This window comes from Streptomyces sp. NPDC050164, assembly GCF_044459945.1.
Classification (GTDB): Bacteria; Actinomycetota; Actinomycetes; order Streptomycetales; family Streptomycetaceae; genus Streptomyces; species Streptomyces coeruleorubidus_A.
Map to the genome: position 1 here is coordinate 1 of NZ_JBITJK010000054.1, position 55,819 is coordinate 55,819.

At 68.4% G+C, this 55,819-nt stretch carries 42 protein-coding genes and 6 pseudogenes; 27 read left to right on the forward strand and 21 right to left on the reverse strand.

Annotated features, from left to right (window positions below; genetic code table 11):
* Positions 1 to 467: 467 nt before the first annotated feature.
* Positions 468 to 1,070 carry a hypothetical protein gene (locus ACIBNA_RS40870; protein ID WP_399170385.1) on the reverse strand — a complete coding sequence of 201 codons (603 nt, stop codon included), beginning with the start codon at positions 1,068 to 1,070 and terminating at the stop codon, positions 468 to 470.
* An 88-nt stretch (positions 1,071 to 1,158) separates the two neighbouring features.
* On the reverse strand, positions 1,159 to 3,108 hold the full coding sequence (locus ACIBNA_RS40875; RefSeq protein WP_399170386.1) for a hypothetical protein: 1,950 nt from the start codon (positions 3,106 to 3,108) through the stop codon (positions 1,159 to 1,161).
* Positions 3,109 to 4,014: 906 nt separating this feature from the next.
* On the opposite strand from ACIBNA_RS40875, the gene ACIBNA_RS40880 reads away from it, so the two are divergent.
* Complete coding sequence (locus tag ACIBNA_RS40880; RefSeq protein WP_399170387.1) at positions 4,015 to 5,145, forward strand: IS630 family transposase; 1,131 nt, start codon at positions 4,015 to 4,017, stop codon at positions 5,143 to 5,145.
* A 478-nt stretch (positions 5,146 to 5,623) separates the two neighbouring features.
* Here ACIBNA_RS40880 and ACIBNA_RS40885 read toward each other — a convergent pair whose 3' ends face one another.
* From ACIBNA_RS40885 to ACIBNA_RS40915, 7 genes are all read right to left on the reverse strand, one after another.
* Positions 5,624 to 8,560, reverse strand: a complete 2,937-nt coding sequence (locus tag ACIBNA_RS40885; protein WP_399170389.1) for a discoidin domain-containing protein — start codon at positions 8,558 to 8,560, stop codon at positions 5,624 to 5,626.
* A 92-nt stretch (positions 8,561 to 8,652) separates the two neighbouring features.
* Positions 8,653 to 10,125, reverse strand: a complete 1,473-nt coding sequence (locus ACIBNA_RS40890; RefSeq protein ID WP_399170390.1) for a glycoside hydrolase family 32 protein — start codon at positions 10,123 to 10,125, stop codon at positions 8,653 to 8,655.
* Between the two features lie 100 nt (positions 10,126 to 10,225).
* Positions 10,226 to 12,523: a glycoside hydrolase family 3 N-terminal domain-containing protein gene (locus ACIBNA_RS40895; protein ID WP_399170427.1), complete on the reverse strand. Its 2,298-nt coding sequence runs from the start codon at positions 12,521 to 12,523 to the stop codon at positions 10,226 to 10,228.
* A gap of 167 nt (positions 12,524 to 12,690) precedes the next feature.
* A complete protein-coding gene (locus ACIBNA_RS40900) occupies positions 12,691 to 13,578 on the reverse strand; it encodes a carbohydrate ABC transporter permease (RefSeq protein ID WP_399170391.1) in 888 nt (295 codons plus the stop codon).
* A 6-nt stretch (positions 13,579 to 13,584) separates the two neighbouring features.
* Complete coding sequence (locus ACIBNA_RS40905) at positions 13,585 to 14,571, reverse strand: carbohydrate ABC transporter permease (RefSeq protein WP_399170392.1); 987 nt, start codon at positions 14,569 to 14,571, stop codon at positions 13,585 to 13,587.
* 33 nt (positions 14,572 to 14,604) lie between these two features.
* Positions 14,605 to 15,903, reverse strand: coding sequence for an extracellular solute-binding protein (locus ACIBNA_RS40910; RefSeq protein WP_399170393.1), 1,299 nt, complete (start codon positions 15,901 to 15,903; stop codon positions 14,605 to 14,607).
* Between the two features lie 401 nt (positions 15,904 to 16,304).
* Positions 16,305 to 17,312 carry a LacI family DNA-binding transcriptional regulator gene (locus tag ACIBNA_RS40915; protein WP_399170394.1) on the reverse strand — a complete coding sequence of 336 codons (1,008 nt, stop codon included), beginning with the start codon at positions 17,310 to 17,312 and terminating at the stop codon, positions 16,305 to 16,307.
* 542 nt (positions 17,313 to 17,854) lie between these two features.
* On the opposite strand from ACIBNA_RS40915, the gene ACIBNA_RS40920 reads away from it, so the two are divergent.
* The 4 genes and pseudogenes from ACIBNA_RS40920 to ACIBNA_RS40935 form a co-directional block, all read left to right on the forward strand.
* Positions 17,855 to 20,416 (forward strand): GH32 C-terminal domain-containing protein, encoded by a 2,562-nt coding sequence (locus ACIBNA_RS40920; protein WP_399170395.1) that lies wholly within the window; start codon positions 17,855 to 17,857, stop codon positions 20,414 to 20,416.
* 311 nt (positions 20,417 to 20,727) lie between these two features.
* Complete coding sequence (locus tag ACIBNA_RS40925) at positions 20,728 to 21,219, forward strand: nucleotidyltransferase domain-containing protein (RefSeq protein ID WP_399170396.1); 492 nt, start codon at positions 20,728 to 20,730, stop codon at positions 21,217 to 21,219.
* A 358-nt stretch (positions 21,220 to 21,577) separates the two neighbouring features.
* Positions 21,578 to 22,495, forward strand: coding sequence for an aminoglycoside phosphotransferase family protein (locus ACIBNA_RS40930; RefSeq protein WP_399170397.1), 918 nt, complete (start codon positions 21,578 to 21,580; stop codon positions 22,493 to 22,495).
* 491 nt (positions 22,496 to 22,986) lie between these two features.
* Positions 22,987 to 23,379, forward strand: a pseudogene (locus ACIBNA_RS40935) (hypothetical protein); the annotation flags it as partial.
* 467 nt (positions 23,380 to 23,846) lie between these two features.
* On the opposite strand, the gene istA reads toward ACIBNA_RS40935, so the two are convergent.
* The gene (istA, locus tag ACIBNA_RS40940) at positions 23,847 to 25,103 is read right to left on the reverse strand and encodes an IS21 family transposase (RefSeq protein WP_399170428.1); all 1,257 of its coding nucleotides are present in this window, start codon (positions 25,101 to 25,103) and stop codon (positions 23,847 to 23,849) included.
* 307 nt (positions 25,104 to 25,410) lie between these two features.
* Positions 25,411 to 26,295 carry a helix-turn-helix transcriptional regulator gene (locus ACIBNA_RS40945; protein WP_399170398.1) on the reverse strand — a complete coding sequence of 295 codons (885 nt, stop codon included), beginning with the start codon at positions 26,293 to 26,295 and terminating at the stop codon, positions 25,411 to 25,413.
* A gap of 102 nt (positions 26,296 to 26,397) precedes the next feature.
* Here ACIBNA_RS40945 and ACIBNA_RS40950 point away from each other — a divergent pair, with 102 nt between their 5' ends.
* Positions 26,398 to 27,921: an MFS transporter gene (locus tag ACIBNA_RS40950; RefSeq protein ID WP_399170399.1), complete on the forward strand. Its 1,524-nt coding sequence runs from the start codon at positions 26,398 to 26,400 to the stop codon at positions 27,919 to 27,921.
* A gap of 23 nt (positions 27,922 to 27,944) precedes the next feature.
* Here the strand turns inward: ACIBNA_RS40950 and ACIBNA_RS40955 are convergent, their stop codons facing one another.
* On the reverse strand, positions 27,945 to 28,124 hold the full coding sequence (locus tag ACIBNA_RS40955; protein ID WP_399170400.1) for a response regulator transcription factor: 180 nt from the start codon (positions 28,122 to 28,124) through the stop codon (positions 27,945 to 27,947).
* Positions 28,125 to 28,416: 292 nt separating this feature from the next.
* Between ACIBNA_RS40955 and ACIBNA_RS40960 the strand changes: the two genes are divergently transcribed.
* Positions 28,417 to 28,770, forward strand: a complete 354-nt coding sequence (locus tag ACIBNA_RS40960) for a hypothetical protein (protein ID WP_399170401.1) — start codon at positions 28,417 to 28,419, stop codon at positions 28,768 to 28,770.
* A gap of 195 nt (positions 28,771 to 28,965) precedes the next feature.
* Positions 28,966 to 31,062 (forward strand): cell wall-binding repeat-containing protein, encoded by a 2,097-nt coding sequence (locus ACIBNA_RS40965; protein ID WP_399170402.1) that lies wholly within the window; start codon positions 28,966 to 28,968, stop codon positions 31,060 to 31,062.
* Positions 31,063 to 31,351: 289 nt separating this feature from the next.
* On the opposite strand, the gene ACIBNA_RS40970 is transcribed toward ACIBNA_RS40965, so the two are convergent.
* Complete coding sequence (locus ACIBNA_RS40970) at positions 31,352 to 32,260, reverse strand: hypothetical protein (RefSeq protein ID WP_399170403.1); 909 nt, start codon at positions 32,258 to 32,260, stop codon at positions 31,352 to 31,354.
* Positions 32,261 to 32,563: 303 nt separating this feature from the next.
* On the opposite strand from ACIBNA_RS40970, the gene ACIBNA_RS40975 reads away from it, so the two are divergent.
* Complete coding sequence (locus tag ACIBNA_RS40975; protein ID WP_399170404.1) at positions 32,564 to 32,866, forward strand: hypothetical protein; 303 nt, start codon at positions 32,564 to 32,566, stop codon at positions 32,864 to 32,866.
* Between the two features lie 135 nt (positions 32,867 to 33,001).
* Here ACIBNA_RS40975 and ACIBNA_RS40980 read toward each other — a convergent pair whose 3' ends face one another.
* Positions 33,002 to 33,529, reverse strand: coding sequence for an SMI1/KNR4 family protein (locus ACIBNA_RS40980; protein WP_399170405.1), 528 nt, complete (start codon positions 33,527 to 33,529; stop codon positions 33,002 to 33,004).
* 221 nt (positions 33,530 to 33,750) lie between these two features.
* Between ACIBNA_RS40980 and ACIBNA_RS40985 the strand changes: the two genes are divergently transcribed.
* Together ACIBNA_RS40985 and ACIBNA_RS40990 are read left to right on the forward strand one after the other, a co-directional pair.
* On the forward strand, positions 33,751 to 34,551 hold the full coding sequence (locus ACIBNA_RS40985) for a Mu transposase domain-containing protein (RefSeq protein ID WP_399170407.1): 801 nt from the start codon (positions 33,751 to 33,753) through the stop codon (positions 34,549 to 34,551).
* Entirely contained in the window at positions 34,548 to 35,309 is a 762-nt protein-coding gene (locus ACIBNA_RS40990) for an ATP-binding protein (protein ID WP_399170408.1), read from the forward strand. Before ACIBNA_RS40985 ends, ACIBNA_RS40990 begins: the two co-directional genes overlap by 4 nt.
* 215 nt (positions 35,310 to 35,524) lie before the next feature.
* On the opposite strand, the gene ACIBNA_RS40995 is transcribed toward ACIBNA_RS40990, so the two are convergent.
* Positions 35,525 to 35,935, reverse strand: coding sequence for a MerR family transcriptional regulator (locus ACIBNA_RS40995; protein ID WP_399170409.1), 411 nt, complete (start codon positions 35,933 to 35,935; stop codon positions 35,525 to 35,527).
* Positions 35,936 to 36,349: 414 nt separating this feature from the next.
* On the opposite strand from ACIBNA_RS40995, the gene ACIBNA_RS41000 reads away from it, so the two are divergent.
* On the forward strand, positions 36,350 to 37,855 hold the full coding sequence (locus tag ACIBNA_RS41000) for a SulP family inorganic anion transporter (RefSeq protein ID WP_399170410.1): 1,506 nt from the start codon (positions 36,350 to 36,352) through the stop codon (positions 37,853 to 37,855).
* Between the two features lie 106 nt (positions 37,856 to 37,961).
* Here the strand turns inward: ACIBNA_RS41000 and ACIBNA_RS41005 are convergent, their stop codons facing one another.
* Positions 37,962 to 39,206: an MFS transporter gene (locus ACIBNA_RS41005; protein WP_399170411.1), complete on the reverse strand. Its 1,245-nt coding sequence runs from the start codon at positions 39,204 to 39,206 to the stop codon at positions 37,962 to 37,964.
* Positions 39,203 to 40,573, reverse strand: coding sequence for a rhodanese-like domain-containing protein (locus ACIBNA_RS41010; protein ID WP_399170412.1), 1,371 nt, complete (start codon positions 40,571 to 40,573; stop codon positions 39,203 to 39,205). Before ACIBNA_RS41010 ends, ACIBNA_RS41005 begins: the two co-directional genes overlap by 4 nt.
* 76 nt (positions 40,574 to 40,649) lie before the next feature.
* On the opposite strand from ACIBNA_RS41010, the gene ACIBNA_RS41015 reads away from it, so the two are divergent.
* The 11 genes and pseudogenes from ACIBNA_RS41015 to ACIBNA_RS41065 all read left to right on the forward strand — a co-directional run bounded on the left by ACIBNA_RS41015 (position 40,650) and on the right by ACIBNA_RS41065 (position 49,021).
* On the forward strand, positions 40,650 to 41,327 hold the full coding sequence (locus tag ACIBNA_RS41015; protein ID WP_399170413.1) for an ArsR/SmtB family transcription factor: 678 nt from the start codon (positions 40,650 to 40,652) through the stop codon (positions 41,325 to 41,327).
* Entirely contained in the window at positions 41,324 to 42,499 is a 1,176-nt protein-coding gene (locus ACIBNA_RS41020) for a cysteine desulfurase family protein (RefSeq protein WP_399170414.1), read from the forward strand. Before ACIBNA_RS41015 ends, ACIBNA_RS41020 begins: the two co-directional genes overlap by 4 nt.
* Before the next feature lie 32 nt (positions 42,500 to 42,531).
* Positions 42,532 to 43,056: a CehA/McbA family metallohydrolase gene (locus tag ACIBNA_RS41025; RefSeq protein ID WP_399170429.1), complete on the forward strand. Its 525-nt coding sequence runs from the start codon at positions 42,532 to 42,534 to the stop codon at positions 43,054 to 43,056.
* 58 nt (positions 43,057 to 43,114) lie between these two features.
* Positions 43,115 to 43,949 (forward strand): IS5 family transposase gene (locus ACIBNA_RS41030; RefSeq protein ID WP_399170415.1). Its coding sequence is split into 2 segments (ribosomal slippage): positions 43,115 to 43,597 and positions 43,599 to 43,949, totalling 834 coding nucleotides; the frame shifts between segments, so codons are not numbered across the junction.
* 61 nt (positions 43,950 to 44,010) lie between these two features.
* Positions 44,011 to 44,928: an RCC1 domain-containing protein gene (locus ACIBNA_RS41035; protein WP_399170416.1), complete on the forward strand. Its 918-nt coding sequence runs from the start codon at positions 44,011 to 44,013 to the stop codon at positions 44,926 to 44,928.
* A 170-nt stretch (positions 44,929 to 45,098) separates the two neighbouring features.
* Positions 45,099 to 45,272, forward strand: a complete 174-nt coding sequence (locus ACIBNA_RS41040) for a hypothetical protein (protein WP_399170417.1) — start codon at positions 45,099 to 45,101, stop codon at positions 45,270 to 45,272.
* Positions 45,269 to 45,412: a hypothetical protein gene (locus tag ACIBNA_RS41045; protein WP_399170418.1), complete on the forward strand. Its 144-nt coding sequence runs from the start codon at positions 45,269 to 45,271 to the stop codon at positions 45,410 to 45,412. Before ACIBNA_RS41040 ends, ACIBNA_RS41045 begins: the two co-directional genes overlap by 4 nt.
* A gap of 178 nt (positions 45,413 to 45,590) precedes the next feature.
* A pseudogene (locus ACIBNA_RS41050) lies at positions 45,591 to 46,449 on the forward strand (IS5 family transposase).
* Between the two features lie 570 nt (positions 46,450 to 47,019).
* Positions 47,020 to 47,505: a hypothetical protein gene (locus tag ACIBNA_RS41055; protein WP_399170420.1), complete on the forward strand. Its 486-nt coding sequence runs from the start codon at positions 47,020 to 47,022 to the stop codon at positions 47,503 to 47,505.
* 477 nt (positions 47,506 to 47,982) lie between these two features.
* The gene (locus ACIBNA_RS41060; RefSeq protein WP_399170421.1) at positions 47,983 to 48,387 is read left to right on the forward strand and encodes a hypothetical protein; all 405 of its coding nucleotides are present in this window, start codon (positions 47,983 to 47,985) and stop codon (positions 48,385 to 48,387) included.
* Positions 48,388 to 48,460: 73 nt separating this feature from the next.
* Positions 48,461 to 49,021 (forward strand): hypothetical protein, encoded by a 561-nt coding sequence (locus ACIBNA_RS41065; protein WP_399170422.1) that lies wholly within the window; start codon positions 48,461 to 48,463, stop codon positions 49,019 to 49,021.
* Between the two features lie 1,137 nt (positions 49,022 to 50,158).
* Here the strand turns inward: ACIBNA_RS41065 and ACIBNA_RS41070 are convergent.
* From ACIBNA_RS41070 to ACIBNA_RS41080, 3 genes and pseudogenes are all read right to left on the reverse strand, one after another.
* Positions 50,159 to 50,905, reverse strand: coding sequence for a phosphotransferase family protein (locus ACIBNA_RS41070; RefSeq protein ID WP_399170423.1), 747 nt, complete (start codon positions 50,903 to 50,905; stop codon positions 50,159 to 50,161).
* Positions 50,906 to 50,982: 77 nt separating this feature from the next.
* A pseudogene (locus ACIBNA_RS41075) lies at positions 50,983 to 51,613 on the reverse strand (transposase family protein); the annotation flags it as partial.
* Between the two features lie 83 nt (positions 51,614 to 51,696).
* A pseudogene (locus ACIBNA_RS41080) lies at positions 51,697 to 52,849 on the reverse strand (flavoprotein); the annotation flags it as partial.
* A gap of 152 nt (positions 52,850 to 53,001) precedes the next feature.
* On the opposite strand from ACIBNA_RS41080, the gene ACIBNA_RS41085 reads away from it, so the two are divergent.
* Complete coding sequence (locus ACIBNA_RS41085) at positions 53,002 to 54,075, forward strand: flavin-containing monooxygenase (RefSeq protein WP_399170424.1); 1,074 nt, start codon at positions 53,002 to 53,004, stop codon at positions 54,073 to 54,075.
* Between the two features lie 87 nt (positions 54,076 to 54,162).
* Positions 54,163 to 54,537 (forward strand): ArsR/SmtB family transcription factor, encoded by a 375-nt coding sequence (locus ACIBNA_RS41090; RefSeq protein WP_399170425.1) that lies wholly within the window; start codon positions 54,163 to 54,165, stop codon positions 54,535 to 54,537.
* A gap of 148 nt (positions 54,538 to 54,685) precedes the next feature.
* Here the strand turns inward: ACIBNA_RS41090 and ACIBNA_RS41095 are convergent.
* Positions 54,686 to 54,826: pseudogene (locus tag ACIBNA_RS41095) on the reverse strand (pyridine nucleotide-disulfide oxidoreductase); the annotation flags it as partial.
* Position 54,827: 1 nt separating this feature from the next.
* Between ACIBNA_RS41095 and ACIBNA_RS41100 the strand changes: the two are divergent.
* Together ACIBNA_RS41100 and ACIBNA_RS41105 are read left to right on the forward strand one after the other, a co-directional pair.
* A pseudogene (locus tag ACIBNA_RS41100) lies at positions 54,828 to 55,100 on the forward strand (transposase); the annotation flags it as partial.
* A 136-nt stretch (positions 55,101 to 55,236) separates the two neighbouring features.
* Complete coding sequence (locus ACIBNA_RS41105) at positions 55,237 to 55,413, forward strand: hypothetical protein (RefSeq protein WP_399170426.1); 177 nt, start codon at positions 55,237 to 55,239, stop codon at positions 55,411 to 55,413.
* Positions 55,414 to 55,819 lie beyond the last annotated feature (406 nt).

The following is a 55,819-nucleotide window of genomic DNA, read 5'->3' on the forward strand; positions in this document are numbered from 1 at the left end:
CCCAGTTCGTCTCGAACGGGTCACCTAGTGTGCCCCTCGTCCCATCAAACCCGGCGAACCCCTTCATCTCGCCACCTGAGAACGCATCGGCCCTGCCATGTGGTCCCGCAGCAACCAGCCACACCGGCTCCTGCGGGACACCTGGCTTTCGAATGCCCCGACCGCAGGATGGAACGAACATACCTTCCCGGCGAACCTTCCCCGTCACAGCACTAGCCCGGGCTACGAGTCCACCAAGTACGCCTTCTCCCCCGCCATCAGCGGCGAACCGGCGGGCCCCTTGATGTAGGGACCGCGCCAAAGGGTCTGACTGGGGCTGATCTGCGGTCAGGTGAGACCGGCGGAGGCGTTGTCGTCCTAGCCATGGACGGCGGGCTCGGTGTGGCTTCCCACTTCGACTGGTGGCAGGAAGCGATCTCGTGCTTGCACTCACCTGCACTCTGTGGCGCTTGCTCATGGTCTGCTCGTTAGTCACCCAGGTTTTCTGGCGGCACGGTCGCTGTCACCGCTGCGGGCAGCTGGCCATTCAGGATTTCCTGACGCGGCAGTGACAGCCCGAAGTGCTGCTGCAAGGCGGTCAGGGTCGCATGCAACGAGTCGAACTCCTCACTCACGTCATCATCGAGGAGTCCGGCTTCTTCGAACGCCGGGAGCAGGAAAGCCATGCCCTCGTCTGGGGTGTCACCGATGTCGAAGCGACCGACCGTTTCGCCGTCGCGGTAGTACCAGCACTCCTTGGGCGGGTCGTCCGGCTTCGGGGTCAGGTGCAAGACTTCGACCCCGCCTGCGGAGACGTCGGGGTGAGCCCACCAAGCCTTGGAGGGCCAGCCCTGCTCCACCGCATATGACCAGCCCGCGCATTCACCGAAGCGGGCCACGCGGGCTGATTCGCGGTCGTTGAACGTCAGCCGCTCGGCCTCGGCGAAGGTGATCGGGTCGAGGACTTCACCGGGCCGGGCGCCGAGCCGGACAACGAGGTCGCCTGGGCTGATGCCGCGTGCGAAGGTGACGAACAAGATGGGGGCGTCTCCGCGCCAGGCGTCGGTCAGCCACGAGATGCCGTCGCTCAATGTCTTCTCCTGCTTTTTTGGGGGGGTGCGACTGGGGCGGGAAGGTCCGGCCATCCCGCCCCAGTCTGCGTCGTGCCCTACCAGCCGGTCACGGCTTGGGAACGGTGCACGACACCGTCACCTTGGATGCGTCGCAGTGCGCGAACTCAGGGAAGGCCACCCAGTACTCATCCTTGTCCAGCAGACGGTACTTCGATGCCGAGGAGAACGTTCCGGAGAACGGTTGCATCGACTGGGTGTTCTGGTAATTCGACATCGACGAGCGTCCGCAGACTTCCTTCCACGTCGGAGCAGCGGTACGGATGTCGTCGTACAGCCTCCAGTTACCCGTCGCGATGCGGGAGACGTAGGTCTGCACGCACTCGTTGCCAGTGTCGACCTCGTTCATGCCGCCCAGGGAGGCGGGCATGCCGCCCGAGTTGTAGGAGGCGGCGTAGGCGAACTCATCGCAGCTGGCTGTGTCACTCGTGTCGATCGGGGTGGTGTCGGGGTTGCCGTAGGTCTTGGCCCAGCCATCCGGGCAGATGACCTTCCGGTTCAGGTTCGAATCCCGCACGGACGCAGGCAGGTACTTGATCGGCTTGCCCGCTGCCTTGGAGCCGGGGTGGTTGGGCAGCTTCGACTGGATCAGCCAGGCGTGCGCGACGGCGGCTGGCGTCTTGGCGAAGTTCATCACCCAAGTCGGCTTATAGGCCGAGAACACGCAGCCGGGGCTGGTGCTGGAGGCGACGACGTCGCAGCGGATATCGAAGTCCGGGGTGGAGTTGCCCAGCCACTGGGGGTCGTTGTCGATCTCCCCGGCGCCGTCATTGACGGTCCCAGCGATGGTCCAGTCCAGCTGGAGGCTGGTGATCTTGGTGGCGGTGCCTCCGGTCCACTCGTGGTTGAAGGTGGCGTAAGCGGCGTGGATGTCACCCTTCGGTTGCCACGTAGGAGAGCCATCCCACACGGGGGCGGCGGTGGTGCACTCTGGGGAGCACTTGAACGTCGGGGTCATGGTGACCGGTCCCGGCATGCCGATGGTGCCGTGCTCCACGATGAACGGATCCATCGGCACCAGCGCGAACCGCTGGGTGAACTTCCGGGACACCGGGTCGAGCTTGATCTCGATGGCCGAGGCGAAGTGCGCGTCCGCCGGGTTGTAGATGTTTCCGTCCGGTGCCTTGAACTTGTACTTGAACACGAGCGGCGTGGCCCACTTCAGGCAGGCGCTGTCCCGCTTGAGGTAGTCCTTGCCCCCCGAGACGCCCGTGTCGTCGCACCACGGCACCAGATCACCACTGCCCGCACGGAGCTTGTTCGCGACGTCCTGCTTCTCCTTGGCGCTCAAGTCGGACGGTTTCCCGACTTCGATGCAGGTGATCTTCTGGCCGTGGTCGGTGCAGGTCTCGCTGCCCTTGCCGGCGTCCTTCGCGGCGCGGGTGACCTCGGGCCGGTTACGGGTCCCGACCTGCGGCTCCTGATACTTGGCCAGGTCCACCGCCGGCGCGCTCTTGTTCGGCTCCGGAAGTTTGATGTCTACGGCACGGCCGCGGGTTCTGAACTTCGCCCACGCCGACCAGTCCGTCTCGTACAGGCTGCCGTCGTAGGCGGAGGTGCGGAAGGCGTAGGTGGTGTTCGTCTTCAGGTCGCCGTAGTGCAGGGTGACCTTCGCGGTGCCGCCGGAGGTGACGTAGTTGGACACCACGACGCCGTAGGCGGCGGGCTTACCCGTGTCGGGGTCGGTGAGCTTGACTTGGTCCTTGGGGTTGCCGTTGGCGTCGGTGGTGTAGACCTGGAAGGTCAGGTTCGCGGTGTCGCCGTCGCCGTCGGTGACGGTGTTGGACAGGGTCGTGGTGGTGCGATTGACCTGCCACACACCGTTCGCGTCCTTGGTGCCCGGTGCAGCCTTGAAGTTGTTCCCGGACTCGGGTCGGTGGTCGTTGGCCGCAGTCAGAGTCTCTGGGCCTGCCGCAGGGCGGGAGGCCGGAGAGTATTCCCACGCGAGGGTTTCGTCGCTGCTGTCGGCGGCGGCGATGCTGCCGCTCCCGAGGAGCATGACGGCCGCCGTGGCGACAGCGATTCTGGACAGGATGCATCTTCTTCTCGATAAGCCAGACAAAGTGTGTGCTCCCCTTCTGGCCGCCCGGGCCCATGTGTGTTCCCCTTGGGCCCGGGCGGCGGTGGTCGGTTGTCGCGCCGACCAATGTCTATGAGGGATGCCATGCTCTGTTCAAGTCCGTGAACTGGGGTAATCCGGCTGTAAGTCAGGTACCGGACGTGACCCTTGGCACGTTTAGCCATGGTTGCAGCGCGAATCCTCCAAATGAGGCGACGGCGAGCCGCTGCGTTCTGACAACTGCCCCTCGGGCCAAGGCAGATGGCCGACTTCGAGACGGATCTACCGTCCGCTACTGCCGCATCAGGCAACGTTCGCCTCTTCGGGCGTCGACTGGCAGTCGGCCAGACGCCCGCATCCAGTCGTAGGAACGGAACTGCGTCGGCCAGTACTCACGTAGGGTGCGTGGGTGTTCAATCGGCTTGAGGTCAGCGTGTTGCCACCGGGACCCCGATGGGCTGCCCAGTTGTCTTTCCGGATCGATGGCGAGGAAGTGGTGGCTGCGGCGATCGGAGAGGGAGGCCGCGGCCCGTTTGTCGAGGAGGCGTTGAGGGCCGAGGGCCGGGGGCCACTCTGGGCGACCAGCGAGGGACGTCGAGTAGTACTGGGTGAGCCCGAGTGCACGGGCGGATGCTGTGGCTACCTGTCTGTGTTCGTGCAGCGTCGCGGTGGGATCGTGGAGTGGTCCGACTGGCAGGTACCCGTTGACGAGGCGCACCCTCCGGTTTTTCACTTCGACGCCGATCAGTACGACGCCGAACTAACCCGCACTCTGACAATGTTTGCCTCGTGACAGTCCGCCGCGTGGGTGGTTCCCTGCGCGGCGGGCCGGGCCAGAATGATCACGTGGCTGGACGTGTACAGGTCCGTGAGATCGATGACGACGAGGGCAGGCGGCTGCTGCGGATCATCCGCAGGGGCACCGGGTCGGTGGTGACCTGGCGGCGGGCCCAGATGGTGCTGTTGTCCGCGCAGGGCATGCCGGTGGCGAGGATCGCCGAGGTATCGTTCACCAGCGACGACCGGGTCCGGGACGTGATCCACAACTTCAACACGGACGGTTTCGACTCGCTGTATCCGAAGTACTCCGGCGGCCGGCCGAAGACGTTCACGCTGCCCGAGCGCCGCGAGATCAAGAAGATCGCCAAGTCCAAGCCCACCGAGCACGACCTGCCGTTCTCGACCTGGAGCCTGACCAAGCTGGCGGACTTCCTGGTCGCCGAGGGGGTGGTCGACGACATCAGCCACGAGGGCCTGCGCATCCTGCTCCGCGAGGAAGGCGTCTCTTTTCAACGCCTGAAGAAGTGGAAGACCTCCCGCGACCCGGACTACGCGGCCAAGAAGGCCCGCGTCGAGCACCTGTATGCCATCGCCGACGGCGAGGTCATACCCGAGGACAGCGAGCCCGAAGTCGTCTTCTGTCTGGACGGGTTCGGGCCGCTCAACCTGATGCCCCACCCTGGCCGGCAGTGGGCCGAACGCGGCGGCAAGCACAAGGACCCCGACCGTGAACCACGTCGGCGGCGGGCGACCTACAACCGCTACGGCGGGGTGCGACACCTGTTCGCCGCCCTGGACCTGGCCAAGGACAAGCTCTACGGCCACATCAAGCCCATCAAGCGACGCACCCAGTTCCTGGGGTTCTGCCGCTACCTGCGCACCCTCTACCCAGCCGGTGTCCGCATAGCGATCGTCTGCGACAACTTTTCCCCGCATCTGACCACGAAGAAGTGCCAGCGGGTCGGCACCTGGGCGGCGGCGAACAACGTCGAGATCGCCTCCACCCCGACGAACTCCTCGTGGCTCAACCTCATCGAGGCCCAGTTCACGGCTTTGCGCTACTTCACCCTCGACGGCACTGACCATGCCGACCACAAGGAACAGGGCAGCATGATCCGCCGCTACATCATCTGGCGAAACCGCCATGCCGACGACCGGCGCCTACGCGCCGTCGTCGACAGGGCAAACGTTGCCTGATCCGGCACTAGCAAGCTGGCGTCGGCGCGGGCAGCGGGTGCTGGCCGCGCTGCGCACCGCCCGCGCTGAAGTCGCGAACTTCTCTGGCGGTTGGCCGGTGAAGCGGCGCCAGATTGCGCGCGGGCAGGTGATCGTGGGCCGGGATGGCGTCCTCGTCCTGGCGCACTCCGAAAACAGGATGCCACCGCGACCTGGAAGAGAACCTTTGGGCACCGCCCGATGATGGGGTTCGTCGACCACGGCCGCGGTGGGTCCGGCGAACCCGTCGTGGGCCCGTTGAGGTCTGGCACGCGGACGTCGATCGCGTCGCCGATGCCCGTACTCGGTGCGCTGCGGGCCTGAAGTCGCCACGGGCACCCGGAAAGTGCCTCGTCCACGGGCACAAGGACATCAGCACTCCCTGTTCCCGCCGACAAGAGGCACTTCCTCTACGCCGGGGGCAAGGCCAACGCGGCCGCCCCACATGAAAGCCCCGAGGTCAGTTGTAGACGTTGAATTCTGCGACTGACCACCAGCTACGGGCAACATTGCCGGTATTGACGACCTTGATGTAGCGAGCTGTCTGCGTCGGGAAGGAAATCAGGTGGACTCGTTGGCCGTCCGTTACGGACGTGACCTTGGTCCAGTCGGTTCCATCCGTGGATACGTATACGTCTGCGCTTCGCGCATAGTCGCTGACACTGCCGCCGACATCCAGCACGATCTTGTCGAAGGTCTGTGTCTGCCCCATGTCCACTTGGATCCAGAGGCCGTCGTACTGCCCTGTTCCGGAGCTGTACCGGGTGTCGGAATTGCCGTCGAGCATGTTTCCGGGCGCATCCCACTGGCTTGCGTCCGAAGCCTTTGCGGTCCAGCCTGTCCGCGGCAGCGCAGGACCAAGATCTATGACGTCGAACGATGATCCACCTGCGTCTGCGCCGCTGGCCCCCTTCACGGAAACCGTGACCTTCCCCGCTGGAAGCCCCTTCGGAACGTAGGCGCTGATGCTCGTGTCCGACCAGGTGTCTATTTCGGCATAGCTCGATCCGAAATACACCGTACCCAGCCCCTGTGCATCGCCGAAACCAGAACCGCGAATCGTGAACTTGGAGCGCGGCATTCCTCGTTCCGGCTTCAATTCGCTGAAGGCCGGCGATGGGAAGCTCGACAGCTTCTTGGTGGTGAACATCGCCGAGGTGCCGCTTGGCAGCGTATAGGTGTACGAGCCGTCGGTGGATATCTTGAAACTCTTGCTGTCGGTGGTCCCGTTGAATACTACGGTTACCTGCGACCCTTCCTTGCTGGTCCAGGTCTTCAGCTGGAGGCCGTTCGATACTGCTGTAGGAGCTGTGACCGAGCCCGTTCCACGCGCAGACCCGTACACCTCGATGTCGCCGATGGCCCACCAGAAACCGGATGCCGCAGTACTGACGATGCGAATGTACTGTGCCGTTCGGGTCGGCAACGTGACGGCTATCTTGCCGATGCCCCCGCTGCCGCTCGCAATCGCGCTGCCCCAATCGACTCCGTCGTTCGAAACGTATATCTGGTACCTGGTGACGTAGTCGAACGAATTGTTCACGCCGGTGTCGAGGACGATTTTGTTGAAGCTCGTGGGGTTCCCCAGGTCGATCTGGAACCAGTCGCCGCTCGTCGTCCCGTGCCCGAGACTCCACCTGGTGTTGATGTCGCCGTCGATCGCGTTCGCGGCCACCCCCCAGTCCGGCTGCGCGGAAGCCGTGGCGGTCCACTTGCTACGGCTCAGCGCCCTTCCTGTCGTCTGGACGGAAGCTCCGATCGGAAGGGAGTACGTGACCAGCTTGTTTCCGGTACGGATGGCGTTCTGGTAGGGCAGCAGTGCCGGATCGTACGTGACGGTGACCGGGCCGGATGCCGACGTGAACGTGAAGTCGTGTGTCGGGTCCGAGACCTTGGTCGCTGCGGGGGTACGGCCGCTCTGCGCAGGCCCGGAGTACGTGAAGGTGACGGCGTCGCCGGCGTTCAGGGTGTAGTCGAACGAGTGTGTCCCGTCCGCGACGCTGAAGGTTTTCGCGGCGCTGCCCGAGTTGTGGACGATCAGGACCTTCGAGCCGTCCGGGTTCTGGAACGCGACGTTCTCTATGCTTCCTTCGCCGAAGGTGTTCGAGTAGATCCGGCGTGCTCCGGGCTTGACGAACCTGCTGGCGTGAGCGAGGGCGTGGTAGTCCACGTTGTAGGTCACCCGCCCGTCGGCCGGGTCGATCGTGAGCAAGCCCCGCAGCATGGGTATGCCGGCCGTGTCGCTGTTGAGCGGGCCCCTAGCGGGGTCTAGTGCGATGTTCCACAGCATCACCCCGTTCGCCCAGTTGCGCGTTCCGTTGATGATCCACGTACCCAGTGCCTCGCTGAACGCCGTCTGGTCGCTGTCCTGCCAAACGCCTCCGGTGGCTTCCGTGATGAACGTTTCCTTGCTCGGGTAGTCGTTGTGGACCACTGTCTGGTAGTTCGGGTTTCCGCTGTAGATGTGCCACCCGGTTCCCGCGGTGTACTTGGAGGCTGCGGGGTCGCTGAAAATCGTCTCCGGATACGAGGGCACGTCCCAGTTGTGGTCCCAAGCCAGGATCTTCGTGGAGATTCCGTTGGCTTCGAACGCCTTGCCTATCTCCTGGATCAACTCGGCTTCCTGGTATGCGGACAGGAACATTCCGGGCCAGGTGGGAGTACCCATGGGTTCGTTCTGCGGGGAAATGTAGGAGATGGGCACGCCGGCTTCGCCATAGGCTTGGATGAACTTGACGAAGTAGTTGGCCAGCGCGGAGGTGTACTCGCTCTTGAGGGTGCCTCCGATCATGGAGTCGGAGGTCTTCATCCAGCCTGGTGGGCTCCACGGGTTGGCCATGATCTTGATGGACGGGTTGAGTGAGAGGGCCTGTCGCAAGGCCGGAATGATGTACGGCACGTCATGCTGGACGGAGAATTTGGACAGCGTGGGGTCCGTTTGTCCCGCGGGCATGTCGTTGTAGGAGTAGTTCCCGGACGCGTTGAAATCCGTGGCGCCCATCGGAGAGCGGAGCAGGCTGAGGCCGATTCCCTTCGAGGGATCGAACAGCTTCTTCATCAGCTTGGTCCGCTCGGCGGTGGACAGCTTGTCGATGAGCCAGGCGGAGGAGTCGGTCATGGCCGCGCCGAAGCCTTCGACCTTCTGGTACTTGACGCTGTCGTCGATCTTGATCGTCAGCGGGTTGGCCGCTCTCTTCGCCTTGAACAGCACATCGTCCTGGCCGGCGACCCACTTGTCGGCCGATACGTCCGTCAGCCACACACGGACGGAATGGTCACGTGAAGCTTGCTTCAGCTGCGGGGCGGCGATGGCGTTCCCGGAAACCTGGGGCCAGGCGGCAGCGACACCAACGGCGGTGGCCAGGAACTGGCGTCGTCCGAGACCGTATGACCTCATGGAAGATCCTCCTTCGGACCTGCTTGTTCAGTACTTGGGAGAGCGGGTGGGACACATTGCCGAGGTGGGGGATCGACCGGTTGGAGTCGGTTCTACGGCGACGCCGGCGCCGGCTCTGCGGCGCCGGTGCTCGGCTCCTTGATCACGAGCGGGTGCAGTTCCCACGCGTCGACCGCGAAGCCGAGGCGCGCACCCGGGGCGGTGCGGGCCTGAAGTCGCCACGGGCTCCGCCCTGTGGGGTAGAAGCGCAGGGTGAGGACCTGGCCGGTGGTGATCAGGAAGATTTCGGCGATGGAGTGGTCGACGACGACGCGCAGGTCGACGGGCCGGTCTGGCGGGCAGGGCATCCGGTGGGAACCGCCGCGGGCCCGGCTGTCCAGTGAGGCGTGGTCACGGTCGACGACGAGTTCGCCCGCGTCTACGTCGAGACGGATGTCGAGGTACTCGGAGCCGTCCGGGGTGGTGAGCAGCCGCAGGCCGGCGTTTCCGGTCGGCTCCAGACGGGCCGTCAGGTCGAAGGCGTGGCCCACGGTGCCGAGGTCCACCGGCTGCGAGCCGTGCGTCGCGCCTGTGGCGGTGATGGTGTGTCGGCCGCGCAGGGCGAGCAGTTCGGTGGCGGGCTGCTGGCGCAGTGTGCCGTCGTCGTGGACGTGGATCTCGCGGGGCAGGGTGAGGACCCCGGCCCATCCGTCCGCGACGGCCCAGGCTTCGTCGCGGGCTTCCCACGACCAGCCCCACAGCAGCCACCGGTCGCCCGGTGCCCGCAGCAGGGCGGGTGCGTAGCAGTCGGGGCCGTGGTCGACGGGCACCGCTGAGCCTGCCTTGAAGTGGCCGTCATGCTCTTCGCCGATCAGGGCCGCGACGCTCTGCGGACCGGTGGGTTCGGTCCAGGTGCTGAAGAGGAGGGCGCCGCGTCCGTCGGCTGCCGGGAGGTATTGCGGGCATTCCCAGCCCTCCCCGGTGAGCAGGTCGGTGCCACCGATGGGCTCCGGATGGCGGGTGGCGAAGGGCCCCCGGTAGGCCCAGTTCTCCAGGTCGGGTGAGTCGTAGAGGAGGGCGGCGGCGCGGCCGTCCGCGAGGGCGGCGCCTACCAGCATCCGCCAGCCGTCGCCGTCCTGCCAGACGTACGGGTCGCGGTACATGGTGCAGCCCTCGGGCAGCTCGGGGATGACCAATTCACCACTCGGGCTGAACGTCCGGCCGCTGTCTCGGGAGACGGCGAGGGTGACCGGCTGGTGCTGGAACGAGCGGTCCTCGCGGTGCGCGGAGTAGAAGGCGACCAGCCGTTCGCCGTCGGAGACGGCGTTACCGGAGAAGCAGCCGTCGGCGTCCAGGCCACCGGGGGTCGGGGACAGGGCGATCGGCAGCGGCTCCCAGGTCAGCAGGTCGGGGCTGCGGAAGTGGCCCCAGTGCATGTTGGCGTGGTTCGCTCCGTGCGGGTTGTACTGGTGGCACACGTGGTAGTGGCCGTCGTGGAAGACCAGCCCGTTGGGGTCGTTGATCCAGTTGCGGGGCGGGCGCAGGTGAGCGACGGGGAAGTGTGGATCGCGGGGTGGGGTGGACACACGCGTGCCTTTCGGTATGACAGGGGACCGCCCCGCCGGCCCTCTGGTTGGCGGGGCGGCGGGCCGACGGGGCGGTGGTCTTCAAGCCTGTGTGCGGCCTTCAGGTCCGGATGCGGAATTCCACGCTCAGCTGCTGCTCCCGCCGTGAGCTGGGGCCGACGCGGAGTGCGAACTCACCCGGTTCGACCACTCGGCGGTTGTCGGCCGTGACGAGAGAGCACTGGGAGGCAGGGATGCTGATGCGGACGTGCAGGCTTTCGCCGGGAGGTATTTCAACCTGGGTGAAACCCTTCAGCTCCTGCTCGGCCCAGGTGACGCTGGTGGTCAGGTCGCTGACGTATGCCTGGACCGTTTCCAGGGCCCTGCGGCTGCCGATGTTGGTGAGCCGCACCGTGGCGTCGACGGTGCCGTCGGCGGGGACCTCCTGGTCGTGCACGACCAGGTCGGAGTAGGTGACCGTGGTGTAGGTGAGGCCCTCGCCGAACGCGAACAGGGGGTCCTGTGTGAGATCCGCATAGCGGCTCCCGTGCTGGCCTCGCACCTGGTTGTAGAAGACCGGTTGCTGTCCGACGTGGCGTGCGAAGGAGACCGGGAGCCGGCCACTGGGATCGACGAGTCCGAGAAGCACTTCGGCGACGGCGCGGCCACCGCGCATGCCCGGGTTGAACGCCTCGATGAGGGCTGCCGCGTTCAGTGCCGACTCCGGGAGGGTGCTCGGCTTGGACTGGGCCAGTACGACGATCATCGGTGTGCCGGTGGCGGCGACCGCGTCCAGCAGCGCGATCTGGCCTCCCTGGAGGTCGAGCGTGGCCGTGGAGCGCACCTCGCCGGTGAGGGCAATGGTGTCCCCCACGACCACGACGGCGTAGTCGGCGGCCTCCGCGGCGGCGGTGGCCTCCCGAAGCTGTGCCTGGTCGACCGGGGCGGGGGTGAAAACGGATGGCTGCGGTTGGCCGTCGGGCCCGAGGGACCACTCGGAGTTGGATGCGGGGCCTTCGATGTCGGCTCCGCGGGCGTACGTGATGGTCCAGCCGGCCGGTGCGACGGCGCGAAGGCCATCGAGCACCGTCTCCACCGACTCGCGTGGATGTCCTTCGGGCATCCACGGGACCTGGCCGGTGGCGCCCGCCCAGTCGCCGAGCATGGCTTGCGTGCTGTCGGCGTTGGGGCCGATGACCGCGATCGTCCGCGGCCTGTCCCGGCTCACGGCGCGCCCCGTTCCGTCCGAGGTCAGCCCGCCCTCGAGGGGCAGGATCCCCTCGTTGCGCAGCAACACCAGGGAGCGTCGGGCGGTTTCGAGGTTGAGGTCGGCGTGTGCGCGGCAGCCGATCACCTGCGCCTGCCGCTCGGGGTCGGGGGCGCGGGGGTTCTCGAAAAGTCCGAGCTCGAACTTCAGCCGCAGAACCCGCCGTACCGCGTCATCGATCTGCTTCTCTTCAATCAGGCCGCGGGCGACCGCCTCCTGGGCGCCCTCGAAGAACTGCGGTGTGGCCATGATGAGGTCGTTCCCGGAGTTGACGGCGACCGCCGCCGCCTCGGCGTAGTCGGCGCAGGTCCGCTGGTCGTAGACCATCCGGCCGACGTTGTCCCAGTCGGTCACCAGCGTCCCGGTGAAGCCCCACTCGCCCTTGAGCACGTCGTTGATCAGCCACTGATGCGCGGTGATGGGCACACCGTCGATGGACTGGTAGCCGAGCATGAAGCCGCGGCAGCCGGCCCGTACCGCCTGCTCGAAGGGGGGCAGGAACCACGAGCGCAGCTTGCGCGGGCTGAGATCGGCTTCGCTGGCGTCGCGCCCGCCCAGGGTTTCGGAGTAGCCCGCGAAGTGCTTTGCGTACGCCAGCACGGCTGTCGGGTCGCTGAGGCCCTCGCCCTGGTAGCCGCGCACCATGGCCGCCCCGAGTTCACCGATCAGGAACGGGTCCTCGCCGAACGTCTCGTTGATCCGGCCCCAGCGCAGGTCCCGGGTGATGCACAGCACCGGGGAGAACGTCCCGTGGATTCCGGTCGCCGCGATTTCGGTCGCGGCCGCTCGGGCGACTCGGTGGAGCAGGGAGGGGTCCCAGGTGCAGGCCATGGCCAGCTGGGTCGGGAAGATGGTCGCGCCCGGCCAGAACGAGTGGCCGTGGATGCCGTCGTCGGCTGTCAGCAGCGGTATGCCGAGCCGTGTCCGCCGGGCCAGTTCCATGGCCTGCGGCATGAGGTCGGGAGACACATGCAGGACTGCCCCGGCCAGCTTGGCCGACACGATGTCCGCCAGGTCCCCGTGTTGTGCGTCGAGCATCAGCAGCTGCCCGACCTTCTCCGGCAGGGTCATCCGGGACAGCAAGTCGTCGGTTCTCGCTTCCACGGACGCTTCCGGATCCAGGTACGCGGCAGAGTGGACCGGCTGTCCCACGGTGTTCTCCAAGAGATGAGTCGTCACAGATCAGAGAGTTGATGGGCGACGGTGAGTGCTTCGTCGCGCGAACCTTGCCGCCCGGCGCGGCGGGGCTCGCGTGCCGTCCGTCCGCCGCTCTGGGCGGGACCGGTACGGCATGGGGCGGCGGGGCGGGAGCCGGGGTGTCACTTCAGGCCGGTAGTGGCGATGCCCGCCACGAACTGTCGCTGGAAGAGCAGGAAGACGATCATCACCGGCAGTAGGACGACCATGGCGCCGGCGAGCAGGATGCCGAAGCGGGTGAAGGACTGTCCGCTGCTGGCCAGGGCGAGGCCGACGGGGAGGGTGTACTGGCTCTCGTTCTGGGCCACGACCAGGGGCCACAGGAAGTTGTTCCAGGAGCCGAGGAAGGTGATGATCCCGAGGGTGGCGAGGGCGGGCTTGGTCAGCGGCAGGATGATCTTCGCGAAGATGGCCAGTTCGCGGCAGCCGTCGACGCGGGCGGCGTCGATCAGTTCGTCGGGCAGGGTGGAGATGAACTGCCGCATCAGGAACACCCCGAAGGGCGTGGCCAGGAACGGCAGGATCAGGCCGAGCAGGGAGCCGGTCAGCTGCATGTTGGCCACCAGCACGTACAGCGGTACGAAGGTGACCAGGCCGGGGATCATGAGCGTCCCCATGACCAGCAGGAAAACGGCGCGCTGTCCGCGGAACTCCAGCTTGGCCAGGGCGTATCCGAGCATCGAGCAGAAGATCAGGTTGCCCGCGGTCACGGCGAGGGCCACGATCACGGAGTTGGCGAACATGCTCGTGAAGTCGAGCGTGCTGAACAGCTCGCCGTAGTTGGCGGTCGTGGGCGCCGTGGGTATCAGGACGGGCGGGACCCTGCGGATGTCGGCCTCGGGCTTGAACGACCCGGACAGCATCCACAGGAACGGCGCGATCATCAGCAGCAGGGCGCCGGCGAGCGGTATGTACAGCCAGGGCCGGCCCCAGTTCTGGCGGATGCGGCGGCGCCTCAGGGCGCGGTTCGTGCCCGGTTGTGGCGTTCGGAGAGTGGAGAGGGTGCTCATGAGGCATCAGTCCTTGTCTCGCAGCACGCGGAACTGCAGCACGGTCAGCGCGACGATGAGGACGAAGATGACGTAGCCGGCGGCCGACGCCATCTCGTAGTTGCCGTTGCCGAACTGTTTGTAGGCGTACAACGTCGCCGACAGGGTGGAGTCCAGCGGTCCGCCATCGGTCATCACGAACGGCTCGTCGAAGAACTGCAGATAGCCGATGCCGGTGGTCACGGCGGTCAGCAGCAGGGCCGGCCGCAGGAGCGGGAAGGTGACCCGCCAGAACCGCTGCCAGGGCCCGGCGCCGTCGAGTTCGGCCGCTTCCATCAGGGACTGGGGTACGGACTGCAGGCCCGCCAGCATGATGATCATGACCGTGCCGAGGTTGCGCCACACCGCCATCACGATCATGACGGGCAGGGCGAAGCGGGTGTCCGCCAGCCAGGCCGGACCGTCGATCCCGAACCAGCCCAGGACGAGGTTCGCCAGTCCCGCGCGAGGTTCCAGGAGCGTCTTCCACACCACGGCGACGGCCACGATGCTGGTGATCACCGGCAGGTAGAAGCCGACCCGGAAGACGGCCCGGAAGCGGCGGATGCCCCGGTCGAGGGCAACCGCCGCCGCGAGCCCGGCGGCCAGGGTCAGGGGCAGGGCCACCAGGACGAACACGCCGGTGTTGCGCAGGGCTGTGAAGAACTGCGGGTCCTCAAAGAGGCGTACGTAGTTGTCGAAGCCGACGAACGACACGCTCAGCGGTGTTCGCAGGTCCGCGCTCTTGGTGTCGGTCAGGCCCATCAGCAGCGACCACACGACCGGCAGCAGCATGAAGGCCGCGAACAGCGCGAGGAACGGGGCGGCGAGCATCCAGGCGGCCCGGGCCTGCCTGCCGCGCGCCGTGCTCCGGAGCCCGGAGTGCCGGCGATCGGCACTCCGTTCCGACCCTGCGGTGCCCTGCTCGTGGGTGCCGCCCCGCCCGGGGAGCGTTTTCGTGGACATGGATGTCATCCGTCCGTACGAGGGATACTCACGCGGCGGCGCTCAGCGGCCGGTGCCGATGCTGGTGGCCTTGGACTGCAGCGTCTTCTGCACCTCGGCGACGGTGGCCTTGCCCAGGGTCAGTTTCTCCAGTTCGGAGTCGATGGTGTCGGCGATCTGCTGCCAGGTCGTGATGGCGGGCGGCGCCTTGCTGACCTCGAGCTGCTCGGCGAACGCCTTCAAGTTCTCGTCCTCGGTCAGCTTCCCCTCGGTCCACGCCTGGGGCGAAGGAGGCAGGCTGCCGGTGGCCTTGGAATAGGTCGCGAGGTTGGCGGGCTCGGTGAGGAACTGGGCGAACTTCCATGCCGCGTCGGGGTTCTTGGCCTCCTTGAACACCGCCAGGTCGGTGCCGCCGGCGAACCCGGCGGGCTGCTTGGTGTACGGCATCGGCATGGTCTTCCACTTGCCGTCCAGCTGCGGGGAGTCCTTGTGGAAGGTGCCGCCGGCCCACGCGCCCTCCTGGTAGACGGCGGTCAGCCCGTCCTGGAAGCTCTGCACGTTGTCCGCCCTGTCGGTCGGCGCGAGGCCCTGCTTCGGAACGCTTGCGTAGTTCTCCAGCGCCTTGGCGACCTCGGGCGTGTCGAAGGTGAACTTTCCGGTCTTGGCGTCGTAGATGTCACTCCCCTGCTGCCAGACCATCGGCAGCCAGAAGATCCAGGAGTTGAAGCCCATCACCAGCCCGCTGGCATGGCGCAGCTTGGGGTTCTCCTTGCCGGCGGTGGCCTGGATGGCCTTGAGGTCCTTCAGGTATCCGTCCCAGTCGCCGGCCAGGGCGCCCTTGATGCCGGCCTTCGCCGTGAGATCGGTCCGGTAGTAGACCGCTTGGGTGTCGGCGATGAACGGGACGCCGTAGGAGGTGTTCTTGTACTTGGTGGTGTCCCACTGGCCGGGGTAGAAGTCCGAGGACTTGATCGACGCCGGGGTGGCCTGGAAGCCGTTCAAGGCTGCCATCTCGGCCATCCAGGTGCTGCCCACCATGGACATGTCCGGTGTGTTGCCGCCGGCTATCGCGGTGGTCAGCTTGTCGTGGGCGCCGTCCCACGGGACCGCGGTGATCTTGACGTCTGCGTCCGGGTTCTCCTGCTCGAACTTCTTGCCCAGTTCCTTCAGGTCTTCGTCGGGGTCGCCCATGGACCACATGACCACCGTCCCCTTGGCCTTGCCCGCGCCGATCTTGGCGGGCGCATCGTTGCCGGGGCCGGCGTCCTCGCTCCGGCCGCAGCCGGTGGCCACGAGGGCTGCCGTGAGGGTGACGCACAGGGTCTGGACGGTTCTGACAGCGTGACGGGTAGTGATACGCATGATGCGGCTCCTTGCCGTTGAGCGGGACAGGCGCGGGGGGCGGCGAAGGGTAGGAAGGGGCGGGCGCCCGGATGGGCCGGCCCACGAGTGGGCAGCGTCTGCGGTGACAGCGGCGTCGGCGGTCCCTCGCGGGTCGCGGTGGGAGTGTCCGACGCGGAGTGGGTAGCGGCCGGGCGGGATGTGCCAGGCGCGCCCCTTCGGTGTCCCGGATCGGGAACGCGCGGGCGGAAAGTGCAGGTGGGCGGTGCGGCGTGAACGCAGGCGCAGCCGCCCTAAGTTGTGAGGAAGGCGAGGCCCGAAGAGGTTCGCCGATGTTTCAAGGAGACGGGGGGCGGTGCGTCACCGGCAACGCACCGCCCGGCCGCGAGGCGCCGTCATTCGCTCATCGCGATGACGTCGCGTCAGTTCGAGCTCGGCTCTAACGTCGAGCCGCGTACCACGAGGCTGGTGGGAACGATGCGCGAGGGGGCGGCATCCGGCGATCTGCGCACGTGGTCGAGCAGCAGACGCGCAGCCGCCTCACCCATTTCCCGCATCGGCTGGCGGATGGTGGTCAGCGCCGGATAGGTGTACGACGCCACCTCGACGTCGTCGAACCCCACCACGGCGACATCCCGCGGAATCTCGAGGCCGGCCTCGTGCAGGGCCGCGATCACGCCGGCTGCCAAGGGGTCGTTGTGCCCGAAGACCGCGTCGAACTCCACGCCGTCCGCGAGAGCTTGCGCCACCGCGCTCCGGCCGTCGTCGAACAGGAAGTCGCCGCAGATGATTCTGCGCGGGTCGAGTTCGATCCCGGCCTGCGCATACGCGTCGACGAAGCCGCCCAGCCGTTCCTGCGTGCACCCGTACTCATCAGGACCGGTCACCACCAGAGGGCGACGGCGACCGAGGTCCAGCAGGTGGCGCGCCGCCTGCTCACCGCCCTCCCGGTTGGTGGTGGCCACGTAGGGGAATCCCGGCCGCTGGAAGCGGTCGTCTATCAGCACCACCGGCAGTCCGGCCTCGTGCAGTTCCGTGATGGATCCCAGGGCCCCCTCGGGCTCTATCACCAGCAGCCCGTCGAACGACTTGGCGGCGACCTGCAGGCCCAGCCTGCGCAGTGACTCCTCACCGCGGTTCCAGGTCAGCATCCGCAGCCCGAAGCCCTCGGCCTCCAGCGTTTCGACGACCGCCTGCACTATGCCGGCCCAGGCCCAGGCCAAGTCAGGGACCAGCATCCCGATCATCTGGGTCGTGCCGCGTGCCAGCCCCACGGCCCCCGCGCTCGGCACATAGCCGAGCTCCGAGATCGCCTTGCGGACCTTCGAGACGGTGTCCTCGCTGATCTCGCCCTTGCCGTTCAGCACCCGCGAGACCGTCGTCTTGCTGACCCCGGCCCGCGAGGCCACGTCGGCGATAGTGACTCCCATGTCACCTCCCCTCCCTTCCTGCAGAGGCGGAAGACGTCCTCCCGCACCGAAGGGCCTGATCGTACAGAGACCCGTGCAACCGGTCCCGACATCGGTCCCGGAACCGGTTTCGGGACCGGTCCCGGAAGTGAAGCACCGCGAGGCCCTACCGGTCAACACCCCGGAAACAACTCGTTAACGCGGCCGATCTCGGGCTCGCACGACGCCGCGGAAGCCTGCCGGTTGCCACCCACGTCACCACTCTGACCTGCGCGTTTGCCGACCCCAGCCCGTCATGGCCGAACTCGTTGGCGCGGCTGCCGACCCCCGACGACGCCCGACGGACCTTAGGCCCGTACCGGAGCAATCACGCCCGCACCGTTGACGCACTGGCCGGATTGCGCTTCATAATCGGGCACTCGCTGTCATCGATGACACAAGTCGTCGTTGACACCCCAGTCGGCTGCGTGGACGTCGACGCCGCTGGGGTGTCACTTTTCGGTCCGTCCGCGCCGGGGCCGCAGTCAGTGCTGCGCCGACGAGCCGCGGGACTAGGAGACACCATGAGCTCTGCACGCGTATCCCGGCATGCCCGCATACGGATGATGGCGGCGGTGGCGACCGTCTGCGCCCTGTCCGCAGCCCCGCTCGCCCCCCAGGCCGTAGCTGCCGACACCCCGCCGTACGCCGAGACCTACAGGCCCCAGTTCCACTTCACCCCGGAGAAGAACTGGATGAACGACCCCAACGGCCTCGTCTACTACAAGGGCGAGTACCACCTCTTCTACCAGTACAACCCGAACGGCAACTCCTGGGGCGACATGTCCTGGGGGCACGCGGTGAGCCGGGACCTCGTGCACTGGAAGCAGTTGCCGCTCGCCCTGTCGCACGACGACGAGGAGATGGTGTTCTCCGGCAGCGCGGTCGTCGACTGGAACAACACCACCGGCTTCGGCACGAAGAACAACCCGCCCATGGTGGCGGTCTACACCAGCGCCTACAAGAACGGCGGCAAGCAGGCGCAGTCGCTCGCCTACAGCACCGACCGCGGCCGCACCTGGACCAAGTACCAGGGCAATCCCGTCATCGACATCGGCTCCAACAACTTCCGCGACCCCAAGGTCCAGTGGTACGAGCCGACCAAGAGCTGGCTGATGACGGTGTCGCTCTCCGCCGAGCACAAGGTGCAGTTCTACTCGTCCAAGAACCTCAAGGACTGGAAGCTGCAGAGCGAGTTCGGGCCGGCTGGTGCGACGGGCGGCGTGTGGGAATGCCCCGACCTGTTCCCGCTCGCGGTCGACGGGGACAAGAAGAACATCAAGTGGGTTCTGGTCGTCAACATCAACCCTGGGGGTATCGCGGGCGGTTCGGGCTCGCAGTACTTCATCGGCGACTTCGACGGCAAGAAGTTCACCGCAGACGACAAGGGCAGCTACACACCGCCCACCGGCACGGTGGTGCAGGACTTCGAGGGCACCGACTTCGGTGAGTGGACGACCACCGGCACCGCGTTCGGCCAGGGACCGGCAACCGGGGCGGTGGACTGGCAGGGGGCCGTCGAGGGCTTCGGCGGCAAGGGCCTCGCCAACAGCTTCCACGGCGGTGACGGGACCACCGGCACCCTCAGCTCGCCCGAATTCACCGTCGACAGCCCCTACTTGAACTTCAAGATCGGTGGCGGGCGGCATCCGCACGAGGCCGGAACCGTCATGGACAGGACTCCGCCCGAGGGGACGGTCCTCGCCGACTTCGAGGGCGGAACCTACGGCGACTGGACGGCGACCGGGGACGCCTTCGGCACCGCACCGGCCACCGGCACCCTCCCCGACCAGGGGCAAGTCTCCGGCTTCCTGGGAGACGGGCTGGCCAACACCTTCCTGAACGGCGACTCCACCACCGGCACCCTTACCTCGCCCGAGTTCACCCTCGACAGGAAGTACATCAACTTCCTCATCGGCGGCGGCAACCACCCCGCCGGCTCCGACCACCCGACCGCCGTCGAGCTCCTCGTGGACGGCCAGGTCGTCCGCAGCGCCACCGGAAAGGACGCCGAGGCTCTCAACTGGGCCTCCTGGGACGTCGGCGACCTCGCCGGCAAGAAGGCGCAGATCAGGATCGTCGACGACAACACCGGCGGCTGGGGCCACCTCAACGTCGACCACATCGTGCTGTCCGACGCCCAGGCCCAGCGCGTCTCCCAGGAGACGTCCGTCAACCTGATCGTCGACGGCAAGGTCGTCCGGAGCGCGACCGGCGCCGACAGCGAGACCCTGGACTGGGCGTCCTTCGACATGCGCCCGTACGTCGGCAAGAAGGCGCAGATCCAGATCCTCGACATGAACACCGCCGGCTGGGGCCACGTCATGGCCGACCAGTTCACCGCCGCTGACAAGCCCGCCAAGTCCGTCGTACAGCGCGCCGATTGGACCGACTACGGCAAGGACTACTACGCGGCGGTGTCCTGGGAGAACGCACCAGGCGGCAAGCGCTACATGATCGGCTGGATGAACAACTGGGACTACAGCGGCGCCATCCCCACCTCCCCCTGGCGCAGCGCGCAGAGCATCCCCCGGGAAATGGCACTGCGCACGATCAACGGCCAGATCCGGCTGACCAGCAAGCCGGTGGGCAGCGTGGACTCCCTCCGCCACAACCGCCCGGCGGCGACCGCATCCGACGTCACCGTCCAGAGCACCTCCAAGCCCCTGATCGGCCCCACGGCCAAGGGCAAGGCACTCGACATCGAGGCCACCTTCTCCCCCAAGGACGCCGAACGCTTCGGCCTGAAGGTACGCACCGGCGCAGGCGGCGAGGAGACCGTCATCGGCTACGACACCACAACGCAGGAGCTGTACGTCGACCGCACCCGCTCCGGCGCCGGGGACTTCAACAGCACCTTCCCCGGCGTCCAGACCGCACCCCTGAAGCCCAAGGACGGCAAGGTCAAACTGCGTATCCTCGTCGACTGGTCCTCCGTCGAGGTCTTCGGCGGCAACGGCGAGGCCGTGATCACCGACCAGATCTTCCCCGACCCCTCCAGCACCGGCGTCGAGGTCTTCGCCGAAGGCGGCACCGCCACCCTCGACCACATGCAGGCGTGGCATCTGAAGTCCATCTGGCGGTGACGAGCCGCGGGTCCGTGCGCCGGTCGGCCAGTAGCGGCTTCCGGCGCACGGCATTCGGCGAAGCAGGCGCCAAGAAGGCGGCGTGGAAGCATTCCCCGCGGGTCGGTGCCCCTGCTGTGACTTTGATCGTTAGTTGGCGGATTTGATTCTTGGTTGGGCAGGCGATCGGTCTGGTGACTGTGGGTGCGGTCAACTTCGAAGATGTGTTCTTGCTGCGCACGCCGAGCTCGCCCCTTCCACCACCAGTCAGCGGAAGGCTGACAGGAAAACGTTCGCGGCACTGGGCGGACGCTTCTAGCCTGTGTCAGGTGATGACAGCTGAAGACGTGTTGTTCGTCCTGGCCCTGCTACGACAGGCGAATGCGGACGTCTGGATCGGTGGAGGATGGGGGATCGACGCTCTGGTCGGCGAGCAGACGCGAAACCATCGGGACCTGGACTTGATGCACCGGCAGGACCAGGAAGACGTTGTGGTGGCGGCCCTCCATGAGGTCGGTTTCGTGGAGACCCTGAACTGGAGGCCCATCCGATTCGTCGTGACGGCACCGGACGGACGAGAGATTGACCTTCACCCGCTGGTCTTCGCCGACGACGGCTCAGCAGTGCAGGCGTCACCCGAACCCGAGCGTCCATTCACCTACCCGTCCTCGTGCTTCGTGACGGGCACCATCCATGGGACGTCAGTCGCGTGCTTGTCCGCCGAACAGCAGGTCTACTTCCACCAGGGCTACGAGCCCTCGGAACGCGATCGTCACGACATGGCACAACTCCGCCGCGTTTACGGCATCGCAACGCACTTCTGATCCACGTCGGCGGGCGGAGACCCTCCTCACGTTGAGTCACGGATCACGGTCTCCGAACCGCCAACTATCAATCAAGGAACCCGCCAACCAGAGATCAAAGACGTTACGCGACCAGCCGGTCCGGCTGCGGCACCCGCCAACTGCCGATCAAAGTCACACCTGCCCGCCCCACCAGACTCGGCCCGCACCGGCACTGCCGACCGGTGTGTCTTCCTCCCTTCGCAGGACGGCCGAGGGGGAACCAGGCGCCGATGCGCATTGCCGTGCGGTGCACAGTTCAGGAAGTGAGGATGGTGATCGGCAATGACTGCTGGGCGTCACAAACGCCCGGCTCAGCGTCCGACTACCGTGGCTCCGCATGACCCATACCGAGATCGACATCAGCGCAGATCTGGTCCGGGATCTGCTGCTCGACCAGCACCCCGACCTGGCCGGTCGTCCCCTGAGGCTCGGCGCGCGTGGCTGGGACAACCAGCTGTGGCGGCTCGGCGACGACCTCGCCGTCCGGTTGCCCTGGGCGACGCAGTCCGCGGACGCCCTGCTGCGCAAGGAGCACGCCTGGCTGCCCGCTCTCTCCCCGCGCCTTCCCCTGCCCGTTCCCGTCCCGCAGCGCCTCGGCGAGCCCTCCGAGCGGTTTCCGCGACCCTGGATCGTCACCACCTGGGTGCCCGGCTCGCCTGCCGACCGCGCTCCCGCCACACGTGCCGCGGAGGCGGCCGGCACCTTGGCCGCGTTCCTGACGGCCCTTCACCGACCTGCCCCCGACGGGGCGCCCGCCGGCCGTGGCCGCGGGGGGCCACTGGCCGACCATGCCGAGCAATTCGCCGAGCAGTTCGCCGCGGCCATCGAGCTGGGGCTGCTCCCCGAACCGGATGCCGTCCGAGCGGTCTGGGAAGACGCCGTTGCCGCGCCCGAGTGGGCGGGCCCGGCGCTGTGGCTCCACGGCGACCTGCATCCGGCCAACGTCCTCACCGCGGACGGCACCTTCTGCGGCGTGATCGACTTCGGCGACCTCTGCGCGGGCGATCCGGCCTGCGATCTCGCCGCCCCTTGGATACTGCTGCCGGACGGGGCCGCCGACCGCTTCCATGACGTCTACCAGCCGGTGGTGGACGCCGCGACCCTGCGCCGCGCCCGCGGCTGGGCGGTGCTGACAGCCCTCAGCGGCATCCTCATCGGAGAGGCCGGCCTTCATGGCCGCCCGGGCGGCAAGGCCACCTGGGGCCCACCCGCCCACGCCGCGCTGCGACGCCTCACCGCAACGATCCGCCGATGAACGCGCTGTCCACTTTCGGTGACAAACGCCCCCAACGCTCGATTCGTTGAGACAGACCGCACTGTCCGTCTCGCGTGATCTCCGTTGCCCCGGATCGGGGAGCGGCGTCGATAGGATGTCGCCATGCCTATTCGCCGATGCCGCTCCAACTGGAAACCATTCGACTGAGCTTGCGGCCGTAGACCGAGTCCGACGTCGACGCCCATCGCGTGCTCGTCGCCGAACGTGGTGGTGGCATGCCGTCGATCAAGGACAACTGGCGGATGATCGAGGATCAGCGCGCTGCGTCGGCACTGACAGGAATTGCTCTGCTGCCCGTCATCCGCCGCGATGTGGGTGACTTCATCGGGTGTTGCGGGCTCACTGTCGGTCGGGCTTCCGTTGGTCGCGTGTGCGGAGGGCCGGCCGTCGGGCAATGCGCCAGTTCGCGTCCTCGCGGCTTCCGCCGACTCGGAAGTATCTCGGCAGGGCGGACATCACTTGAGTACGAAATGCCGGAGAGGAGTCGTGCCGCAGCCGGGTCCAGCCGGGACAGGGCGCGCGCGTCGCGGCGCGCGGCCGCACTGCCGATACGGTTCCGGCGCGGGCGAGGCCGGCGGGACTGCCCGGCGAAGAAGCGCCGACGCCCCGCCTGCTGGAGCCGCTTGCGCTGCAGGCGCAGCCGCCGGACCGTGCTGTGGCGGACCGAGGACGGCGTCCGGCTGCAGTCCCGCACCGGCCGCGACGTCACCGCCCTCTGGATGGACCTCGCCGTGGCCGCCATGGACCTACCACCTGGGGTGATCCTGGACGGCGAGGCCGTAGTGTACGTCGCCGACACCGACAGCAACGCGCACATCAGCTTCGCCGCAGCACAGTCCCGCGCGCTGTCCAGCCCCCGCCGCGCCCGGGAACTCGCCGACCAGCACCCCGCAACATATGTGACGTTCCACATCCTGGCCCATCCTGCGGCGGGTGCGCACCGGGTGGATGCACGGCATCGTCCCGGCGATGTCGCCCACTCCAGCCGGTGGGCTCCCCTCGGTGGAGTGGATGCCGGGCATCGTCGGTGCGCACCACCGCATCGGGTGCGCGGCATCGGGTCCACTCAGTGGCCGGCCTCCCGGCTGCGGTGCGGGCTCCTGCGGGTGGTGCGCCTGTTGGTCGTCTTGGTGCACCGGGTGCGCTGCACCGGCATCGTCCGGGTGGTAGCTGGTGCTGGTGAGCGGCTGGCCGCTGACCCCGAAGCGGGATGCGGAACAGCGTCGACCAGTTCGTGTGCGGCGCCCATCAGCGGGCGGTGGAGAAACAGGCTGCGTCGCCGGGCTCCCGGGGGCGGCCGGTGCCCCCTCCCCCAGTCGGCGGCGAGTGATCACCAGTGTGGTGTCCGGGCTGAGGACACCGGAGTCGATCTGGCTCTTCTCGCGGTAGTTGCCCATGTCTCCCCATGGTGTGGGGTCCCCGGGGTCAGCTGCGAGGTTTTCGCGCCGGAGCAACTGACGTCCAGGAAGTCGACGGTGGCGCTCCTGTTGCTCGACAGCTCGCCGATGCTGGTGCTCTGACCGGGCAACTTCATCTTGCGGGGCCAGGAGTTGTCGCTGCGTCGGCAGGCGTTCCAGGTGCTCTGACTGAAGCGGTCGACCCGCAGGCTGAACAGCCGACCGGTCTCGAAGGGTTCATCCGGCAACGGCCGCAGCAGGGGCCGTTCGACGGCGAAGTACTCGCTCACCGGCCGCAGCCGGGTGCCGATCCGGCGCTGTTCATCTTCTGTGTCCCAGCGCTCGATCATTGCGTTCAGCTGGGCGAGGGAGGCGACCTCAGGGACGGGGACCATGTGATTGCGGCGGAACCAGCCGATCTGTCCTTCGACCCCGCCCTTCTCGTGGGCGCCCTCGATCCCGGGAAGGCAGTAAGCGGCATCGATGCCGTAATGCGAGCGGAACGCGGTCCACCGCTCGTTCTCTGCCCGGGATCGCGAGCTCAGCACTCGGGAGACTGCGGAGCGGAGGTTGTCGTAGCGGACCTTGCCAGTGGGGACGCCGCGCAGCACGCTGAGAGCGTGGACGTGGCCTTCGAGGAACGCCTCCTGGCCGCAGGAGGCGAAGACGCGGTGCACGGCCTTGCCCGAATACGACAGGCGCATCGCGAACACGAAGCAAGTGACCAGCTCACGGGCCAGACGTACCTTCACGTCCCCGAAGTTCACCTCCGCCTCGGCCCCTGGCCGGTGGGACTGCGGAATGAACGCGTGCACCACCCCGCGGCCGACCTCAACAGTGATCTGGGGCCGCCGGTCGGCGACATAGACCCGCACCATCGGATAGGTCACCGCCTCCGCCCCGTGCTCGTCCAGGAGCCGGTCGAAGATCCGCTTGACCGTGGGACGCTGCTTGCGCGGCGCATCCAAATCCGCCCGGAGCATCTCATCGATCAACGGCTTGTAGGCATCCAGACGGGTCCCACGCGGCCGCGGCTTCTTCCGCGGCTCCGGCCAGACCGACTCCAACGCCGCCTTCACCGTGCGGAATCCGACTCCGTACTCACGCATCAAGGCCCGGTACGACATCCCTGCCCGGGCATCACGGCGGATCGCCGCGTACAAGTCGACCTTGGACTTCGGTGGCGCCATCGCAGCCTCATCCCGCAGAACACGTCCATGCTCCCACCGCAAGCCCCCGAGTGTTGTCAGAACCCAGAGACATCGCCCTCCGGCGAAACCGGGCGCTCCCCGCTCTGAGCAACAAGTGGTGTCAGCTCCCACGTACAAAACCAGCAGGCCGTGTCCTGAGCGCACGGAACCTGCATGTCCTGAGCACGCGGGACCCGGTATGCGCTGAGTACGCGGGGCACGTCCCCCGCGTACAGCCGCCCCGCTTCTTCCGTACGGACGCCCCCGCCCTCTTCGCGGGCGTGCCGTGGGAGGAGCGCGGGCGGTTTCAACGCTGCTCGGCCCGTACGGTCGTCGACTCCGGCTCGTCACCCCGGCCGCTTTGCTGGTTCAGCACGCGCAACGCGTCCGCGGAGGTCGCGTCGTTGGGGGTGTAGATCTCGACGCGGTGGTCGGGGCTGTCGGGCTGGAGCCACACCTGGTAGTCCACGCTCACCGCGCCGACGGTGGGGTGTTGCAGATGCATGGCCCCCGTCGTGCAGTCGGAGACGTCACCCGTCGCCCACATCAGGCCGAAGTCCGCGCTGTGCATAAGGAGTTCGCCGATCAGCCCGGCGAGCCGGGCGTCCGTGGGGTAGCGGCCCGCGGTGAGGCGCAGATAGGCGACGTGGACCTTGGCGAGATCCGGCCAGTTGCGGTACATGTCGCGGGTGTGGGGGTCGAGGAAGAACATCCTGGGGATCGACGGACGCCCCTTTGGATTTCGTGGCGCCTCGAAGGGGATGTGCTCGGCGACCAGCGCGTGCCCGGTGCGGTTCCACGCGAGGACGTCGCCGCGCCTGCCGAGCACCACCGCGGGCGTGGCCTCGCCCAGTGACTCCAGGAGGGTCAGCACCCGCGGGTGGGGCTCCTCGCGGGGCGGTTCGCCCAGACCGGGCTTCACCGACTGCCGGGCGAGGTTGTGCAGATGGTCGGTCTCCACCTGGTCGAGCCGGAGCACCCGGGCGAGCGCGTCGAGCACCTGCTCGGAGGCGGTCTCGGCCTGCCCCTGCTCCAGACGCGTGTAGTACCCCGCGCTCACACCCGCGAGCTGGGCGAGCTCTTCCCGCCTGAGACCGGGGACCCGGCGGGAGGTGCCGTAGGTCTGCAGGCCGATCTCAGCCGGAGTGACCCGGTCACGACGGCTCTTCAGGAACGTTCCGAGGCTCTCCATGTAACGAGCGTAGGGCGCACGCCCGTTCCGTGGGTGTACCTGTCGGGTGTACCCACGCCATGGGGATGGCTGTCGGCCACGCCGTGCCTGAGTGTCGGCACCATGACTCAACAGCATGCGAACAACGCACCCGGACTGCGGGCCTGGCTCGGGCTCGCGGTGGTCCTCGGCCCGGTCCTCCTCGTCTCCATGGACGGATCGATCCTGTTCCTGGCGATGCCCCGGATCAGCCAGGCCCTCTCGCCCACCGCCGACCAGGCGCTGTGGATCCTGGACATCTACGGCTTCGCCGTCGGCTCCCTGCTGGTCGCCTTCGGCAGCATCGGCGACCGCTACGGCCGGCTGAAGCTCTTGATGATCGGCGCGACCGTGTTCGGACTCGGCTCCGCCGGGGCCGCGTTCGCACCGACCCCCGAACTCCTCATCGCCTGCCGGGCGCTCATGGGCGTGGCCGGTGCGACCCTGCTGCCCTCGGCGCTGGCCGTACTGAGCGAGCTGTTCCCCGACTCCCGGCGCCGGGCCCAGGCCGTCGGCATCTTCGCCGCGGCCTTCGCGGCCGGTTTCGCCATCGGCCCGGTCATCGGCGGCGCCCTCCTCGGCCAGTTCTGGTGGGGCTCGGTCTTCCTCGTCAACCTCCCCGTCATCGTCGTGTTCCTGGTGTTCGCGCCGGTCCTCCTCCGAGAGGTCCGGTCGGGCGGGACGGGCCGCGTCGACCCGCTCAGCGTCGTGACCTCCGCCGGGGGCCTGCTGCTCACGATCTACGGGATCAAGCACCTGGCCGCCGACGGGATCTCGGCCCTCCCGATCACCACGATGATCGTCGGCATCGCCGTACTGACCTTCTTCGGCCTGCGCCAACGGCACCTCGACAACCCGCTGATCGACTTATCCCTCTTCCGCGACCGCGTCTTCACCATCGCCGTCATCACGGGCCTACTGCCCCTGGCCGCATGGTCGGCGGCGGCGTACCTGTCCGGCATCTACCTCCAGTCCGTACTGAACCTGAGCGTCCTGCACGCGGCGCTCCTGGCCCTCCCGGGCGCGGCGGCCCTCACCATCTCCTGCATCGTCACACCGGCCGTCGTCGAACGCATCGGCAAGCGGGCCGCGCTCCTCGTCTGCCACTTCTCCATCGCGGGCGGCCTGTTGCTGCTGCTCCCCACCACGGTCACCGGCGGGATCGGCTGGTATATCGCCTCGACCGTGATCGCTGGACTGGGATACGGCATCTCCTTCGCCGTCGTCGCGGACACCGCGGTCGGCGCGGTCCCCGCGGGGCGTGCGGGCTCGGCCGGCGCGATCGCCGAGACCAGCAACGAGATCGGCAACGCCCTCGGCATAGCGATCCTCGGCTCGCTCGCCGCGCTGCTCTTCCGCCTCCAGGGCCCGGACCTCGCCCCCACCCTCGACGAGACCCTCCAGCTGCCCTCCCTGCTCCCATCCGTGATCCAGGACGCGAAGTCCGCGTTCGTCACCGGCCTGCACGTCGTCGTGGTCGTGGCGAGCCTTCTGCACGCCGCCCTCGGAACGGCCGCCCTGCGCTGGCTCCCCAAGTCGGCGCCGGAGGAGCAGACCACCGAGGTCCACGAGGAGTCCGCAGAGGAGCGCATGGCGAGCAGGCCGTAGCGGGACGGGGCTGACGAGAGGGGCTAATGATGCGTCGCCGCCAGGACGGCCAGCCGGATCCGGTTCGGAAGACCCGTCTTCGTCATCAGGGCCGCCGCATGCGTCTTGACCGTCGTCACGCCCAGGTGCAGGACCTCGCCGATCTCCCGGTTGGACAGGCCCTCGCCGACCAGGGCCAGCGCCTCGCACTCGCGCCGCGTCACTCCCCTCTCCTCAGGCCGCCGGTCCTGGACACGCGCGCCACAGTGTGTGCTCCGCCGTTCTGCTTACGGCACCCTGATCCCCGTATGAAGGACAGGACCTGTCGCAGGGACGGCTGGAGACGTGGCGGGGTTGGCAGCGATGACTGCCGTTCCTAGGCTCGGCAGCCGTGACGGTTCTGATCACCGTGTGGGGAGCATCTCCCGGAGTGGGCCAGGCGACGCTCTGCGCCGGCCTGTCCCGATGGCTGGTCGATGAGGGACTGCGGGTGGACCACTTCCGCGAGGAGAGATCTTGACCAGGCCGCAGTTCGCCGCAGTGGCTGAGGAGTTCAAGGCGACCGGCGCCGTCGACCTGGGGACGTTGATCGCAACGACTGCCGATTTCGTTGATTCGGTTCTGGCGACCGGCGATGACGTGGTGATCGCGGGCGCCCTGGTGCCGTTCCTGCCGACGCTGCTGGCCATGGGGCACGGCGAAGAGACGATCGATGCGTTCACGACTGACCTCACAGAGGTGCTCGCGCCGGTCTGCCCGGTCATGGTCTTTCTCGATGGGAACGCCGAAGCTGCATTGTCCCGAGCCGCCAGCTGCCGTGTCAGACCGGATGCCGGCCACCGAAATAAGCCGATGGCCCACATTATCTAGGGTTGTCAAGTCTTCTTCTTTGCAGCTCAACATCTCGAAAGGGCGTCGTCGTACGTCAGCCGAAGCCGCGCAGCGAGGTGGCGACACGCATCGCCGGCCTACCGCAGGTTCCGGCCGCTTGGTCATCGGCCAGTAATGCCGGGAGCCCCTGTCTTCACAGCGGTCGTGACCTGCGGCTACTGTTGCGCCGCTGTCGTGCGGACGAACGTGAAGCCGTCCATTCGCCTTGGGGGAGGGGATCGGCAGCCGTCCATTCACTGTGGGGGCACATGGAACCTGCGTACGCGCCGCAGATCCGCGGCGCTCACCACTGCCGCCGCGCTCGCGGCGGGCCTCATCGCCGCGCTTCCCGGATCGGTCGCCGCCGTTCCCGGCAACTGGCCGGCCACCGACGGGAAGCTGCTCTACACGGACGTCGGCGGTCAGATGGCGTTCGTCCGTCCCGACGGGTCGTCGTGGTCCCAGTTCCACCCGACCGGAGACCAGGGCGCCTGGTCCGCCGACGGCAGCCAGGTCGCCTTCGTGAACCACTACGACGACCACATCCGCACGGCATGGGCCGACTCCGAGACCACCGGCGCCGACATCGCCATGCCGTCGGGCAGTGGCTGGCATCCTGCCGATCCGACCTTCTGGTACGGCGGCGGCGACATCGTCTTCACGGCCGGCGGCCGGCTGCGGCTGACCGCGGCCGACGGCACCCGCACACCGAAGGCCCTGTTCGGCACCGATGTCGACGGCTGCGACTCCGAGCCCAGCGGCGCGGTGAACGGCATGCTGGCCTTCGTACGCACGGGCACGAGCTGCGGGACCGCGGGCGCCCCGGCCGTCTGGGTCTACAACGGCCGCTCCGGGGCGTTCACCAAGCTGGCCGACGGCGCGAAGGACCCGAGCATCTCCCCGGACGGCCGGTCGGTGGCCTTCACACGGTCGGTCGACGGGCACAGGCAGCTCTTCAAGGTCAACACCGACGGCACCGGGCTCACCCAGCTCACCACGGACGCCGTGGACCACAACCGGCCTGCCTGGTCGCCGCAGGGGAACCGGATCGCGTACGACGTTTTCGTCTCCGGCGACCCCGACGTCCCCAGCGGACCCCAGGTGCGGATCCACGACCTCGGCACGGGCACGCAAGAGCAGGTGCCCCAGGGCACCGGCACCGACGTGGCCTGGCAGCCGCTCAGGGACAACGCGATCTCCCGGGTCTACGGCTCCGACACCTACGACACCAACATCGCGTCGTCCAAGTGGACCTGGAACACGGTCGGCGCCGGCGCAACCGGCCTGCCGAACGCGAACGCGGCCGTGCTCATCAGCAAGTCCGACGCGGCCTACGCCACCACCGCGACATCGCTGGCCGGCAAGAAGCGGGGGCCGGTGCTGATGACCTCCGGGACGGGCCTGGACTCCACGGTGCAGACGGAGCTCAAGCGCATGCTGCCCAAGGGCAGGACGGTGTACCTGGTCGGCGGGACCAAAATCCTCAGCAGCGCGGTGGCGTCCAAGGTGACCTCGCTCGGGTACGTGGCCAAGCGGCTGTCCGACGTCTCGCGCTACTCGACCTCGGTGGCCGTGGCCAAGGCCATCACCAGCACGCCGAAGTACGTCTTCCTCGCCACCGGCACCGACTACCACAACGCCCTCGCGGCGAGTTCCGCCGCCGGTTCCATGGGCTCCGCCGGTACCGCGACCGTCCTGCTGACCGACGGTTCGACCATGACCGCGTCGGTCTACGGGTACCTCAACAAGTACAGTCCCGGCACGACGAAGATCATCACGGTGGGGACCGACGCCGAGTCGGCGCTGACCAAGGCGTACAAGGCCGGGAAGATGCCGAACTGGCCCGGCTCGTACAGCTACTACCGGGTCGCCGGCTCTACGCCGCAGTCGAACGCCATACAGCTCGCCGACCTGTGGTGGTCGCTGCCGTCGAACGCCGCCGTGGCCTCCGTGGGGAGCTGGCGGGGCGGTGTCTCCGCGTCCTCGGCGATGACCACCTACGGCCCGCTGCTGTGGACCGACGTCACCTCGCTGCCGTACGAGACCAAGCGGTACCTGATGCGGATGTCGTCGAGCATGTACCACGTGGCCGTCTTCGGCGGCTCGGGATCGGTCGACGCCTCCGTCATCCCCAAGATCGGTGCGGCGATCGGCGTGGGCACCCACTACGTCTACACGCCGTACTACAAGGGCGTGGCGCCGCAGACCACGACCGCGCAGCCGCTGTCCGGCGGCACCGGGTCCGCGCCGAGCCCGGATCTCGCGCCACTGCGGGTGACGGCCACCAAGTAGCCCTCGCGGACTTCAGGGCCCCGACCGGTCAGCCGGTCGGGGCCTTCGTCGCGGCCGCTCGGACGATGCTGCGGGGACCGGCCTGGCGTTCGGTCGGCTCGGCCGCGTACTCGCTCGTCAGAACGTCCCGGCGCCCCCCGCATTATCCAGGGTTGTCAAGTCTTCTTTGCAGCTCAACATGGGTTACTGCGCTTCTGGCACGTGAGGCAAGTAGTCGGCGGCACGTGAGACTCATGTCTTCGGGGTGGTACTGGTGGGCTCGCCTCATTCGAAAGGGCGTCGTCGTACGTCAGCCGAAGCCGCGGAGCGAGGTGGCGACGTACCCCAGCAGGACGAGGCAGCAGCTGCCGACGGCGACGAGCATCTGCGGAAGGCTCGGCTGGCTCCCCAGCATCAGGGGACTCCAGCCCCAGAACACCAGCACGGTCAGCGCCGTGCGCACGGTCTGGAACGGCGCCGACCAGGCCACCTCCTGAAGGTCGTCGGCGTCGGGCACGAGGGCGAACACCGGGGTCAGGATCACGCCGATGAGCGCGACGACGATGAAGGCGATCAACGAGCCCATGCCCAACTCGTCGTCCTGGAAGGCCTTCCAGCGGTTCTCGGCGAGCGTGGGCAGGTCCTTGCTCTCATTGACGTAACCGCCAAGACCCGGGTCCGACCGGGCCCACAGGACGTCGACCTCGGTTCCTTTGCCGGGCTTGTCGCGCGTGAAAGCACCGCGCACGGTGAGCCGTTCGGCACCGCCGGGCACGGAGACCACGAGCCGGGACGCGTATCCCTTCACGACGCCGTCGCTCAACTCCTGTCGTGTCGACTGCCGTTCCACGACCGCCGCGGTGCTCACCTCCGCGCCCGCGTCTCGCAGGGCGTCGAGCTTGTCGCCCGCGTTGGACGAGGTAAGGAGAGCGACGGCGAACACGGCGGAGGAGAACGCGACGAGGACCCAGAGGACACCGGTGCGAAGCTTGACCCAGAACTCGTCCGTGAACCCGTCATCCTTGGGCTCACCACACAGCACCCACAGCGCCACAACCCGCACCACCGCACACCCTACGGCGACGGCACCCCACACGAAGGGTTCGTGCCAGGGCCGGGCCATGGCGGTGGCCCCCAACAGCCACATGCAGGCGACGCCGGCCGCGACCCACGCCGCGAGCGAGCACAGCCGTACGAGCCATACCAGCGCCGAACGCACAGATCCTCCCGATGAACATGTGAAACGGCCTCACCGTGGCGCGCTCATCGACGTGCCGACGTACGCGGCCGGGACGAGCAGGAAACCACCCCCGGCGAACGCCACCTCCGTCGAGGGTGGTTTCCTGCCCCAGCAGCAGCTTCTTCGAGTTCCTCGAACTACGGCACAAGGCCGTCATCCACGCGGCCACCGGCTGCGTCGTCGAGTCCCCGCTGGACGAGACGGCAAGCCTGCGATCAAGATTCCCGCGTCACTCACCGCGGACGAGGTGGAGTCCGTCGCTCTTGCCGCGATCCTGAGGGCTTGAACCGTCCCCTGGACGACTACACCGCCGAGGCGATTAACGAGTGCCTCGCCTACCGTCAGCGCCGATGGCCGAACAGCACCAACCCACATCTGCTGATCACCAGCAACACCGCCACCACGACAACAACCGTGGGCACGTTCTGGATGGACAGGCTGGTCAAGGAATTGCCCGTGGGCGTCGATCAGCTGAGGCAGGACCGCATCCTGGAAGAAGCCCTCGCCAACGGCGCCGACCCCTCCACCTCGCACACGTCTTCTCCCTCGGCGCGAAGGCCAGCCTCCGCTACACCAGCGCAGTGACCGAATCGGAAACAGAGCGGACACCGAGCACCCCACGATGAGCGGCCTCGATACCCCCGCTGACGGCCGCGGCGGAAGGTCGTGTCCTGCGGTAGTGGATCTCGGCTGAGTGCCGGGGAGGTTCCCGGCGCAGAATCAGCGGCAGGGCTCCATGATGGTGTCGTCGAATTCGGGGAACTCCTGAGTGGCCAGCTCGATCACGGTAGCGGCTGACCGACGCTGCCCCGGTGCGAACCGTTCAGCGATGGCCGTCAGATCGCGGTTGGGGCGCGGGATCCAGTCAGGCTCGTAGGAGGTGGCTGCCTCCCAGGGGCCGAAGCCGCCGGCCAGCAGCCACAGAAAGTCGCCCAGATCGCGCGCCACAACACCCGTCTCCCCCTCGGACCCGAGGAAAACAACAGGTTGATCGGCCAGTGGCTGGCTCGGGCGGACCAGCCAGAACGCCGCATACCCGCCCGAGCCATCCTGACCGAAGACGCGGAAGCCGGCGCCGTCCAGTTCGCCGTTTCCGGTCCATGCCCGGAACCAGTCCATGGTCTCCTCAGCGGACAGAAATGCCTCGAAAGGCTCGAAGTCGACCCCGTCACCGCCCGCGTAGTCAAACGGTACGGCCATCGCAGCGGCGAGCGCGGTGGGGAACTGTCGATCATCGGTAGGCGTCACTCGCACAGGCTAGCGACACGGCAACCGGCCTCGCTCACGGGGCAGAGTCGCCATGGTGCCCCCGAGTTCGCGGTTCGAAGCCTTCAGATTTCCTGAACCCACGGAAGATCGGCATCGAAAGCTTCTACTGCCGGCCGGGCATCGAGGGCGCCCACGAGAAGGGTGGCGTCGAGGGGCAGATCGGCTACTTCCGCCGCAACCACTTCGTCCCCGTCCCCGAGGTGTCCTCGCTCGCCGAGCTGGACGAGATGGTCGAGCAGTGGGACCGGCAGGACGACGCCCGCAGGATCGGCTCCAGGTCCAGGACCATCGCCGAGGACTTCGCGCTCGAACAGCCGCTGCTGATGCCGCTGCCGGAGGAGCCGTTCGAGACCGGGCGGCTGTTCACGCCGCGGGTCGACCGCTACGGACAGATCTCGGTCCGCACGAACCGCTACTCGGTCCCCCTCCGACTGATCGGCAAACGAGTCCGCGTCATCCTGCACGCCTCTCACTTCGTTGTTTACGACCAGAACGTGGAAGTGGCCCGGCACGAGCGGCTGATCGCCAAGGGCGCCGTCCGCCTGGAACTGGACCACTACCTGGAGGTCCTGGTCCGCAAGCCCGGTGCCTTCCCCGGTTCGACCGCTCTCGAACAGGCCCGCTCAGCAGGCAAGTTCACCCCAGTCCACGACGCCTGGTGGACGCAGGCCATGAAGATCCACGGCGAGCGGGACGGCACCCGCGCGTTGATCGAGGTGCTGCTACTCGGACGCCACCTGGCGCACGAGCATGTCGTCACCGGCCTGGCCGCGGATGCGGTCGCGCTGGAGGCCCGTAAGGCCGCCCAGGCCGAGACCGAGCCCGCACCGGATGCCCGGGCCCTCGACAAGCCGTCGGCGACGGTGACGTCCCTACACGAGTGGCGCCTGGCGCACCTTCCGCCGGACACCAGGCCGCTGCCCTCGGTGTCTCACTACGACCAGTTGCTCCGACGCCGCCGCACCAGCGGCAGCGGCCACCGAGAGGGAGAAGCGCAGTGACCATGCCCCGCCAGCGAGGCTTGACCGAGCAGGCCGCCGATGCCGCGATCGATTCCGCCTGCCGCTTGCTGCGGCTGCCGTCGATCCGCAACGAGTTCTCCGACATCGCAGACCGGGCGACGAAGGACGAGATGAGCTACCGCGGTTTCCTCGCCGAGCTTCTGATGGCCGAGTGCGGCGACCGGGCTCGCCACCGGTCGGAGAGGCGGATCAAGGCGGCCGGCTTCCCGCGGGAGAAGTCGCTGCGGTCCTTCGACTTCGACGCCAACCCGAACATCGGCCCGGCCACGATCCACACCCTCGCCAGCTGCGAGTGGATCAAGAAGAGCCAGCCCCTCTGCCTCATCGGCGACTCTGGCACCGGCAAGTCCCACATGCTCATCGCCTTGGGCACCGAGGCCGCGATGAAGGGCTACCGTGTCCGCTACACCCTCGCGACGAAGCTGGTCAACGAGCTGGTCGAGGCCGCACGCATACCGCGGCCAGGTCGCCCACTGTGGCAGGGCACCCGGGAGTGGACGCGGTCCCTGGGCCATTCCAGCGAAGCTGATATGACTGTCCACATGAAATGTGCGGCCAGGCGGGTGACGGTGAGAGCCAAGGGCCCGCTGGGGCCATCTGCCTGGTCCGCTGGTTCTGCCTGGCGCGGATCCCCGGCGCCGCAGGTGGTTGCGGATGGCGCGGGAGAGTACGCGCGGTCGGCCAGGACAACGAGTGGCCGGGTCCGTGGCCTGACCGGGTCGTTGCCCGGCGGGTAGACCGGATTCGCGAGGTCGCTCACGGTACCGATCTGGTAACCGTTGGCGGCAAATTCAGTGGCCTTGCGTCAGTCGTCCTCATCCACCGCGAGCGCCAACCCAGTGCCGTCGAGAAGAAGCCCGCAGTGCCGGGCAGGTCGCGGGTTTGAGGTAGAACCCGTTCACGGTGGCTCCCTGTCGTCCGGATGCCGGGGTATCGGGTGACCGGACGGCTTCTAAGTTGCGGCGACCTGGTCCCGTGCCAGGCGCTCGCCCAGCGTGGCGGCGAATTCCTCGGCCCGCGCCAACTGGGTCCGGAGCTTCTCCACCTGCTCGGCGGCGCCCTGCTCGTATCCGCGGACGCGCTCCACCAGGGCCTCCCGCTCGACCGCCGTCAGCTCCTCGCCGGAGTCGAGGCGGTCGGTGACCTCCAGCAGATCCCGCATCTCGTCCAGGGTGAAGCCGAGCGGCTTCATACGACGGATGACCATCAGGCGGGCGACATCGGCCTCGGTGTAGAGACGGAAGCCTCCCTGAGAGCGGGCGGAGGGGATGACCAGCCCGGTCTCCTCATAGTGCCGGATGGTCCGCAGCGACAGCTCGGTCCGTGCCGCGACCTCGCCGATCTGCATGTGCTCGCTGCTCACGCGGGCGCCCTTCCTCATCTGTCGCCAAGGCCACAGGCGGCCGACGTCGATCTCTACCCTAACGTTAGGGTAGAGTAAGTGATCGTCGGGGTCGGCCCCATGCCGTCCCCGCTCCCCTGGTGCGGGATGGATCGTTCCCGTGACCGTCAGCCGTGTCGGGGCCGACGATGCCCCCGGCGAAGACCGATGCCTGCAGGAGAGAGCGTGCGCATGCCCATGACGCCCAGCGCCGCCGCCTGCCCGCCGTGATCCTTCGCCCCTGAGCAGCTCCGCGGATTCCAGCTCGCGGCCGCTGCTTTCTTCTGACTTCAGCCCGCCGTAGGTGGGCTTCGTGGATGGCCGTCCCGGCCTTCCTGCGCCTTCCCGCACGCCCCGAGTGATGCCGGGCGTGCCCGAGCACGACAGGTACCTTTCTTGTCTACGTCCGCACTGTCCCCGGCTGCGCGGCTGCGCGGCCTGCGCCCCGACTGGCTGTCCGACCCGAAGGTCTGGCGCACCGAGGTCCTGGCCGGCCTCGTCGTCGCCCTCGCGCTGATCCCCGAGGCGATCTCCTTCTCCATCATCGCCGGGGTCGACCCGGCGATCGGCCTGTTCGCCTCCTTCACGATGGCAGTGACCATCTCGATCGTCGGCGGACGCCGCGCGATGATCTCCGCCGCGACCGGCGCCATCGCCCTGGTCATCGCCCCGCTCAACCGCGAGCACGGCCTGGGCTACCTGGTCGCCGCCGTCATCCTGGCCGGCGTCTTCCAGATCGTCCTCGGCGCGCTCGGCGTCGCCAAGCTGATGCGGTTCGTGCCCCGCAGCGTGATGGTCGGCTTCGTCAACGCCCTCGCCATCCTGATCTTCATGGCCCAGGTGCCCGAGATGCACGACGTGCCCTGGCCCGTCTACCCGCTCATCGCCGCCGGGCTGGCGCTCATGGTGTTCTTCCCGAAGGTCACCACAGTGATCCCGGCCCCGCTCGTCTCCATCGTCATCCTCACCGTGATCACGGTTGCCGCCGGCGTCGCGGTGCCGACCGTGGGCGGCAAGGGCGACCTGCCGTCCTCCCTGCCGGTACCGGGCCTGCCGGATGTGCCGTTCACGATGGACACCCTGACGACCATTGCCCCCTACGCGCTCGCGATGGCGCTGGTTGGTCTGATGGAGTCGCTGATGACGGCCAAGCTGGTCGACGACATCACCGACACGCACTCCTCCAAGACGCGAGAGTCGATCGGGCAGGGCATCGCCAACATCGTCACCGGCTTCTTCGGCGGCATGGGCGGCTGCGCGATGATCGGCCAGACGATGATCAATGTGAAGGTGTCCGGCGCCCGGACCCGCCTGTCCACGTTCCTGGCGGGCTCTTTCCTGATGGTGCTGTGCATCGTCTTCGGGCCGGTCGTTTCCGACATCCCCATGGCGGCCCTGGTCGCGGTGATGGTCATGGTGTCGTTCGCGACCTTCGACTGGCACTCCATCGCCCCGAAGACGCTGAAGCGGATGCCCGCCGGGGAGATCGCCGTCATGGTCGTCACCGTCGCCTGCGTGGTTGCCACCGACAACCTCGCCATCGGCGTCGTCGTCGGCTCGATCACCGCCATGGTCATCTTCGCCAAGCGCGTCGCCCACCTCGCCAACGTCACCGCGGTCACCGACCCCGACGGCAGCAGCGTGGTCTACTCCGTGACCGGCGAGCTGTTCTTCGCCTCCTCCAACGACCTCGTCGGCCAGTTCGACTACGCCACCGACCCGGACAAGGTCGTCATCGACCTGAGCGCCGCCCACGTCTGGGACGCCTCCTCCGTCGCCGCCCTGGATGCGATCGAGACCAAGTACGCACAGCGCAGCAAGAGCGTCGAGATCATCGGCCTGAACAAGCCGAGCGCCCAGATGCACGAAAAGCTCAGCGGCGAACTCACCGGCAGCCACTGACCGACTGTCACGCCCACGAGGGCCGCCCGCGGAACCACCAGCGTCCACGGCGGCCCTCGCTGTGACGCAGCTGCCGACGGGACCGTGGGCGTACGAGATCAGCTCATCACGAGCGTGCGTGAGTTTCGTACATGCGGACCGCGACGATCAGGCCGGAGACGGCGGTGAGGGCTGCGACAGCCCAGATCGCGGTGGTGATGCCGTAGGCGTCGGCGAGGAGGCCGGCGAGGAGGGCGCCGACGGCGAAGCCGCCGTCGCGCCACAGGCGGTAGACGCCGACGGCGCGGGCGCGCCAGGCGGGGTGGGCGACGTCGCCGATGACGGCGAGCAGCGTCGGGTAGACCAGTGCGGTGCCGATGCCGAGCAGGACCTGGGCGAGCGCCCAGGCGGGGAACGTGGTCGCGGCGGCGACGAGGCCGATGGCGGCGGCCTGGAGCAGCATGCCGGCGGTGACGAGGTGCTTGCGGCCGATGTGGTCGGACCACCAGCCGGTGAGCATCTGGCCCGCGCCCCAGACGGCCGGGTAGAGGGCGGCGAGGACGCCGATCCGGGCGATGGACAGGCCGTGCGCGGCGAAGAGCAGCGGGAAGATGCCCCAGGCGAGGGCGTCGTTGAGGTTGTTGACCATGCCGGCCTGGCTGGCGGCGGACAGTGCCTTGTCGGTGATGCTGGTGTGGCGGGCGATCTGCGCCGTGGACATGTCCGTGGTGGTCTGGGCGGGGTGGAGGGCGGCTTCGGCGCGGGCGTGGTCGCGGGTCTCGCGGACGGCGAGGGTTGACAGGGCCAGGGCGAGGACGAGGTAGGCGGCGCCGAGCAGGAAGGGCTCGGGGCGTAGTCCGGCGTGTTCTGCGATGGCGCCGGTGGCCATCGCGGTGACCGCGAGCGCGCCGTAGCCGGCTGCTTCGTTGAAGCCCATGGCCAGTCCGCGGCGCTGGGGGCCGACCAGGTCGATCTTCATGATGACGGTGGTGGACCAGGTCAGGCCCTGGTTGACGCCGAGCAGGACGTTGGCGGCGATGATCCAGCCCCAGGATGGGCCCCAGGCCAGCATCGCGGGCACAGGCAGGGCGATCAGCCAGCCGGCGATCAGGACGGGCTTGCGGCCGTAGCGGTCGGACCAGGTGCCCGCGAAGAAGTTGGTGATCGCCTTGGTGGTGCCGAAGGCCAGGATGTAGGTGAGGGCGGCGGTGTAGGCGGAGAGGTGGAAGACCTCGTCGGCGAGCAGGGGCAGGACGGTGCGTTCCTGGCCGAGCATGCCGCCGACCAGGGCGTTGACGAGGACGAGAATGCTGAACTGAGCGAGGTTGGCGCGCAGTCCGAGGCGGATGCCGCTGTGGGCGGTCGTCGTCACGCGCCCGGCTTCAGCGCGTGTCCGGTGGCCTTGGCCCAGTCGTCCGGTCCGCCGGTGAGGACGGCGAGGCGGTGGCGGCCTGCGCGTTGCAGGAGGCTGGCGGCGGTCATGGCGCGCTCGCCGTGTCCGCAGTGCACCACGGCACCCTGCGGGGCTTGGTCGGCATGGGCGGCCAGTTCGCCGAGTTCGATGCCCATCGAGTCGGGGATGTGCCCGGCGGCGCGCTCGGCTTGCTGGCGGACGTCGAGGACGGGGCGGTCGCCGATGCGGTCGGCGGTGAGCAGTTCGACGGCCTCCTGCTCCCCGTCGTCAATCGTCCAGGCGTCCATGGTCAGGTGGCCGGTCAGTCGCTCGTACCCGATCTTCAGGGCCTGCCAGGTGAGTTCGGCGAGGTCCTGGCTGGGTGCGGTGACGAAGACGAGTGGGGTGTCGTCGGGCAGGAGCCAGCCGAGCCAGGTGGCGAACTGGTCGCGCAGCGGGATCGAGACGGCGCCGGGGATGTGGCCGGCGGCGAAGTCCGGCAGTGGTCGTACGTCGACGATCTGCGTGCCTTGGCCGATCAGTTCGCGTACGGCGGCTGCGGACAGCGTGGGGAGCGAGGGTGCGGCGTCGAGAATCGCGGGGCCGCGCCGGTTGGTCTCGGCGAGGCGGTCGAAGTAGGCGGGGTAGGAGCCGAGGCTGCTGAGCAGGTCGCGGACGAAGGTGTCCTCGTCCGGCGCGGCGAGGAGGGCGTTGGCCTGTTTCTGGGCGCCGATGGTCGTGGTGCGCTCGGCGCCTGGCGGAGCGGAGCAGAAGGAGCCGGCGCCGTGCGTGGGCCACACCGCGGTTGTATCCGGGAGTTCGGCCAGCCGCCGCAGTGAGCGGTACTGGGCACGGGCCAGTTCCTCGGCACGCGCAGCGCCGAGGAGGTCGGTGCGGGCAGCGGAGCCGACGATCAGCGACCCACCCGTGAAGACTCCCAGCTCCCGCGCGTCGTCCAGGAGCAGGAAGGACAAGTGCTCATCGGTGTGGCCGGGCGTGGCCAGCGCGCGCAGGGTCAGCCCGCCCAGGTCGGTCTCGTCGCCGTCGGCGAGCGCGGAGTGCGGGAAGGCACGATGTCCGGCCGCCGAGGCGAGCACGGTGGCGCCGTCGTCGGCGGCGAGTTGGAGGGCGCCGGTGAGGAAGTCGGCGTGCAGGTGGGTCTCGGCGGCGAATGCCACGGTCAGCCCGCGCCGTTCGGCAGCCTCCCGCAAAGCGCGCAGGTCGCGGCTCGCGTCCACCGCCAGGGCGCGGCCGTCACCGAGGTCGACGAGGTAGGCGCTGTTGCCCAGCCCGGCGTCGACCAGCGGTATCAGGTGGTCGTCGGCGAAGCCCATCGGGTCCTCCAAGGTTCGGATGCGAGAAGGCGTGTGGTCACGCCCCTCCCCTTCCCCTACAATATTCCATGGATTCATGGAGGATGTCATGACGGGAAACACCACGGCCGGTACCAAAGCGCAGCTGTACGACGCGTTCGCGGCCAGTGGCAAGGCACTGGCCAGCGGAAAGCGCCTGGAACTGCTCGACCTGCTGGCCCAGGGCGAGCGGACGGTGGACGCGCTGGCCAAAGCGGCGGGGCTGAATCTGACGACGGCCTCGGCGCATTTGCAGACCCTCAAGCAGGCCGGGTTCGTCGCCACCCGCCGCGAGGGCGTGCGCATCCACTACCGGCTCGGCGGCGACGACGTCGCCCAGCTGTTCGCGCTGCTGCGCAAGGTCGCCGAGCGCCACCAGGCGGCCGTACCCGCGGCGCGGGACGCCTACCTCGGTGACGATGGCGCGGCGGAGGTCACCCGCGAAGAGCTGCGCGCCCGCGTGGCGACCGGGGACGTGGTGGTACTGGATGTGCGGCCAGTGGAGGAGTACCGGGCTGGGCACATCCCGGGCGCGGTGTCGATCCCGGTCGAGGAACTGGCCGACCGCATCGACGAGTTGCCTGAGGAGACGGAGATCGTCGTGTACTGCCGGGGTGAGTATTGCGTGCTCGCCTACGACGCGGTGCGACTGCTGACCGACCGTGGACGGCGGGCGATCCGCCTGAACGACGGGATGCTGGAGTGGCGCCTGGCCGACTTGCCCGTCGACGCCGGGGGCCTGGCATGACCGGCAGCGGCGTGCCCGCGCATCCGGGGCTTGCTGGCGGGCCGGTCTACCTGGACTACAACGCCACAACCCCGGTGGATCCTCGGGTGGCAAAGGCGATGCTGCCGCACTTGACGGACTTCTTCGGCAACCCATCCAGCAGCCACCCGTACAGCGCCGAGCCCCGGCAGGCGCTGGCCGAGGCGCGCACACAGATCGCCGCCCTGATCGGTGCCCGTGCCGAGGAGATCGCGTTCACCGCCTCCGGCTCCGAGGCCGACCTGCTGGCACTGCGCGGTGCGGTTCTCGCCGCCGGCCGCCCGCGCCCGCATGTGATCACTCAGGTCACCGAGCACCCGGCCGTGCTGGAGACCTGCCACGCGCTGGAGCACCTGCACGGCGTGCGGGTGACGGTGCTGCCGGTCGGCGGTGACGGACTGGTCGACCCGGCGGCGCTGGCTGCGGCGCTCACCGAGGAGACGGTGCTGGTGTCGGTGATGGCCGCCAACAACGAGACCGGCGCCCTCCAGCCGATCCGGGAGCTGACCGAACTCGCGCACGCGCACGGGGCACTATTCCACTGCGACGCCGCCCAGGCGGCGGGGAAGATCCCCCTCGACGTCCGCGACCTGGGCGTGGACCTGCTCACCGTCGTGGGGCACAAGATGTACGCCCCGAAGGGCGCGGCCGCGCTGTACGTACGCGACGGCGTGCGGCTCGAGCCGGTGGTCTACGGCGGCGGGCAGGAACGGGGCCTGCGGGCCGGGACGGAGAACGTCGCCCTGGCCGTCGCCCTCGGCACGGCTGCCCGGATCGCGGCCGCTGACCTCGCCGACGGTGCCCAGGACCGGATCGCGGCCCTGCGCGACGATCTCCATCAGCGGCTGACGGCGGCGCTGCCGGGCCGGGTCCACCTCAACGGCCCTGAGAGGGATCGCCTGCCGAACACGCTGAACGTCAGCATCGACGGCACCCTCGGCCACGAACTCCTCGCCGCTGCCCACCAGATCGCGGCCTCCACCGGGTCGGCCTGCCACAGCGGCACCCACACCCCCTCCCCGATCCTGACCGCCATGGGCCTGCCCGCGAAGCGTGCGCTGGGCGCGCTGCGGCTGTCGCTGGGCCGCTGGACCACGACCGGCGACATCGAGACGGCGGCAGACGCACTCACCAAGGCGGCTGCCGCGCACTGACCGGGCTTGCTGCAGTCCCCGGATGGGGGCATCTGGCCGCCGATGACTTCTTGATCGTTCTCGGTGAGGAAGTGACCACGAAGACCGGACACTGGCTCGCGCTCGGCATCGACCCCGGCCAGGTCGTTGACCGGAACCACCAGGTCAGAGACGGACTGATCGATCAGTGCCTGGACCAGGTCCATCGAGTTGGGGGCCTGTGCGTGGCCGCACACCCGCATGCGCCCTATCCGTCGGGCAACTTCCTGTTCCCCTTCCGGGGCTTCGACGTGGTGGAGGTGTGGAACGGATTGTGGACTTCGGACCGGCCCTGGAACGCCGACAACGAGGCCGCCCTGGCGGAGTGGGGGCGGAGCCTCGCAGCCGACATCCAGACGGGCCCGTGGCGGCCGGCGATGGGCAACAGCGACACGCACTTGGAGGGGCAGATCGGCATCCCTCACACCGTGGTCTTCGCCGAGGAACTGAGTACGGAGGCGATCCTGGCGGGAATCGGTCCGGGCCGCAGCTGGGTCGCTGAGTTGGCGGACGTGGACTTAGGACTGGAATCAGAATGAGGTCTCTGAGGCTCGGGAATGACGGCGTGTCAGTTCGCGTTCATGCGGCCCAGAGGGGGTGGTTGCGACCGAGACTCGTGGTGGGCGCAAGCCGTGGGAGGTTGACGATGGCCTGTGGGAGCGTATCGAGCCGCTGTTGCCGGTGATTGAGCGGCGCTTCCGGTACCCGGGGCGTCGTCGGCTCGATGACCGGCGGGTTCTGTGCGGCATCCTGTTCGTGCTCTACACCGGCATCCCCTGGCGCTACCTCCCGCAGGAACTCGGCTTCGGCTCCGGGATGACCTGTTGGAGGCGACTGCGGGAGTGGAATGAGGCTGGGGTCTGGCAGCGCCTGCACGAGATGCTGCTGGCCGAACTGCGGGCGGCCGGCGTACTGGATCTGTCCCGGGCGTCGGTTGACTCGAGCCATCTGCGGGCGATGAAAGGTGGTGCGGCCACCGGCCCGTCCCCGGTGGACCGGGGCAATACCGGCAGCAAGCATCACGTGATCGTCGAGGCCCACGGCATCCCGCTGGCCGCCACGCTGACCGGCGGCAACCGCAAACGACGTGACCCAGCTGATCCCACTGATCCGAGCCGTCCCGCCGATCCGAGGCAAACGCGGCCAACCGCTGCGCCGCCCGAAGCACCTCTACGCCGACCGCGGCTACGACCACGAGAGCTACCGCGAGCAGGTCCGACGGTTCGAAATCACCCCGCACATCGCCCGGCGCGGCATCGAACACGGCTCCGGACTCGGCGTACACCGCTGGGTCGTGGAAGGCGCCATCGCACTACTGCACTGGTTCCGCCGCCTACGCATCCGCTGGGAGATCCGTGACGACGTCCACCAGGTCTTCATCACACTCGGTTGTGCCGTCATCTGCTGGCGACGACTGAGGACCCCGCTCTGATTCCAGTGCAAAGTAAGGTGGAATCCCATGTCGCGAACTCGCGCCAGCACAAGGAGGCGGAATGCTCGCTAACCCGTCGGCGCTGGCGGCCGGAAGGCGTCATTCGGTCGGACGGCGCTGGGATGGAACCGTTCTCGCCGTGGGCAATACCGCAGCCGCTGAATGTCGTGTCGAGCGATGGGAAGACGTCATCGCGGTGGCAGCTGGCAACGTCCATACCGCGACGAACACGGGCAGGTCTCATACGGTGGGACTCCGGTCGGACGGTACGGTGCTGGCAACGGGGTGGAATGGCGATGGGCAATGTGATGTCGCCGGATGGCGAGGCATCACGGCCGTGGCCGCAGGCTGGCGCCGCACGCTCGGGCTACTCGCGAATGGCCGCGTGCTAGCAGTTGGCCGGAGTTCAGAAGGACAGTGCGACGTGCAGTCCTGGCGCGAGATGGTCGACCTCTCGTGTGGTGACTGGCACTCGGTCGGCGTCCGGTCGGACGGTTCTGCACTGGCCACGGGGAACAACCGACGACGGCAGTGTGCCGTTGAAGGGTGGCGTGACCTAGCCGCCATTTCGGCCGGGTATCTCCATACCGTCGGCCTGAGAGCCGATGGGCGGGCAGTAGCGACCGGAGACCGGGCAACCGGGGCGTGCGAGGTCGATGAGTGGGAAGACGTGGTGGAGCTCGGCGCGGGCAGCTACCACACCGTCGGGGTCACTGCGTCCGGACGGGTCCTCGCAGCAGGGGACAACAGCTACGGACAGTGCGAAGTCGGCGATTGGCGCGACATTGTCGCCGTGGCGGCCGGTTCAACGCACACCCTTGGCCTGCGTGCCAACGGCACAGTCGTGACCACAGGGAACAACGCCGACAGACAGTGCGAAGTCGATGCCTGGTCCGGAGTTCAGCTTCCACAGGCCTCCGGGCCGCTCCAACGCGAACTGACACGCCGTCATTCCCGCGCCACAGAGACCTCATTCTGATTCCAGTCCTTACTCGGGTGACGACGAGCGCTACGGCGTCGACGCGGTCTTCTTCTGGCCTCGCCTGTACCTCATCCTTCCCGACCAGACTCGGCAGGCACTGGCGCAGGCCCGCGCGGCTATGGAACAGATGCTGGTCCTGGCGACGCTCCTGCTCACGGGCGGCTGCGGTGGCCGTCGTCATGGGCCTGGCCGGACCGCTCCCCCTCGCGGTCTGGACGTGGACCACGGCGGGCTGTCTCCTGCTGGCGCTGCTGTCCTACCGCTCCGCGGTCAGTGCGGCCATCGCATACGGCGATCTCGTCCGAGCCGCTTCGACCTGCACCGGCGTGAGCTGCTGGTGAAGCTGGGGCTGAAGCCGCCCGCGACGCTCTCCGAGGAACGGGCCCTGTGGACCGCGCTGTCCCAGCAGTTGTTCCGGCGAGGCACCAACCATCCGGAGCTGCTTCGGTTCGAACCACCGGCCGGTGAATCCGGTGCTTGACCCTCGCGTTGCCGGCGCGGACGGCGGCCGGACGCGGCAGGGAGCTGTACATCACCGGCAAGACGGTGAGCGTCCATATGAATGCCTCACGGTGACGGACTCCTGGCCGGAAGTCCTGGCGCCAAGTACATGTGCGGCTAGAGCGTGTCTCTTTGGTGGGTTGGTCAGTTGATCGGATGTGTCTGTCCGGTTGGTGATCAGTGATGCGATGTGGGACCGGATCGAGCCGTTGATGCCGGCTGATCCCGTCCGTGGACGGCGGCGGGCCGACCATCGTCGGACCTGGAGGCCATCGCGTGGAAGTACCGCACCTGCTCGCCCTGGCGTGACCTGCCTGATGAGCTGGGTTCGTTCCAGACCGCTCACAAGCGCCTCCTGCGGTGGGCAGTCGATGGCACCTGGAACGGCTTCCCAGCGCCGTTCTCGCCGCGGCGGACGCCGACGACGATATCGGCTGGACCGTGTCCGTGGACTCCACCGTCTGCCGGGCCCACCAGCACGCTGCCGTCCAGGAAAAAGGGGGTTCCCGGCCTGTCCGAACCCGACGATCACGGACTCGGACGCTCCCGTGGCGGGCTGAGCACCAAGGTGCATCTGGCCAGCGACGGGCAAGCACGGCCTCGCCTTCGTCGTCACCGCGGGCCAGGCCGGTGACGCACCGGCATTCGAAGCCGTCATGGCCCGGATCCGGGTGCCGCGACGGGAGGGCGGCAGGCCCGGAACCCGGCCTGCCGTCGTTCGCGCGGACCGTGCCCACTATCGCGCGCGATCCGCGGGCATCTCCGCCGCCGCGGCATCCGCACCGTCATCCCGCAACCGTCCGACCAGATCGGCCACCGCCTGCGGCGCGGCCGACTCGGCGGCAGCGGCAGACCACCCGGCTTCGACGCCGAGACCTACAACAGCGGAACACCGTCGAACGCTGCATCAACCGTTTGAAGCAGTGGCGCGGCATAGCCATGCGAACCGACAAACTCGCCATCGCCTACCAGGCCGCACTCCACCTCGCCGCCATCCTCATCTGGACCCGCAGCTGACCAAAGAGACAGAACCTAGCCGAGATGACCAGCCGCTTCGGGATCTGGGACCAGGTCACCAGCGTCTCCGGCCAGCCCACCACACCCTGAGCGCAGCGGCCGGAATCCGGCCCCACCATGCCCCGACACACCGTCAGACACCCACGCACCCAACAACGTGACAACGCCGCGACGAGACCCACGCGACCGCCGGACTCGTTGGCGCAAGCCGGTGCGGAGCGAGAGGCCACCTCATGGCGGCTCCCACCCTCCAGGCCGCTGACCAGGGCAAATATAAGAGCCCGGGTGCAGCACTAGCCGTTGCGTGGAGTGTTATCAATGCACGACACGCCAGCAGCAGCGTGAAGGAGCGTCAGCCCAGTCCCCCGAGCGGCTCAACCCCCTCTCAAGGAGCATTGTCCTCCATATTTTTGATGGACCATCAGAAGATCGAATCTGGTCTTTCGAACACCCGATCGGCCCCTTTTCGGAACCCGTCAGACCATTCTGAGGTGGCGACAGAAAGAGGCGTGAGTAAGTTCATTGATGGTCGGCCGCTCAGCTGACATCCCTGAGAGATGGAGAACCGGAATGTCTGAGAGAAAGAGAAACGGAACGCGTAGGCGTATCGTTGTGGCGATCGCAGCGTCGGTGGGCATCACGGCCATGGCTGCAACGGGTGTGAACTACGCCTCGGCCTCGAGTACCGTCCCGCAATCCGCCCCGTCGGCGCGGGATGCCGATGCCTCTGTTCCGCTCGGAGGCGACGGCCAGACCCACTTCGGCCACAGGAACGACGACGCTGGACAGATCCACGTCAACGAGCGAAGCTATTCAGCCAAGCCGGGTGTGTGCACCGCTGTGATCAGCAGTCCCGCCACCAGCTTCAACGTCCGAAACGAGAGTGACAGGACCGTCGAATTCTTCACCGGGATTACCTGCGACAACGGCGCTGCAATTGCGACTATTGGGCCCGGAAACTCCAGCAGCGCAATCCCCGGCACGACGGTCTTCGACGGGGCCGCGGTGCCATTCGCGCTCGTAGGCAGCTTCCGAGCGATCGGTAAACACCACTGACCCTCACCCGGACCGAAGGCAGCGACAACGAACTGCGTGCAGTCTGCCCGCTGCCCCGGAGTGGCGACCAGGGACAGCGGGCGGCAGCGGCCGTCCGCACTCAGGTGGAGCTTGCTGGTGAACCCGCCGTGCGAGCGGCCCAGGCCCTCACCTCCCGCACCACCTCCACCAGGCGGGCGAGCAGGTTCTGCCATGACGTCTCGGCCTACACGGCCAGCCGGTAGCCCGGTTGCCCGCCCTCTCTGTGCGGGCCGGGAACGCTGGCTGTTTCCTCACCCTCCGCATTCCTTGAAGGCCCCGTTGCCCACGTCGGCAACGGGGCCTTCGGCATGCCCACACACTCCAGGGAGACCGCTCATGTCGCGTGTCCGCTTCGTCAACCCCGAGCTTCAGGCCGTCTACGCCTACCTCAGCCCTGCGGTGCCGACAGTCCGGCGAACACCGCCGAGGCCATCGCCGCCCACGAAGGCCTGAACCTTGCCGCTGACCTGGCCGCCATACGCCGACGCACGGCCCGCTCCGCCGGGCCACGGCCGCGCGGACCGTGACGCCCGCCGCCGCGAGGACCACCGTTCGCTGGAGTCCTACGCCTTCACCATACTCAACCGCCAGGCCCCGCACCTGCGTACGGCCCAACTACGTCCCCGGGCGCAGGCCTGGGCGCAGCTGGGGCTGTGGCCCGAGGAGATGCAGGCGTGGATCGGCGCACTCGGCGTGGACCGCGCCGCAGTCGTCCTCGACTGCACCACAGCGGGGATCGCCCTGTCCGCGATGGACGTCGTTCTGGACGGTATCCGCGCCAAGCGGCTCCTGCGGGGCGGCGAGCCCGCCTTCTCGGTGCTGGCCCGCGCCGCGAGTTGTGGGCGCAGCCTGGGCGCGTAACTCCCGGCCCGGGCCGCCGGGCCCGCGTTCGCCCACGGCCCTGCGACCGCTGCGGCGTCAGCCTGCCCGGGCTGTGAGCAAGTGGGACCGGGTGGATGTTGGAGGGCTGCGCCGGCACCAGCGACTCCGCTTCCGCGACGAGGTCGAGGCCGAAGAGGCCCTCGCCCGCGGCCAACTACTCGCCGGCATGAGCACGGACGACGACCGGCTGGCCCTGACCGGCCCGGCAGGCGCGGAGGCCGAAACGCGACTCGCCGCGTTCGCCCGCCACGCCGCCTTCAACGGCCAGATCGTCACCGACGAAGCCCGGCTACGCCGCATCATGGCCCGCCATGACCCTCACCTGTACCTGGGCACCTTCCTCACCTGCGTCTCCAACCCCGACCGCGCCCTGTGCCGCACACCGTCCGGCCCCACCGAAACGCCGGTCATGGCCGACTGTCAACCGTTGGCCTGCCGCAACACCGCCCTCACCCCCGCCAACCGCCACGCCCTGGGCGGCCACCTCGCCTCCCTGGACACCGCCCTCGCCGACGGCGACCGCCTCGCCCCCTACGTCCGCCACCGCCTCGAAGAACAACGCCGCGAGACGACCGCCTTCCTCACCCGACACGCCCCGGAGCCCACGTCGTGAAACGCGCCCTGCCCGACGCCGACACCGTCAAGGCCGCCACCGGCCGTCGGCCCACCATCACCGCTGTCGAGCGGCACCTCGGCATCCCGCACGCCACCTTCCACCGCCACTACAGCGACCTGATTGACACCCACTTCCGCCCTCGTATCCCAGTGCCCGCCCAGCCCGCGTCGTCCGGCGAGAAGAACAGCGAACGAAGGGAGGCGAACCTGCACCGGCTGCGGCAGGAGAACACCGTCCTGCGCCAGGGCGCTACCGTCCATCCCCTGCACGTCCGTACCCGGCCGGGCCGGAGAGCCAAAGCTGAGGTGCGTCCGTTCGGTGCTGCCCAGCGTTCGGACGGCGAGGAAGCCGCGTACACGTGGCGATGTGGATCTGCCCTCCGAACGAGCCGATACCCGCCGAAACCTGGCGGGCGCTTCCCCGGAGGGGACTCTTCGCGGCGGATGGATCACGGAACAGAAGTTCAGGACAGGATTTGCCCTTGTCCGCTCTCCACGTCTTCCAGCTGTCAATGGCCATCCGCAGCATGGTCTGGGCGCCGAGGGATGGCTCGCGACGCGGTATCAGGGTGTAGCCACCGTCAGCCGTTCCGGAGCGGTCACGTTTACAGTTCCGTCCGCTGCGACCGTGACGTCCAGTTGGACTACGCCGGCTTGGAGCCCCGTCACCGTGAGCGGTGCGTACGTCGAGGCGAAGGTCGGCGCCACCGTGACCGTGTCGGTCGGGACGTCCGCGTTCAGGCCGAGGGCCGCTTGGAGTACGAGGATCGCGGACGTGGCCGCCCATGCCTGCGGCCAGCAGGACGCCGGGGAGGAGGGGGCGGGGTGCGGGGGCCCTGCCGGCTGCCGTGACCGGCGAGGAGCTCGGGGAGTCGGGCATCGAAGGCCGTCGACGCGGTCAGCAGACCAGATGCCAGTGTGGCGGCGTCGTCCGGAAATCCGGACCGGCCGTGCACTGCGATCGCGGTGTCGTGCGGCCAGATCGAGCCGACGTGGTAGCCGTGCCACGTTCGTCAGTCTTCAGCGGATGCCAGCAATTCTGGCACTTTGCTGAGAGTAAGGGCGGGCGATCGCCCCAGGGGATGGCCTGCTCGATGCGTCAGAACGCATACGTAGCAGTCGGGCCCGCGCAGCCTCACATCCGGTTTCTCAGCACGTCGACCTCACAGCCCGGCGCGAAGGGGTCGAAGCCGTGCTCGATCAGCCAGCGAACTGCCAGCAGGCTTCGCAACGACCACCACGCGTGGATCACGTCGAGGTCGATGTCGGTGCCATAGCCCGCGACGACGTCGTCGAGGTGCTCCTCGTGTCCGAGCGTGAAGGTGGCGAGGTCGTACAGGGCATCACCCTGGCCCGCCTCGGACCAGTCGATGATGCCGGTGACCTCGTCGCCGTCGACGAAGACGTGCGCGATCTGCAGATCGCCGTGTGTGAACGCCGGAGTCCACGGCCGGAGCGCGGCCTCGGCGACCTGGCGGTTGCGGGTGACCAGGTCAGCGGGCAGGACACCGTTCGTCACGAGCAACTCGCACTCGTCGTCGAGTTCCGCCGCCAGCGCGACGATGCTCCGCCCGGCCCGGCCCGGCAGGGGCGGCAGCGGCGCTTCGTGCAGCTTCCGGATGGCGGCGCCCGCCGCGGCCCACGCCGCCGGCGACCCGGTCGACGGCCCGCCGAGGCGCCCAAGCGTCGTCCCCGGGAGTGCGGCGATCGCGAGCACGGGCGGCTGGCGCCACAGGACCTCCGGGGTCGGGACCGGCGCGAGGGACATCGCCTCGACCTCGACGTCGATGCGCGCCTGATCGGCGTCCACTTTCAGGAACACGTCGCCGACGCGCAGAGTCGCGCGCTCGGAATGGGCGACAACGACTTTGACCTCATCCATGGGCGACCAGTATCCCGGGGATGATCCCCGACGTCGCCAGGTTTATCACGTGCGATGACGCGGCTGACCGCGTCCCGCTACCCGGCGGTCTCGTGCACGACACCGACCTCTGACCAGGTCAAGCCCACCACTTTTGTCAGGAGTCCTAAAGCGCCGTGCTGTCGGCAGGCGCGGAAGGTCTTGTAGTTCTTCATCCGGCCGATCACGTGCTCGACGCGGGCGTGGACCTTGCGGTGCTCAGAGTTGCCTTCTTCCTCGCCCTTCAGCAGGGGTCGTCCGGGGCGTTTGCGGTGCGGGGTGATCAGCCCGTGTTGATGTAGGCGCCGTCGGCGAGCACGGTCACGCCCTGGCAGTGCTCGGTCAGGCCCGAGTCCCGCCATGCTTTCGCATCGGCGGTGGCGCCGGGCACTGGCCGGGCCGTCGCCACGAGGCGGGTGTCCGCATCCACGATGACCTGTACGTTCGCGGAGAACCGGTAATTGCGGGAAGAGGCCCCCACGTTCCGGTCGCGGACCGGGATGAGCGTGCCGTCGACGATCCATAACCGCTCGATGGCCTCCTGCGGTGCACGGACCGGCTCGAGTGCGAGCAGGCGAGCTGCCGCATCATGAGATTCGTGCGGTAGTAGACGGCGACCAGCGCCGTCACAGAGGCCGAAGGCAGCCCTCCAGCCCGTGCGGACCCTCCCCGTCCGTGCCGAGCCGGCAGGGCCCCTACTGAACACCCCCGCACGCGGGGCCGCGACCGGAATGGGGGACCGGTCGCGGCCCCGCGCTGCCCTGCCTGGTCGGTCACGAGCCGCAGCAGCCGCCCGCCGGGGCCTGATCGGCAGCCGCCCCGACCGCGGCGGGGGCGCCGAGCTCGACGAGCTGAACCGCGGGCGCGCAGCACCCGCCGCGATCGGCCTGCTGAGTGTCGGGGGCGTCGAACAGGCCGGCGCCGCCGCGGACTCCGGTCTCGGGGAGGGTGGGTTCCACGCCGTCGGCGGAGGCGAGGTCGCCGGCGATCGCGGCGGCGACGGAGCGGACCTGCTCGTAGCCGGTCATCGCGAGGAAGGTGGGGGCGCGGCCGTAGGACTTCATCCCGACCAGGTACACCCCGGGTTCGGGATGGGAGAGCTCGCGGTGGCCGTGCGGGTAGGCGGTGCCGCAGGAGTGCTGGTTCGGGTCGATCAGCGGCGCCAGCTCGACCGGTGCCTGGAGGCGCTCGTCGAAAGCCAGGCGCAGCTCCTCCAGGAAGAACAGGTCGGGGCGGAAGCCGGTCAGCACGATCACCTCGTCGACCGTATCTAGGCGGCGCCCGTCCTCGCCGACCAGGACAAGGCGGCCGTCGTCCGCCCGCGCGATCGCCTCGGTACGAAAGCCGGTGACCGCGTCCGCGTAGCCCTCGTCGACGGCGGCCTTCGCCGCCAGGCCCAGCGCGCCGCGAGCCGGGAGCTGGCCTCGCCTCCGCCGAAGGTGGAGCCCGAGATGCCCCGGCGCAGGATCCACACCGCCTTCGTCCCCGCCGTCGTCGGACTTCGCGAGGTCGGCGAGGTGGGCGAGCGCCGTGAAGGCGGAGGCGCCGGAGCCGATCACGGCGGTGCGCTTGCCCGCGTACCGGGCGGCGCGGAGGGCCGGGTCCTTGACGTCGGGGAGGCGGTAGGTGATGCGGTCGGACGCGGCCTTCTCGCCCAGCGTCGGCAGGCCGCTGCCACCGGCCGGGCTCGAGGTGGTCCAGGTACCGGATGCGTCGATCACCGCACGGGCGACGATGCGTTCCTCGCGACCGTCGGCCGTGGCGAGGTGGACGACGAACGGCTGGGCTTCGCGGTCAGCGTCGACGATCCGGTCACGTCCCGCGCCGGGAACCGAAGCGGACACGCTTGCCGAGGAGGTCGGCCAAGGGCTTCAGGTACTGCTCGGCCCAGTCGCCGCCTGAGGGGTACGTGCTTGCGTTGGGCCGGCCCCGACGACCACGACAGGCAGCTCGGTGGTGGGAGGCGCGTTCACGGCGACTCCTTTTTTACTTCGACATCCGTCGATGCTTGCGTCGCCGACATCCACCTGCTTCGATAAGCATCAACATAGACAGCCGTCGAAATGAGGGGTTTGTTCATGGAGTACGCCGATGTCGCGGTGATCGGGGGCGGGCAGTCCGGGCTGGTCGCCGCGTACGTCCTGCGCCAGCGGGGTCTTGCGCCGGTGGTGCTGGAGGCGTCCGGGCGGGCGGCCGGCTCGTGGCCCGACTACTACGACAGCCTCACGCTGCTCTCGCCCGCCCACTTCAGCGCCCTGCCGGGCCTGCCATTCGATGGCGACGGCGACCGTTATCCGCACCGCGACGAAGTCGTCGACCACCTCACCCGCTACGCGGACCGCCTGGATGCCGACATCCGCACCCACACCCGCATCGAGAGCGTGGAGCATGACAGCACCGGCTTCACGCTGCGCACCGCCGACGGCCGCCGCCTGGGTGCGGCCGGGATCGTCGCGGCGAGCGGGGCCTTCGGCAACCCGCTGCTGCCTGACCTTCCCGGCCGGCAAGGCTTCACCGGCGAACTGCGGCACGTCGCCGACTACCGCAGCCCCGAGCCCTACGCGGGCAAGCGGATCGTGGTGGTGGGCGGCGGCAGCTCCGCCGTCCAAGTCGGCCACGAACTGGCGGACGTGGCCAGGGTGACCCTGGCCACCCGCGCCCCGGTTCGCTTCCTTCCACGGCTGCGCGACGGCAAAGACCTGCACCACTGGCTCACGACCAGCGGCTTCGACCATCTGCCGCCGGAATGGCTGATCCATTTCGTCGCCGGCACCCTCGTGCTCGACACCGGCCTCTACAAGGACGCCCTGGAGACCGGGCATCTTCCGCGGCGGCCGATGTTCACCGCCCTTGACGGTGACGCGGTCGTGTGGGCCGACGGAGCCCGGGAGCAGGTCGATGTAGTGCTGCTCGCCACCGGATACCGGCCGAACCTGGGTTACCTGACCAAGCTCGGCGCTCTCGACGAGCAGGGTGCGCCTCTGCACAGCGGCGGCATATCCGCCACCCACCCGGGCCTGGTCTACCTCGGCCTGGAGTTCCAGCGTTCCTTCGCCTCGAACACGCTGCGCGGCGTCGGACGGGATGCGCAGTACGTGATCGACGCACTGGCCGCCCACGTCCGCAAGGCCCCGGCCGCGGCCGGGCTCTGACGCTCCAGCGGGCGGGGGCGGCGTGCGGGCCAGCTGAGCGGCGCCGTCCCTCGCCCAAACTGATTCGACGTGTGTCAACATAGATGCATGTCACATGCGAAGGTGCTGCCGCTGCTGGAACCCGACGCCGGTCCGGATGTGGTTCCGTGCTGCCCGCCGCTGACCGAGCGCCCGTTCACCGCGGAGGAGGCCGAGACGGCTGCGCGGATGTTCAAGGCGCTCGGTGATCCGGTGCGGCTGCGGCTGTTCTCCGCCGTGGCCTCGCACGAGGGCGGGGAGGCGTGCGTGTGCGACATCTCCGACGTCGGCGTCTCCCAGCCCACGGTCAGTCATCACCTGAAGAAGCTGAAGGAGGCCGGGCTGCTCACCTCCGAGCGGCGCGGCACCTGGGTCTACTACCGGGTCGAGCCGTCCGTGCTCGCGGCCATGGGCAAGCTGCTCGCACTGCCGGTCGCCTCCTGACGCACAGCGGGAAGAGGGGCCGGAGCGTCGTCTCGGCGCTTGCCAAGGCGCTCCTGGAGTCAACCGATTGCCGTGACCGACCCGGACACCTGCGCGGCCGGCGCCATCTGCACGCCTCCTCGCCCGGCCCTGACACCGGTGCGCGGCGTCAGCCGCTCAGCAGCTGCGCGATGTCCCGGGCGGCGTCACGGGTCGGGCGGCCCACACCGATGAGCGTGGCGGAGGCCGGGCCGGTCCAGTCGCCGTGGCCGAGCAGGTGCAGCCGTGGTTCGCCGAGCGCGCGGGTGCCGTCGGGCTACTCGTCCACGAAGATCCGCTCCTACCTGCGCAGGCGAGGCATCAAGGCCGCGATCCCGGAGCGGATCGACCAGATCAACGGCCGTATCCGGCGCGGCGAGAGCCGCTGCCGGCTCGACCAAGCTGCCTACCGGCGCCGCAACGTCGTCGAACGCTGCTTCAACAAGCTCAAACACAACAAGGCCCTGGCCACCCGCTACGACAAACTCGCCCGCCACTACCAGGCCCTGGTCACCATCGCCTGCCTGCAACTCTGGCTGCCCTGACATTGCGGACACGGCCTAGTACTCCAGCAGTACTTTGATGCACCGCATCGCAGGCAAGAAGTGCGGAGCTGGCCGCTCTGGCCCTGTCGCGAGCGCGGGAGGAGCATGGGAGACGAGCGACCAAGGGAGGCCCGCCATGAAGACCGGAGCCTCGGATTACGAGCTCTGGCTGTACTCGCACACGCCCTCCCAGGCCGAGGGCGAGCGCGATGAACCGTCCGAGCGTGCGGCAGTGGAGCAGCACCCGGACGTCCCCAGGACCGAGCCGTCCCAGGCGGAGGGCGAGCGGGTGGACGACTTCCGGACCGCATGACCGCCGACAAACGATCAATGAACGGCGCGGGGCGGCGCGTGAGCGGCCTTCGAGGCTGAGGAACCTCTAGGTCAGATGATGCATCTGTACACGCGAGGTGCCTGTCATCTCCGGTGAGCGACAGAGCAGACGTCAGTCGACCTGTTCTCCCCGTGCCCGTGCGGCGGCTCGCGCAGCCGAGCACCTGTCTCCGCCGGCTCCGGCCAGCTGGGCGGGGACGGAGGCGAGTGCGGCCGGGATCGTACCGGAGAGCACGGGCATGGTTGCCTCGCCGAAGGTGAACACAGGGGCTCTGACCAGCCACATCACACGGAAACCGGGGGACGCCGCACGTGCGCATCGCCTTCCTGCTGCACAACGCCTACGCGATGGGCGGCACCGTACGGACGACCATGACCCTCGCCGA

What these genes read in the sequence shown, in the direction of transcription:
- ACIBNA_RS40875 (WP_399170386.1), bottom strand. Translation starts at nt 3,108, where the DNA reads ATGCTCCTCGGGAGCGGCAGCATCGCCGCCGCCGACAGCAGCGACGAA.
- ACIBNA_RS40885 (WP_399170389.1), bottom strand. Translation starts at nt 8,560, where the DNA reads ATGAGGTCATACGGTCTCGGACGACGCCAGTTCCTGGCCACCGCCGTT.
- ACIBNA_RS40900 (WP_399170391.1), bottom strand. Translation starts at nt 13,578, where the DNA reads ATGAGCACCCTCTCCACTCTCCGAACGCCACAACCGGGCACGAACCGC.
- ACIBNA_RS40905 (WP_399170392.1), bottom strand. Translation starts at nt 14,571, where the DNA reads ATGACATCCATGTCCACGAAAACGCTCCCCGGGCGGGGCGGCACCCAC.
- ACIBNA_RS40910 (WP_399170393.1), bottom strand. Translation starts at nt 15,903, where the DNA reads ATGCGTATCACTACCCGTCACGCTGTCAGAACCGTCCAGACCCTGTGC.
- ACIBNA_RS40915 (WP_399170394.1), bottom strand. Translation starts at nt 17,312, where the DNA reads ATGGGAGTCACTATCGCCGACGTGGCCTCGCGGGCCGGGGTCAGCAAG.
- ACIBNA_RS40920 (WP_399170395.1), top strand. Translation starts at nt 17,855, where the DNA reads ATGAGCTCTGCACGCGTATCCCGGCATGCCCGCATACGGATGATGGCG.
- ACIBNA_RS40925 (WP_399170396.1), top strand. Translation starts at nt 20,728, where the DNA reads ATGACAGCTGAAGACGTGTTGTTCGTCCTGGCCCTGCTACGACAGGCG.
- ACIBNA_RS40930 (WP_399170397.1), top strand. Translation starts at nt 21,578, where the DNA reads ATGACCCATACCGAGATCGACATCAGCGCAGATCTGGTCCGGGATCTG.
- istA (WP_399170428.1), bottom strand. Translation starts at nt 25,103, where the DNA reads ATGGCGCCACCGAAGTCCAAGGTCGACTTGTACGCGGCGATCCGCCGT.
- ACIBNA_RS40945 (WP_399170398.1), bottom strand. Translation starts at nt 26,295, where the DNA reads ATGGAGAGCCTCGGAACGTTCCTGAAGAGCCGTCGTGACCGGGTCACT.
- ACIBNA_RS40950 (WP_399170399.1), top strand. Translation starts at nt 26,398, where the DNA reads ATGACTCAACAGCATGCGAACAACGCACCCGGACTGCGGGCCTGGCTC.
- ACIBNA_RS41015 (WP_399170413.1), top strand. Translation starts at nt 40,650, where the DNA reads ATGACGGGAAACACCACGGCCGGTACCAAAGCGCAGCTGTACGACGCG.
- ACIBNA_RS41020 (WP_399170414.1), top strand. Translation starts at nt 41,324, where the DNA reads ATGACCGGCAGCGGCGTGCCCGCGCATCCGGGGCTTGCTGGCGGGCCG.
- ACIBNA_RS41035 (WP_399170416.1), top strand. Translation starts at nt 44,011, where the DNA reads ATGCTCGCTAACCCGTCGGCGCTGGCGGCCGGAAGGCGTCATTCGGTC.
- ACIBNA_RS41055 (WP_399170420.1), top strand. Translation starts at nt 47,020, where the DNA reads ATGTCTGAGAGAAAGAGAAACGGAACGCGTAGGCGTATCGTTGTGGCG.
- ACIBNA_RS41070 (WP_399170423.1), bottom strand. Translation starts at nt 50,905, where the DNA reads ATGGATGAGGTCAAAGTCGTTGTCGCCCATTCCGAGCGCGCGACTCTG.
- ACIBNA_RS41085 (WP_399170424.1), top strand. Translation starts at nt 53,002, where the DNA reads ATGGAGTACGCCGATGTCGCGGTGATCGGGGGCGGGCAGTCCGGGCTG.
- ACIBNA_RS41090 (WP_399170425.1), top strand. Translation starts at nt 54,163, where the DNA reads ATGTCACATGCGAAGGTGCTGCCGCTGCTGGAACCCGACGCCGGTCCG.
- ACIBNA_RS41105 (WP_399170426.1), top strand. Translation starts at nt 55,237, where the DNA reads ATGAAGACCGGAGCCTCGGATTACGAGCTCTGGCTGTACTCGCACACG.